Below are 57671 nucleotides of genomic sequence, written 5' to 3' on the forward strand. Positions count from 1 at the left end.
ACAGTAGCAGCAGACGGAACTGTAACCTTTGTTCCTGAAAAATCATTCACAGGTAAAGCACCAGCCGTAACAGTTGTTCGTGAAGATAAGAACGGAACTAAAGCTTCTGCAACTTACACACCAACTGTAACTCCAGTAACTCCAACTGCAACACCAGCTGAATCTACTGGACCTCAAGGTCTTGTTCAAACTGGCACTGTAACCTTCACTGAAGGTGATGAAGTAGCTCCAATTAACAAGGATTCGATTACTCTTCTTGATGAAAATGGTCAACCAGCAGCATCAGTAGAAGCGAAATCACCAGCAGGTAATGTGATCGGTACATACACAGTTGATAAAGATACAGGTGTAGTTACTTTCACACCAACAGATAAATCTTATTCAGGGGATGTTGTCCCAGTTAGGGTTCAAGCAGCTGATGCAAATGGAACTACAGTTGAAACAACTTATACACCGAAGATTACTCCGGTTGTTCCAACTTCTGAAGATGCTACATCGACAGATATTCAAGGTCAAACACAATCTGGTAAACCAACCTTCACGGAAGGCAATCCAAATGTTCCAATCGATGAAGATACTCCAGCTACCTTCGAAGATGGCTCAACCACTAAGACAGTAGATGGTGAAGGAACATATACTGTTGCTCCAGATGGAACCGTAACCTTCGTACCAGAAAAATCATTCACTGGAACTGCTACAGGCGTAACAGTGAAACGCGTGGACAAGAACGGTACTGAAATCACAGCTAAGTACACACCAACTGTGACACCAGTAACACCAACAGCAACACCAGCTGAATCAACAGATATCCAAGGTGCAACTCAAACTGGTAAACCTAAATTCACCGAAGGTGACAGCCGTGTACCTATGAACGATGATGTTCCAGCAACCTTCGATGATGGATCAACTACGAAGACTGTAGATGGTGTTGGTACATACACAGTAGCAGCAGACGGTACAGTAACCTTTGTACCAGAAAAATCATTCGTTGGAACTGCACCAGCCGTAACAGTGGTTCGTGAAGATAAGAACGGAACAAAAGCTTCTGCGACTTATACACCAACCGTAACACCAGTTACACCAACTGCAGAAGATACAACATCTACTGACAAACAAGGTCAAACGCAAACAGGTACACCAACCTTCACACCAGGTAATCCAAATGTTCCAATGGATGATGATACACCTGCAACATTTGAAGATGGCTCAACAACCAAGACAATTCCAGGTGAAGGAACTTACACAGTTGCTCCAGACGGAACCGTAACATTTGTTCCAGAAAAATCATTCACAGGAGAAGGTACAGGCGTAACGGTGAAACGTGTCGATAAGAACGGTACTCCAGTTACTGCTAAGTACACACCAACTGTAACACCAGTAACTCCAACAGCAAGTCCAGCTGAATCAGAAGCACCTCAAGGTGTGGTTCAAACTGGAACTGTAACCTTCACTGAAGGTGACCCAGTTGCACCAATCGATAAGGATACCATTACTCTTCTTGATGAAAATGGTCAACCAGCAGAATCTGTAGTTGCTAAATCACCAGAAGGTAAAGAAATTGGTACCTTCACCGTTGATAAAGAAACAGGTGTTGTGACCTTCACACCAACGGATAAATCTTACTCAGGTGATGTTGTTCCAGTTAAGGTTCAAGGTAAAGATACAAACGGAACTGTTGCTGAGACAACTTACACACCGAAGATCACTCCAGTTGTACCAACTGCTGATCCTGCAACATCGACAGATATCCAAGGTAAAACACAAACAGGTACACCAAGCTTCACACCTGGTAACCCTGCAATCCCAATGGATGATGATGTACCAGCTACCTTTGAAGATGGTTCAACAACAAAAGTTATTCCAGGAGAAGGAACTTACACAGTTGCTCCGGACGGAACCGTAACCTTCGTACCAGAAAAATCATTCACAGGAACAGGTACAGGCGTAACCGTGAAACGTGTTGATAAGAACGGTACTCCAGTTACTGCAACCTACACACCAACAGTTACACCAGTAACTCCAACAGCTGAGCCAGCAACATCTACAGATATCCAAGGTCAAACCCAAACAGGTACACCAAGCTTCACACCTGGTAACCCTGCAATCCCAATGGATGATGATGTACCAGCAACCTTTGAAGATGGTTCAACAACTAAAGTTATTCCAGGAGAAGGAACTTACACCGTTGCTCCAGACGGAACCGTAACCTTCGTACCAGAAAAATCATTCACAGGAACAGGTACAGGCGTAACCGTGAAACGTGTTGATAAGAACGGTACTCCAGTTACTGCAACTTACACACCAACTGTAACACCAGTTACACCAACAGCAGAACCAGTTACTTCAATTGGTAAGAAGGGTCAAACCCAAACAGGCAAACCAACCTTCACAGAAGGTGATAGCCGTGTACCAATGAATGACAAAGTTCCTGCAACCTTCGATGATGGTTCAACTACGAAGATAATTCCAGGTGTTGGTACTTACACAGTAGCAGCAGACGGAACTGTAACCTTCACTCCAGAACCTGAATTTACTGGAACTGCACCAGCAGTAACAGTGGTTCGTGAAGATGTGAATGGAACCAAAGCTTCTGCAACTTACACACCAACTGTCCTTCCAATCACTAAGTTTGTTGATAAAGAAGGTAAGGAAATCCCAGGATATCCTACAGTTGATGGAGAAGAACCAAAAGCTGAAATTCCAGGTTACCGCTTTGTGGAAACGAAGAAATTGCCTAATGGTGATACAGAACACGTCTATGAAAAAGTTACGACTTCATATGTAGACGAAAATGGGGACCCAATCCCAGGTAACCCAACAGAAGATGGGGAACAACCGAAGAAGGATATCCCAGGTTATGACTTCGTGAAGACTGTTGTAGATAAAGATGGAAACACTCAACATATCTACAAGAAGACTGTGACACCAACTCCAATGCCGGATCCAACTCCGACACCAGAGCCACAGCCACAGCCTACTCCACAACCACAACCTCAACCAACACCAGAACCACAACCTACTCCACAACCAAAACCAGAAGAACCAACGATTCCTGTCGTTCCAGAAACGAAAGAAGAAGTGAAGTATATCGATCCACAAAATCCTACTGCACAACTTCCAAACACAGGAACAAAAGAATCTTCTACTGCTGGTCTTGCAATCTTTAGTGCTTTAGCAGGTCTGTCATTATTCGGATTTGCAAAACGCAAAAAAGAAGACTAAGCTAACTTGTGGCTAAGAAAAACCGCGAAAATCTCGCGGTTTTTTTCTGTTTGTATTTAAAAAAATATCCTCCAAACTAGATAGTTGAAATCAGTCTTTTATAAGAAAATTTGATAAAATAGAAGTATCAGTGTAAAGGATGAGAGAATGAAAAAGATAATTGGTATCTGGGCTCAAACTGAAAATGGCATTATTGGAAAGGACCAAGTCATGCCTTGGCATCTGCCAGCTGAGCTTCAGCATTTCAAAGAAACGACCATGGGGCAAGCGATTCTTATGGGAAGAGTGACCTTTGATGGTATGAAAAAACGGGTTCTACCAGGTCGGACTAGCATTATCTTAACGCAAGATCAGGCTTATGATTCTGAAAATGATGCTGTACTCGTCATGCATAGCAAAGAAGAAGTCTTAGAGTGGTATCAGAACCAAGAGAAGAATCTTTACATTATTGGAGGCAGTCAGATTTTAAGGCTTTTCTCTGATCAGTTAGAAGAGTTGATCCAGACCATGATTCATGCAACGCTTGATGGCGATACATTGGCACCAAAATTTGATGAGAAACGTTATGAAAAGGTCCGTCAAGTTCCCCATCTGAAAGATGAGAAAAATCCATATGATTTTACGGTCAACTATTATAAGAGAAAGGATTTAGACTAATGGAGCGAAGTGTCTTTGGTTTTTTTACAGCTGTCCTATGTGTCATCTGTTTGATTTGCGCCTTACAAACCTTTCGTAAAAAACGGTTTGGCCTCGCTATTTTATTCTTACTAAATGCTTTTACCAATCTTGTGAATTCCATTCACGCCTTTTACATGACCTTATTTTAAACTAAATAGAAACTGAAAATGACAGAAAGAGGAAATACATGCCAACGAATCAAAACAATGATATGATGGTTTATTGCTCATTTTGCGGAAAGAGTCAAGATGAAGTCCAAAAAATCATTGCAGGAAACAATGCGTTTATCTGTAATGAATGTGTAGAGTTAGCTCAAGAAATCATCCGGGAGGAGCTTGCTGAAGAAGTCCTTGCTGACCTTAGTGAAGTTCCAAAACCAATCGAATTGCTCAATATCTTGAACCACTATGTCATCGGTCAAGATCGTGCTAAACGTGCCCTTGCTGTAGCGGTATACAACCACTACAAACGCATTAACTTCCACGATACGCGCGAAGACGAGACAGATGTTGAATTGCAAAAATCAAACATCCTCATGATTGGACCTACTGGTTCAGGTAAGACTTTCTTGGCCCAAACCTTAGCACGTAGCTTGAATGTCCCATTTGCTATTGCTGATGCAACAGCCTTGACAGAAGCCGGTTATGTGGGTGAAGATGTTGAAAATATTCTCTTAAAACTTCTTCAAGCAGCTGATTTCAACATCGAGCGTGCAGAACGAGGCATCATCTACGTCGATGAAATTGATAAGATCGCTAAGAAAAGTGAAAATGTCTCTATCACACGTGACGTCTCTGGTGAAGGAGTGCAACAAGCTCTCTTGAAGATCATCGAAGGGACCGTCGCTAGTGTTCCACCACAAGGGGGACGCAAACACCCTCAACAAGAGATGATCCAAGTGGATACCAAGAATATTCTCTTCATCGTAGGAGGAGCCTTTGACGGAATCGAAGAAATTGTTAAGCAACGTCTCGGTGAAAAAGTCATCGGTTTCGGTAAGAACAATAAAGCCATCGATGAATCCAGCTCTTACATGCAAGAAATTGTAGCAGAAGATATTCAAAAATTTGGAATTATCCCAGAATTGATTGGACGTCTTCCAGTCTTTGCGGCTCTTGAGCAATTGACTGTTGACGACCTTGTCCGTATTCTAAAAGAGCCACGCAATGCCTTGGTAAAACAATACCAAACCTTGCTCTCTTATGATAATGTTGAATTGGAATTTGACGATGAAGCCCTTCAAGAGATTGCGAATAAAGCTATTGAAAGAAAGACTGGAGCTCGTGGTCTTCGTTCGATTATTGAAGAAACCATGATGGATGTCATGTTTGAAATTCCAAGTCAAGAAGATGTAAAACTTGTCCGAATCACAAAAGAAGCTGTTGACGGAACAGAAAAACCAGTTCTTGAAACAGCCTAGAAAGATAAAATATGGAAATTAACACACATAATGCGGATATCCTCTTAAGCGCTGCAAATAAGAGTCATTATCCTCAAGATGAGATTCCAGAAGTTGCACTTGCCGGTCGATCAAATGTCGGCAAGTCTTCTTTTATTAATACTCTCTTAAATCGAAAGAACCTGGCCAGAACATCTGGTAAACCAGGAAAAACCCAATTGCTAAATTTCTTCAATATCGATGATAAACTCCGTTTGGTAGATGTACCTGGTTATGGCTATGCACGTGTCTCTAAAAAAGAGCGCGAGAAGTGGGGACGGATGATTGAAGAATACCTCACCAGTCGTGAGAACTTAAAAGCAGTCGTTAGCCTAGTCGATTTTCGTCATGAACCTTCTGCTGATGATGTTCAGATGTATGAATTCTTAAAATATTATGAGATCCCTGTGATCTTAGTAGCGACCAAGGCAGATAAGATTCCACGTGGAAAATGGAATAAACATGAATCCATCATTAAGAAAAAACTAGATTTTGATCCATCAGACACTTTCATTGTCTTTTCTTCGGTAACCAAGGAAGGACTAGAGAAGTCATGGGATGCTATTTTGGAAAATGCGTTTTACGAAATAAATTGAAATGACATGAAAATGTCATTTTTGTTTTGGATTTATCTCGCAATTGTAATAGAAGTGTAATATAAGTGGCTTTGTTTTCTTCTATTTATATGGTATAATCTCTATAAAGATAAAAGATGATAAAAAATTAATTGGAGATAAATTGTATTATGAAAAAGAAAATACGGAATAAAACGAAATTATTTGGTTTGTTCGTTTCTGTATTAGCAGTGGGGACATTTGCTGCTGCTATGAGCGAGCACGTAACATCAGTTGGTGCTAATGATGGAACTTACCAAGCATACTCAGACCCAACTGAAGCTTTCATCTCACAAATTGGTGAGTCAGCTCGTCAGCTTGGTCAAGAGAATGATCTTTATGCTTCAGTTATGATTGCACAAGCGATCTTGGAAAGTGGATCAGGGCAGTCTGGTTTGTCTTCCTATCCACACTACAACCTTTTTGGGATTAAAGGAAGTTATGCTGGGCAATCTGCAGTGATGCAAACTTGGGAAGATGATGGTGCTGGAAATGCGTATACGATTAATGATGCTTTCCGTTCATACCCATCTTACTATGAATCATTGCAAGACTATGTAGCAGTTTTGAAACAAGGACATTTTGCAGGTGCTTGGAAGAGTAACACATCAAGTTATCAAGACGCAACAGCAGCTTTGACAGGTGTTTATGCGACAGATACTAGCTACTACGCAAAGCTCAATCATATCATTGAAACCTATAATTTGACTCAATATGATTCACCAAATGTTCAGGGTGGTATCACTGGTTCGGTATACAATCCATATCGTCAACAGTTCACTTCACAAGAAATCTTGAATTTGGATATCGCTTGGGCGAACCGTTTGAATTATTAAAACTAAAACAGGCAGATGCCTGTTTTTTTATTTGTTTTTAGCACACAGTGATATTCGATATAAAACGTATATGATGAAAAGTTAAGAATTCTTCCTGAAAACCTTTTCAAACTTTTCTCTCTATGATATAATGATTTTGTTCACAAACATTATATAAGGAGAATATTATGTCTGAATCTAATTTTATTCAAAAAGTTGGAGCGGCGTGTAATAAGAAGGAAGATCTCTATCAGAAATCTAAAACGCGCTATGCAGTCCGTTCTATTTTTGCTGGTGGATTTCTTACTTTAAGTACGGCGGTTGGAGCAGTTGCTGCAGACCTGTTGAATACCTTCGTACCTGGATCTGGTCGTTTTCTATTTCCATTCATCTTTGCCTGGGGCTTAGTTTATCTCTTATTCTTAAATGCGGAATTAACCACCTCAAATATGATGTATCTGACGGCGGGTACCTATCTAAAGAAAATTAACTGGAAGAAAGCGTTGGAGATTCTTCTTTATTGTACCTTCTTTAATTTAATTGGTGCTTTAATCGTGGCTTTTCTTTTCAATCAGACAACAGCCTTCGCACATATCGATCCAAAAGGTTTCCTAGCCACGGTAGCAGAAAATAAACTCCAACGAAGCAATCAAGTGGTTTTCTTTGAGGGAGTTATTGCCAATATCTTTGTAAATATTGCTATTCTTTCTTATCTATATTTCAAAGATGAAACAGCGAAGGTGCTCTTAGCCCTATCTGCTATCTATATGTTTGTCTTTATGACCAATGAACACTTGGCGGCCAACTTTGCTTCCTTCTCATTATTAAGCTTTAATTCTGTTTCTAGCCAATTGCCACATTTTGAGTTTTTAAATATTTTACGTCACTATGGTGTCACCTTCTTTGCCAACTGGGTAGGAGGAGGAGTCCTAATGGGACTGGCCTATGCTTGGTTAAATAATATTAAGAGTCTCTACAACGATTAAAAAATATAAAAAAGTTTGCAAAAGTACTTGCATTCTTTTTTTATATGTGATAAACTATTCTACGGTTTGAAAAAACTGCCTAAGACAGTAGGGGAGCTCGACTCATAAAGATCCTACCGAGGACAAAACGTATCAATTAAAAGAAGCGTATTGTACTTTCGTGTCTAGGTTTGGGCGCGTTTTTCTTTTGGAAAAATTCCCCAAGCAAAATAATTACGGAGGTGAACACACTAATGAGTGAAGCAATTATTGCTAAAAAAGCGGAACTTGTTGACGTAGTAGCTGAAAAAATGAAAGCTGCTGCATCAATCGTCGTTGTAGATTCTCGCGGTTTGACAGTTGAGCAAGATACAGTTCTCCGTCGCAACCTTCGCGGAAGCGAAGTTGAGTTTAAAGTTATCAAAAACTCAATCTTGCGTCGTGCAGCTGAAAAAGCTGGTCTTGAAGATCTTGCATCTGTATTCGTTGGACCTTCTGCAGTAGCATTTTCTAACGAAGATGTTATTGCACCAGCGAAAATCTTGAACGATTTTGCTAAAACTGCTGACGCACTTGAAATCAAGGGTGGTGCAATCGAAGGCGCTGTCGCATCAAAAGAAGAGATCCTTGCTCTTGCAACTCTTCCAAACCGCGAAGGACTTCTTTCTATGCTCCTTTCTGTACTTCAAGCGCCAGTGCGCAACGTTGCTCTTGCAGTCAAAGCGGTTGCAGACAACAAAGAAGACGCAGCTTAATCCTAAGCTACGCAGCGTAGCCTAGCTACAAAAAAATATAAATAAAAAATTTAAAACTTATTTGGAGGAAATAACAATGGCATTGAACATTGAAAACATTATTGCTGAAATTAAAGAAGCTTCAATCCTTGAATTGAACGACCTTGTAAAAGCTATCGAAGAAGAATTTGGTGTAACTGCGGCTGCTCCTGTAGCAGTTGCTGCAGCTGGTGCTGCTGACGCTGGTGCTGCTAAAGATTCATTCGACGTTGAATTGACATCTGCAGGCGACAAGAAAGTCGGCGTTATCAAAGTTGTACGTGAAATCACAGGTCTTGGTCTTAAAGAAGCTAAAGAACTTGTTGATGGAGCACCAGCAGTTGTTAAAGAAGGTGTTGCTACAGCTGAAGCTGAAGAAATCAAAGCTAAATTGGAAGAAGCTGGAGCTTCAGTTACTCTTAAATAATAGAGTAACGCAAATTGAATGCGAAAGCCTAGTATATTAAGGTTAAGAATTGCTTAAGGTGATTTAAATCTTAAATAGGGGAGTTATTCCCCACCAAATCCCCGCCAAGTTAGATCTTGGCGGGGATTTTTTCTACAACAAAATAGACACTATAATTCTTTTGTTAGATTTATGATATGCAGAAATTATAGTGCTATTTTAACCTAAATCCAATCATTGCCTTCAACTGGTGCATATGCCCACCAGACCCAAGCTAAACCAAGATCAGTAGCTTGGATAATATTATTTTGAAAAGTAATTAAATTATGATGAAGTGCAAAATCAATGTATTCATCTAGTTGATTTCTTCTATCAGCATAGCCTTCTTCAATTAATTTTGAGATTGATTCAGGGAAACTCACGTAGTCTAAAAAGCTAGTGAAGTAAGTATCGGTTATTAGTTTTTCACGAATTTCAAAATTTGAACCTTTGAATTCTCGTTGCAAATGATTTTTAATTGACATTCTTTTACTCCTTTTAAATTTATAGTATGTCAGAAAAATGTGTTAAAACTGTTAGCTATACAACAGCCTATATTTTGAGTATGCCATAAAAACGCAGAAAAACTGTTTTTTTCTGTATTTTTTCTTCATTTTTTAGTCGAAAATGAGATACTTTAAAGAATATAGTTGGTCACTGTAACGGATAGACGCCAGTGGGAAAGATGGAAGACCGAGACCGCCATCAAAGCTAAACGATTATATTTTGTAGGCAGGGCTGAATTTAAGGCTTTTTTATAGTTCGATCCACGAATTTTATAAGGTTCATCTCTTAGTTCATTAATGAAGTTTTTCTTTTGTTTCTCAAATTTCTTTAATGATTTATTTCTTAAATTTTGGTGGCCAACTTCCCAACGTTCTATTAAAAAATTTTTTAAATTCAGCTTGAATTTAGGATTGTCTTGGAGTTTCTTCAAGTAGAAGTAATAACACTCTCTTGCATGTTGAGCTCGCATCCCATGTAGATTGATTAGATTATTCATTTCTACATCTGTAAAGATATAATCATCCTCTTGTTTATTTTTAAAGGTATCGAGGACTACTGGAACATCTTGAGGAAGAATAAGTTGAGGTTGAAATTTTCCTCCCTTCCCACGCTGAACTAAAACATAGTAATTTCCATTATTATCTTTTCGAATATCTTTTCCTTTTAATTTTTTTAATTCGGATCTACGAATCCCAACTGCCCGCTGAAAATTAACCAGCCGAGAGAAGCGAGAGTCTGTTTCTTGATGTTTACCTTGTGAGTTTTTTGATTTGATACGACCTCGGATAATTTTGTCACTGGAACGCTTGTCTTTTCTAATGCGATTCATGTTGATATCAACTGCTTTGCAGATAGGTGCTAAATAAGTATGGATTGTAGCAACAGAATATTGTTTAGGATCATCAGTTAGATCTAGTTGGTATAGTTGAATCACTTCTTCAGTAATATCTGTTTTTTTCTTAATATTGTTTTCTTTAGCCCACTTTGTAAAGCGAGTAATTGCTCTTTTATAGCTTGTCCTCGTTCGATTGTTTGTGATATTTTTTGAAGCTGCAATAAATAAATCGTGCTTGAGAGAATTCCTTTTTCTTGGCATTATACATTCCTTTCTAAAATAATTACATATTATTGTTAAACTGCCTCCCACCCTTTTTTAATAAGCTGGGTATGCTTTTGATACTTCCCATCGAGGCTAACTCTTGAAGTTTAATGTTTGCGATAGATTTTCAGTACTCACCGTGTTCTATGTTTGGAAGTATCATAAAGATGTCATTGCTTGTTCGAGCTTATAAAACTTTTCTATTTTACATTTTTTATTACATTATTTTTTTACTTTGCTAAACTAGTTATTTTTTTAGTATTTACTTTTATTTTTACCTTTTTTATTTTACCTTAAACACGTTTTTCTTTACTTTTTTATCTACTAAATGGTTATTCTTTACTTCATGTTATTCAGTAGAGAATAACCATTTAGATTTTCTTTCTTTTTCTCTTAGTTTTTTCCTTTGCAATGACTAGCATATGAGAGATAAGTACGTTAACCGTGCCCAGTAACAAACTTTCTCACCATATGATTAATGGTAGTAGCTCTACTTACTCAATTTAATTTACAATAATAGTATGCCATATTTTGATAAAAATAAAGATAGAAGAAAAACATCGTTATTTTAGGAACAGAATGTTGTTTTTATTTTTACGGAAAAATGGCATAATAATAGTATAGATAAAAAAAGGCAGTGCTGAACTGTCTTTTTTTGTTCCTAAAAAAGGAGGCAACAGATGCTCAAGAACAATCGTTTAATAATAATATTAAAGAGAGTAAGGCCACCGTAAATCTAAGGATGAAAAAATCTTTTTTTAAAAAATAGGAGGAAAACAAAATGAAAACATATAAAAAGTATGTAGTTTTTTCAAGTCAACAATATATTTCAGAATTAATTAATCTTAATGAAGAAATTAATATTAGAATGTTTTATTCAACATTTGAAGACGATCAGTATATCTCAATCTTGAATGATCAAGATCAAGAACTGTCATTCAATTTTGTAAATGATAGTATTGAATTTGAATTGATTGATCCATTGTGTGAGAAAATTTTAATTACATTTGATACTGTAGAACAGACAGCCAAAGTTCATCAAGTAATTAAATTTCTCTTAGATTTGTTTTTTAAATTCAATTGGCATGAATCAGTTGCAGCGTTATCAGTTGCAGATTTCTGGGAATTGATCAAGAATTACGAGAAAGATAACCTCGATATGACGTTTGGTTACCCAAGAATCTCAGGTTCTAATAGCTAATAGCCATATTTTTAGGCAAAAAAAACTCTAAGCAGGCAGAGCCTGCTAACTCATGACAGAAAAAGAAGTAAAATATTTAAAGATTCAATTTAATTCAATTGAAACTGTTAACAGTGATTTTCGTGTAGCAGACGGAACTTTTGAAAAACAGTAATATAATTTAAGTATCTATTTTAAATATACGTGAAATTATCGCAACTGAAATCGGAATAAGAAAATTGATGCAATAGAATATAGAGAAAGCCTTGGAATGATTCCAAGGCTTTTTTAGCTATCTATATATACAAGGAAAAAGTTGATAGAGTAGATGATTTTATTAGATACCCTTGTTTTGTAAAATATTAAACTATATGTTATTAAAGACAGATTGTATTGAGTACTGAATTATACAAAAATTACTAATGGATTGAGAATTTTGCATTTGATTATACTGTAGAGAATATTAGTCAAATAAAATTGTTTTATTTTCGCTAATGCATTTCTTATTATCATCCCAATAGTTAATACTTTCAAAGCTTCCTTTTCTTAAATAAAGGGGTAGCCTTTTTCTTATTTCATCTTGCATTGGTATTTTATCGATTTCTTTTAGATTCCACCATTTTGGCTCACCTTCATCAGATGTGCTTAGTTCACCAGTAAACTGAGTACATAAAAAGTCATAGAAGACAAATCTCTCATTACCAATTGAATTAGTAAAGCCTGAAATTCCTTTTAATTCAAGATTTAATGCGGTAAGTCCAGTTTCTTCCTTAAGTTCCCGTAATGCAGCTTCAAAAAAACTTTCAGGAAATTCAACTTTTCCACCCGGTGGAATCCAGCCAGGAAAATTATCGTGCTGTCTATTAAGTAATAAAATTTCTTGATTTTTCAAAACGCAAATGTTAACCCAGTTTTTGATTTTTTCAGTCATATTATTAGCCTCCAACAAGTATTTTTTCATATACAAGTCTATATGTCAAGAACTATAAGCTATTTATGATTGTGACAAATGTATCTCAGCCAAAGATTGATAATTTTCACGCAATAGCTGATTAACTCTCAGATATGACGATAAAATAATTTTTACAAGACTAGTTAACTTTATTATACTGTAATTTTATACTTTCGATATTGTACTTATCTAAGGTACTTTTTAATTTTTCTATAAAGTACTGTTGTTCTTTAGTAAATGGATTAGGTCTACTCAAAAAAACTCTTATTTTTTTATTATTCACGCCAGATTTCTCCTACCGATAACTATTTATTATCACTAGTATACCATAGTTTCTAATCTCCTATATGTTTCCAACAGTAACTTTTTATTGGGATGGATAAGATGAATACTTACTGGGAAAAACTCGGAATATCATTAACAGTTTAAACTTTTCTAATCTTTTGAATATTCATTGACTAGACTTATTTTTAGATGTATAATGAGCATGTAAAATATATCACAAAGAATAATATGTAATAAGATTTAATGATTACATCTGATATTTCTCAACCATAGTGTTCTATTTTCTAGGAGAGCTTTATGATTAATATCTTTAAATATCTTGATAAAAAAACAAAATACCTAACCATTATTGGAGCACTGGCAAATGGGGGGCTCGCATTAGGGCAACCCTTGGTTGTTGCCAAAGCACTATCGATAGATCAAAATAACCTTACCTATTCCTCTATTTGGAAATTTGCCCTCTTTGGTTTTTCTGTCTATTTCGCTTTGTATAGTCTAATGTTATTTTGTAATCATGCAAATAATGTCTTTCGACGTGAAATTCACATGAATATCCGAACGGCATTGTTTCATAAGTTAATGGAAGACAGGGAATATAGTGAAGATGAAAAGATTACCATGCTGACACAGGATATGGAATTTTTAGGAGATAACTTTTTTGAACGCTATATGACTATTTCATGTTGGGGATTTGGAGCGCTGATTACGGCGATCTATATCATTGCCCAAAATGTTTTATTGGGTTCTATCTTTGTTTTCTTCACGATCTTACGTCCCATTCCACAATTCTTAATGAATAATAAGCTAAAGAATTCAGGGGATGAAATGTCTCAGGGAAGAACAGCTGTTCATAACCAAATCTCTGATAGTATTCGAGGGGCTCAAACCTTGCGGATGAATCAAGCCTTACCTGAAAATTCTCAGCGCGTCTGGAATATCAATCTTCGTTATCAACGAGCCATTCAAAAGTTTGCTTTTACCCATAATATTGTTTTCTTTTGTAATGGTTTCATGGTCTTTCTTAGCCAAGTACTCCCTTTGGTATTGGGGTTCTTCCTTGCCATGCATGGTCATCATGTTTCAGTGGCTAGTCTGGTTGCAATGTATATTGCTGCTGGTCAACTGGTAGGGCCTATCCAAAATATCATGTATGATGTGGTTGAAGTACAAGGAGCAAAAACAACGGCAGAAAAGATTTTCGGAATTTTAAATCGAGCAGATGATAGTGAATCGGACAATCATTCGATCTCCCAAGTAGAAGAACTAGAAATTTCTCATTTAAGTAAATCTTATAATGGTAGAGAGATTATTCGCGATCTTAATCTAGCCATTCGACAAGGTGAAAAAGTCCTCATCAAAGGGCCAAGTGGCTGTGGGAAATCAACCCTCTTTCGAATGATCACAGGAGAAGAAAAGCCGGATGCCGGAACGATTACTTGTCGTACAAGGGATGGAGTTAAAACAAGTCACTTTGTTCGTCAGGTAGGCATTATCAGCCAGCATCCTTTCCTCTTTAATGATACTATTCGCTACAATCTCAGTTTGGGACAAGAGTTTTCAGATCAAGAATTAGAGACTGTTTTGAGACAGGTCAAACTCGACCATGAACTAACTGATGGACTTGATTTTGTAATCACTGATAACGGAGAAAATATTTCAGGTGGACAACGAGTCCGGATTGAACTAGCCCGCTTCCTTCTTCGTAAAAAGGATATTTTATTAGCAGATGAGGTAACTGCAGCTCTTGACGTAGAAAATAGCCAGATGGTTCGAGACTTGATTTTCTCACTACCGATGATGGTGTTAGAAATCGCTCACCATATTGATAATGAAAGTCGATACGATCAAGTCATTGAACTAAGAAAAAATTGAATTATTTTCATGATAAGATAAAGTAGTGAGTACTCTCTCCAGTCGGAAACTTCCTCACTACTAATCTTAATATGTTTGTTAACTGTAGTAGTAAAAAAATATTATTAAGTAGGTAATTTTGTATTTGACTTACATTGTACAAAAGTAGTTGAAAAATCTCTGAGAACATTCCGGTATCAATAATGAGTTTTTTTTTACAATTGAAACTATAATGTAGGATTTTTTTAACTGTAGTAATGTTATAAAATTAATCTTACCAATAAAGTATCTATAGGTCTTTGTATACCTAAAATTTTATAGTAGCAATATAAAATTTACATTAATTGCAAAATGATTTATTATAGCTAAATATAGTAGTCTCTAATTAGTTTTTTTAATTTGTGCAAGTCGTTCTATTAAAATATCGACTGCTTCATTCTTTCGGTTAGGATCTAATTCCGCATAGTTATCCATTGTGGTTGAAATAGATCTGTGTCCCATACGTTCTTGCAGTTCTTTCCAATTTGCTCCAGCGTTGAGCATTAAAGACGCATGAGTATGGCGGAATATGTGAAAACCATAATTAGGTAAACCTAACTCTTTTGATCGTTTAATAAGAGTAGCTCGCTCATTTCGATGGGGAGATGTACCTTAAACAGATAAGAAGCTTGCCAAAAACTTTATCTGGAAATAATTTCCCCCTAATTTAGACTAAAATAAAATGCATAATATCAGTTTTTTGAATACCTGATATTATGCGTTTTTAATTTCAAAGACTTTTAGGAATTACTTGAACTCTCAAATTCCATATATGTTTTTCTGAGTTACATGAAAAGTTTAACTTAATTTGACAATCTAGAAATTATTTGAGTAGATTATTTTCAAAAGAAGACGAGGTAGATCAAAAAACATTCGACACCATTTATGTAAAATTTGTATCTTTCTGGACATATATTTGAATTTTTGATTTAATCATGTTACAATTAAAATTGAAATCAAAATCAATTAGAAAAGGAATATCCAAACGTGGGTACATTATTAGCAACCAGATTAAAAAATAGACGAAAAGAATTAAAATTGTCCCAGCGAGAATTGGCCGAAGGCATTTGTAAACAGGGGCAAATTAGTCGATTAGAGAGTGGAGAGTTCACTCCTGGGGCGGATTTTTTGCATGCACTTGCTAAGAAATTAAAAGTTAGTATGGATTATTTTTTTGATGAGCAGATTGTTGGGGAGGTTGATGAGCTAGCAGAGTTTAAGAAATTAGCACATACATTTATCATAAATAGAAATTATGAGTCTTTGAAATATATATATGAATTAGAAAATGTAAAGTCTCATCGTTTATCTCTAGCAGATAAATTTTATATGGAGTGGATAAAATCTCTGATAGATTTTTATTTCTATGGGCAACAAGAGGAGGCAGTTGAAAGATTGGAGAAGGTGCTGTCACAGTTAAGTATATCTGATATGAACTATCTCCAAATTTCAAACACTCTATTCAATTTTTATTACGATATTGGAGATTTAACGCGATTTGATGAGATTCGAAAAACATTAGAGTATCAAGTAAATCAACTCAATTTAAATACACTCGAAGAGTTAGAACTATTTATTAAGTTCAACTATAACGTTTGTAGATATTTATGGCTACAGAATAATATTGAAGAAGCTATTACTAAAATCACAGCTACTATAAAGCAGTGTCAGGCTTACAGAACAACTTATCTTTTAGCTGATTTGTATTTATTGATGGGAAATGTAAGTAAGGACTTTTCTTCTAAGATTTCGGTAAAAGAATATTTTGAGACAGCACATTTTCTTTATAAATTGGATGAAAATATGTCAATGGCTTTGAAAGTCGAACATTATATTGCAAATATGACAGAATAATGAAAATGATGTTCAATTGAGCATCGTTTTTTTAATATCGCATAGATACAAAAATGATTTATTTTTAAAAAATAAAAAAAGTTTATAAAAAGATATTTACAACATGATGACGGAGTGCTAAAATAAATGCAAGAAAATTAATAGTAAGACACCATACAGTGTAATTTCACCGATATCGTATATGGCAGTAGCAATTATTTCCTACAAAGTATTGGATTCCTTGACAGGATTATTAAATATAACAAATTATATCCAAATCGATTGTATGAATTTCGAGGTATACAAACATGATATTAGAAAAATTCAGTAGTAACTTTAAAAACTTGATATTAGGTAGATCTTCTAGAAATATTGCAGATAGTTTTTACTTCATTGCATTGTCGATCGGTTTAATCAATGTTTATAATATTGAAGCTGGTCAGTTATCTTTATTTACTCTAATAGGTTTTATCCCTAACTTACTTGCCGTTTTTTATGGAAGTTTTGTAAATAAAATTCAAAGAGATAAAGTCTGGCTAGTAACTTTTCAAGTTCTTCAACTTTTTATAATTTTCATTACTATTCTATGCTTAAGATATCGCTTTGAAGTTTTTTATCTTTATATTTTTAATTTTTTGTTTAGTTTATCAACAAATCTACTCAACACATTACAAATGAAGATTGTTCCAGAAACATTAGAAAATGATGAAGAAACGATAAACAAATCTATAGATGTTCAGTATATGGCTTCAAATGTGTTAGACATTATTAGTAACCTGTTTGCCTCGTTACTGTTAGGAGTGTTATCCTATTTTGTTGTTTTCAATATGAGTATTCCATTTTTTGTAGCTGCGATATACTTTATGATGAAAATCAGGTTGAATATGCCTGATAAAAAAAGTCAGATGGTATGTCTGAAAATATAGAAAGCGAAAGTGAATTAACTTTTCAACTTTTGGACACAATTTCTGCTTTTCGAGAATCAAAATTTGCCTCTTTTATTGTAATTACAGAGTCAATTTTAAGTGGTGGAACAGATCTACTTTTAACTTTAGCCCCCTTATATCTTGTATCGGAAGGAATTCCCATTCAGTATCTTGGGTTAGTATTGGCAGTACAACGATTAGCAGATTTGACAGGTGCTTTTGTGGCACCTAGGATAAAAATATCATATAAGAAGTTTTTCTTTATTGATTATATTGTATCGGGCTTCTTTTTATTCTTAGTATTTGTAATACCAATTCCATTGATTAAGCTTTTGCTATTTGGATTATCCTTTATAATTATTGGTATATCTGGTAATATGTTTGAAAAAATGATTTATTCTGAATATAACTATGAAAATATGGGGTTAATCTACTCTACTAATTCAAGTTTATATGCTTTATTTTCAATTGTATTCTTAATAGTTCCTCAATTTTATTCGGATATACATATTCTAGGAATAACGATAAATATATTTACGGTATTAGTAGGATTTTATTTGTTATTTATTAACAATCCATTTAAGGAAAGTAAGGGAATAGAAAATGAACCAGAAAGTTATGCAGAATAATTTTAAAAAAGAACATAAAGTTGATCAGCGATCTAAAAATATATCTATGAAACAGAATAATGGAAGTTTAAAAAAAAGCTAGAAAATTTCAAGTTAATAATAAAGGAAATAGATAGAAATCGACTACTCTGAACTGCGCCCTAAAAGTTAGTAGGAATTTTATTATCTTATATTGCAATTAAATATCAAAGAAAAATAATTGGTGAAGAAATATTTGGAATTTTTAAATGAGGCTGGGATATGACATTAAAAACTTATTTAATTAGATGCAAACGAAGTAATTCTATATGGTTGTTTTGGATTTTTATTAATTCATTATGTGTTTACTTAAATGGTATATTGAGTGCCAAAGCAATCTCTACAATTGTAAATTTTGATTTACAGGGATTTTTGTATTTAAGTGGAGCGATTTTAGCTGTAAATTTAATATGGGCATTGCAAATATATCAAAACTCAAAAGCAAGTGAAAAAGCCATACAAGAAATGTGTACCGAAATACGTAAAGATATTGTAAAAAGTATTGAAAGTAAGGGTGTGGTTCGTTTTGGCTCAAAAAGTGTTAGCGCCTATACCTCATGGCTGACAAATGATCTTAATACTATTCGAGATCTTGGCTTTGAAACACTTGAATTAATGATTAGTCAAGCATTAAATATCATTTTTGCAATTATTGCCTTTTTTAGTTTCCATTATTCATTATTGTTTACAATTTTGATATTCTTCATTCTAATGGTAAATCTTCCTAAAATATTTACAAAGAAAATGGAGAATAAAGCTGTTTACTTTACTGAGAAGAATGAAGAATTAGTTAAAGCAATTGATGATTCTTTAAGTGGATTTCGAATGTTATCCAATGCTAATCAACTTCATTTTTTAATGGTAAAAATCTTATCTTATTCAAAAAAATATTCGAAGTCCAGAGTTTCATATTCAAAAACCTTTGGTGGGCTTATGTCTGTTCAAAATGGGACTAGTTTTGTGAGTCAAATTGCCATGTTGACCCACGCAGGAGTCTTATATTTTAACCGATTAATTCCGATTGGGGCTGTATCTTCTTCTCAATATTTTTCATCAATTATCTTTGCTGGCTTAACAGGCTTAACGGCAAATTACGCTGAGTTTAAAACTGTAAACAAAATATTTGAAAAATTTGAATTGGAAGGTGACCAAAGTATTCATGAAAGTAATGTTAATAAACAAACTTGGAAGAAATTTATAGATAAAGTAGAATTTCAATCGGTAACTATTGAACGTGATGGTAAGATTGTCTTAGATAATTTAAATGTTAAAATTGAAAAAAATAAGAAGTATGCAATATCAGGGTCATCTGGTTCAGGAAAATCAACTATATTAAAGGCTATTAATGGTGAAATCCCAATTTCGAAAGGCCGCATCTTCTATGATAATATCGATTCAAAAAATATGAATTTCAAGGATCTTCATGAAAATATTTCTTATGTTAGTTTGGAAGATCATATTTTTAACGAATCCATTTTATTTAATTTGACATTAGGCCGTGAAATAGAAGATTCAAAAATCGAAAAAGCATTGGAAATATTTTATTTAAGAGACTGGATTAATGGATTGAGTCATGGATTGGAAACTACTTTATCGGAAATTAGCCAAGACATTTCTAGTGGACAGAAGCAACGAATTAGTTTAGCTAGAGCTTACCTTGAAGAAAAACCAATTTTGATTATTGATGAGGCAACTGATGCGATTGATAAAGAAAGACGGTATCAAATTGAGAAACATCTATTCTCAATGACAGAAAAAACTGTTATTTTTGTAAGCCATCATCTAGATGAAAATATAAGATCTCTTTTTGATAAAATTATATATTTGGATTAGTTTTAACATACTGAGATCAGCAGGTTAGATTGAAGAAAGATTCATCTACCAGATTTAAAAACGCACCAATAATGGTGCGTTTTTAAATTATTAATGCTATAATAGAAATAAATAAAAGGAGGGCTCTCATGATCGGAGAAAATATTAAAGCGTTACGTAAAACACATGACTTAACCCAGCCTGAGTTCGCAAAGATTGTTGGCATCTCTCGAAATAGCCTGAGTCGTTATGAAAACGGGACAAGTTCAGTTTCGACAGAATTAATAGATCGTATTTGTCAGAAATTTAATGTTTCTTATATCGATATTGTAGGAGAGGAAAAGATGCTCACGCCAGTAGAAGATTATCAGTTAACTCTGAAAATTGAAGTGATTAAAGAACGAGGGGCGAATATCTTAGCGCAACTTTATCGTTTACAAGATGAACTAGAAATTGCATTTAATGATGCTAATAATCCTTGGGTTCTAATAAGCGATGATCTTTCTGATTTGATTAACACGAAGATTTATCTTGTTGCAACTTTTGAGGATGTGGAGCGATATATTGGCTATTTGGATGGCATTGAACGGATGCTAGAACAAGCTCGTCATCTGGTGGTGGCTTAATGAAACTAGAAGAATTTAGTCAAGATGATTTTGAACGAGCATCCAGACGACTCGTTCGTTCTTTAACTCGTGGTAAAACAACTTCGTCTCAGCCCAAGGCTATCTTGCTCGGTGGACAGAGTGGTGCTGGGAAAACAACGATTCATCGTATTAAACAAAGGGAATTTCAAGGTAATATCATTATCATTGATGGAGATAGTTATCGCTCTTTTCATCCGAACTACCTTGGCCTACAGGAAAAGTATGGCAAAGATAGTGTGGATTATACCAAAGTATTCGCGGGACAAATGGTTGAATATCTTGTAGATGAGTTGAGTAAACAAGGTTATCATTTGTTAATCGAGGGTACTTTAAGAACAACAGAAGTCCCTAGAAAAACGTCACAATTATTGACAACTAAAGGTTACCAAGTCTCACTTGCAGTAATTGCGACCAAGCCAGAATTGTCCTATCTCAGTACCTTGATACGTTATGAGGAGCTCCATGCAATAGACCCAAGTCAAGCGAGAGCGACTCCCAAAGAGCACCATGATGGAATTGTAGAACATTTAGTTGATAACTTACGAGAGTTAGAAAATGACAAGATTTTTAATCAAGTTCAAATTTACCGAAGAGATCAATCGTGTGTTTATGATTCGCAAGTAGACGAAACATCAGCAGCAGTAGTCCTACACGAATGCCTATTTGGAAAATGGAATAAGGTGGAAAAAGAGATGTTGAAGTTGGGACAGGAACGGTTGAGAGAACTGGGAGGAATTGATAAGTGACGAAGGGCTAATTTATGAGTACATGATAAATTGCAAGAATAAGTGCAACATTTACTTGAACTCATCCTCTTAAAGCACTGTCAGAACAAAGCGTACGTCTAATTTTAAGGAAGATGGTTAAGAAAAACAACTTATCTATAACTATCACGCCACATATGTTTAGACACAGCTTTGCTACAATGCTACTGGATAAAAATGTATATATTCGTTATATACAGCAAATACTTGGACATAGCTCTATTTCTGTAACTCAGATCTATACTCATGTGTCTCAATCAAAACAAAAAGAAATACTCACTCTGTGTAATCCCATATCTTCCATTTGTTCTCGGCCACAAAAGTAAAATAACCATAGCTAAATCAAAGCAGTTTGATGATTCCCCTCTAGCAATTTTTACTCTACTAATTTCAAAAGAACAAGTATCTAATTTCATTATTATCAACAAAAGGTAGTTCTATATTTTTGAACTACCTTTTACATATTATAAATATTTTGTGTCTTCTGTTTTATTTAGATTTTGTGATTTTCTCTAGCCAAAGATACACTTTTTTATGAACAATCTTCCAGGAGAACTTTATCAATAATTTCTTATTTTAATTTAGGAAAAATAGAAAAAACTAGGTAATCAAAATACTGCTAATAAGAAGGGTTCTACTGAAAGTGTAGAACTCTTTTTCTACCATATACTTGATAACACAAGAAATCAAAATGTTACCAAATTAGAACGGGAAACAAAATCAGTATAGTTATTTAAGATACCATGGAAAAATTATAAGGCTGATAGTATTAATTTCACTATCAGCCTTACAGGTTATTTAACGTTTCAGAAAAACTATAATGTCAAGATTAACTAAACAGTATCTAATTCTTTCAAATAATTTTCTATCTTCATCAACATTAAAGGATTGTTATAAATCTTACATAACTCTCTTGCTTCTATATAATAATTTTTGACTTGTTCTTTGTCTAGAAATTTGGCTCCAGCATTTCCTACAAGAATAAGTAGGGGAGCTAGTTGGTAGCTTGTCTGTCTTTGTTTACAGAGTTCAATCGTCTCAAGAGCTTCTTGGATGGCTTCGTTATATTTTTCCTTTGACACTAGGTAGTGAGCGTAGTTGTAACGAACTCTGATGTAACCAAATAAAAACTCTTGATGCTCAAAATTTTTTGTCTGATATAACTCCATTAAATGAGAGTAGTTTGCCTCATATTCTTGTTCACGACCCACTAAGGAATAGAAATTAGATAGAGTATTCAATGCCTTTAAATAAATCAGAGTATTTGAGGAGACTTTTAATAATATATTTTCCAATGAAGAAATAGCCTCACACTTACTGTCATATTGATAGAAGTCAATAATAGATTTAATCCATTCAAGGTAAGTTCGGTCTTCTAGTGTTAGAAAAGTGCTTCGTTCAATCTCTATTTTATAAATATATTCCAAATTGTCATAATTTCTATCATCTAATAGGCGAGCAGATAATTGCTTGAAATTAGAGAGGTTAGATTTAATTTCAATTTGTTCATTAAAAAAATAATCTAATGGCACTTCAAGTCGTTGTGAGAGTTTGAACAAAAGGTCTGCGGAGGGAATGAAATGCCCTCTCTCAATTTTACTAATCTGGCTTTGTTCACAAATTCCTTCTGCAAGCGTTTGTTGGGAGAGTCTCAACTCTTTTCTTTTCAATCTGAATCTCTCTGCGAGTGTATTCATTAAAGATAATAAACCTTCCTATTTGCTTAATTTTATTATAAAATTTTTAGTTCAAAATAGCAAGTTAAAGGAATAAAATATTCTTTATGGTAATAAAAATAAAAAAAGTTCAATAAACAATAAAAAATTGGCTAAATAAAAATATATATGTTAAAATAAAAACAAGGAAGCTGAAAGGGGTTTCATTGCGTGAGAAAAAAACGTGGAATTGTAGGTAAGTACGTATGACATACAAAAACATGTTATTAGGTAAAATGAAATACTTAATCCTGTTTTTGATTGCCATCCAGAGTGTCTTACTTGCTCTGGTGGCAATTTTTTTAGCAGGTTTACAGTATCAACAGTCATGGCAGAGTTATAATCATCATTCCGGGACCGTAACAGTTTATCTTCAGAAGTTAACAGAAAAGCAATCACAAGATGTATTTAATTATTTTTTAGAACAGAGTGACTTGTCCATATGGACAAAACGTTCTGAAAGTAGTGATACAGGAGAAGGTCTAAATAGGATTTATATAGACATCCTTGGTAGCTCTGCTGGTTTTTCAGATTTTGAAAGTACGGGTAAAATAGTTGTCTCACAACAACAATTTGCAAATTTATTATCTCATAGTGATAATAATATGACTATTGGACTTGACAAAGGCTCAAATAATATGCTTTACGAGCTTCCAGATTTATTATTTAGCACACCTGTAGTCATTGAACGATTAGATTATACTTTCCAAAACACTAATACGATTAATGGGATCTACCATATCAATGGTCTCCGCGATGCTGTCTCAAGAGATAACTTTTTGCTGCATCTTTCAAAGGTGTCAGGTATTTCTGTTGAGGATTTGACAAAAGAAAGTTTTGGAAGTAGTACTGATCAGGGAATTTGGGGAATAATACTTGCTATCAGCATCTTAGTAAATGCCTTCATTTTACTGATCCTATTCTTAATCTGTGTTCTTCAATCCTTTAAACATTTCGGAACATTGATTCTTTTAGGATGGGATAGAAAAGAATTATGGTCTGCTTTTTTCAAAAATTCTCTACTATTTTCAATCTATATTATTCCTATTATCTCTTTATGTAGTTGGTTGTTGTCAGGCTGGTCTAGTTTTGGTTTATCATCGTTTATTCTAGTTTTTGCTGGAGTCAGCCTCTCAGTCTTGTTGCTACTATTGATATTCATTATTCCAACAATTATTGTTTATTCGGTTTCTCCATTAGCAGCAATTCATAAACGATTACCAATGAAGCCTTTAATGGTAACCTGCTTGTTATTCTATACCTTGGTAGCTGGTTTGTTAATCGCAATCAGTTACTCTTTAGATGCTCCAATGAATCAGTTTATTGATAATATGAAAGTATCTAGGGAGTGGAAGAATGTTGAAGATATGTACGTTATCTCCAGCTTTGCTGAGGGAGATGATGTAGGTACATATGCAGGAACTACAAATTCCCTTGAGCGTAGTATGTATAACTTTTACCAGCGTATATCTGAGCTTCCGGGTGTCTATATTGCCCAAGGACAATTTCTTAATCAGGAGTCCCTTGATGCAGTCTATGGGACATACCAGCATGTCCCTAAAAAACCATTTTGGTATTTGAAATTCTCCTATAATTACCTGAAAGACCTAGGTATTCCCCTAAGTGATGAAGAGTTGCTAGAGATGAGGAATGGTACTCGACTTTATCTTCTACCTAACACGCTCAATACAGAAGAACTTGAAGTGATGAAGGCGTATTTACAGGAAAGTGTCACTGTAAAACCGGGAGATTTACAAACTAATTTCACAGAAAATCCGAAATTTATGTTCAAGGTTTACCAACCGTCTCGATCAATATTTACTTGGTCAGATTCTATTTCTTATGGTACAACTAGTGAGAATCCAGTTATTTTTGTCTCAACACCAGAGAATTTATATTTCATGGAGTCGGCAAACTTAGTTGTCAGTGGCTATAATGGTCTTTTGAAGATTCGTGATAGGGAAACGATGAAACAGGTAGTGTCCATTTTAGAAACAGAATTTCCAGATTTAAAGGATAATCGGTTGAGTTTTACAACTGTCAAGAACTTTATCAATGGTCTTCAAAAAGATCTGAGTTATACATTTTATCTTTTCGGCACGATCATAGCGATTATCATAATTACGATGATGGCTATTTTCTGGAGTTTTGTCTTAATGTACCGCATGTTATTTGAAGAAAAATTGTATGTTCAATACTTTATGGGATTCTCACCATGGAAAAGATATATTGGTGTGCTTTCTCTCATTATTAGTTTTTCTGTGATGGAACTAATCGTTTCTATCTTAGTGGGTTCTAAGTTGGGAATAGTCATGACACTAGCTACATTTGCTTTTCAGATAATGCTACTTTACTTCAGTTTGTTCCGTAAAGAAGGAGAGAGTATCATACAATCATTTAAGGAGTAATCTCATGTCTAGAATTTCAGTACAAAATGTATCAAAACAATTTGGTTCAAGAGAAATTTTCAAAGACTTAAGCTTTGATATTGAGGAAAATGAATTTGTAGCTTTAGTAGGACCTTCTGGTTCTGGAAAATCGACTATCCTCAATATGATTGGACTATTGGATACTGTTGACAGTGGTAAAATCCTAATCAACGGAAAAGTTTTGCCTAAGGTAAATTCGCAATCAGCAGTTCATTACCGAAGGAATGTCATCAACTATCTTTTTCAATCCAATGCACTCATTTCTACATCTAGTGTGAAAGATAACCTGATGCTTGCCATGACTTTTTCGAATTTCTCTAGACAGGAGAAGGAGCAGAGAATCAAGGAAACGCTAGAATTTGTTGGTCTACAAAATCGGTTAAATAGTAAAATCAATGAATTATCGGGAGGTGAACAGCAGAGAATTGCGATTGTGAGAGCTATTTTAAAGCCCGGAGATATTGTCCTAGCAGATGAACCAACCGGATCGTTAGATCCTGAAATGTCTCAAAAAGCATTCGATTTGATTCGAACTTTGAGAGATCAGTTTGGTAAAACAATTTTGGTTGTTACGCATAACATGGAGCAAGCACGGCAATGTGATAGGATCATTTCACTGGAGTCGGTTCTTGCAAATTAACTCAACCATTATTTAATGCTAAGGCAAATTGGAAAGCTGGAAGTATGCAAGAAGTATTGAACGTAATTCAATCACAACATAAGTTTTAAAACGTCTAGACGTACTTAGAAAAACATAAAAAAATCTTCTTGTTATGTACTGACCCCAAAACCTAGACAAAAAATTTATCCTCTGGGGCCAAGAGCATTCTATAGTACTTTTTTGAAAAATCTATCTTTATTTTTACAGAAAAATGGCATAATAATAGTATAGATAAAAAAAGAAAGGCAGTGCTGAACTGTCTTTTTTTGTTCCTAAAAAAGGAGGCAACAGATGCTCAAGAACAATCGTTTAATAATAATAGAGAGAGTAAGGCCACCGTGAAAATTCACAGATGAAAAAATCTTTAAAAAAATAAATGGAGGTAAAATTTATGAAGATTTACAAACAAGATGTGATTAATTTAACTCAACAATATATTTCAGAATTAATTAATTACAATGAAGAAGTCAATATTAGAATGTTTTATTCAACATTTGATGAGGATCAGTATATTTCAATCTTGAATGATCAAGATCAAGAAGTATCATTCAATTTTGTAAATGATAGTATTGAAATTGAATTGATTGATCCATTGTGTGAGAAAATTTTAATTACATTTGATACTGTAGAACAGACAGCCAAAGTTCATCAAGTAATTAAATTTCTCTTAGATTTGTTTTTTAAATTCAATTGGCATGAATCAGTTGCAGCGTTATCAGTTGCAGATTTCTGGGAATTAATCAAGAATTACGAGAAAAATAACCTCGATATGACATTCGGTTACCCAAGAATCGCAGGCTCTAATAGCTAATAGCCATATTTTTAGGCACAAAAAGAGTGGGAAAGGAACAGTTTTTAATCCTTTTCCACTCTTTTTATTTTGTCTCGTTAATTATAGTGTTAATAGCTGAAATGACTTTATTTTGTTTGTACTCTGGTAAAGATTTAATAGTGTCAATAAGCTGTGCTAAGTCAGTGCTTTCTTCTTTAAGTGTTAAATCAAAAAAAGTTTGTAGATCAACATTTAACGCATCTATAATTTTCTCCAGAGTACTAATTTTTATATTGGGCTCTAAATTTTCTAACTTATAGGCATAATTGGTACCAAGATCTGCTTTTTCTTCTAATTGTTCCTGAGTCATTCCTGACTGGGTCCGCAGAATCCGTATTCGTTTGCTTATATACTTTTGTAATTCTGACATTGCTCACCTCTTAAGACTATTTTACAGCCTTATAAGGTTAGGTTCTAGTTCTTAAAAGGTTGGTTACAACTTTACAAAGTTGATAAAATATAGTATAATTCGGTTGTTTATAATTATATAGTGATAATTTGTTCAATACTCTATCATAAAGGTGGGAATTATGAAAAAGAAAACGATCAAAGCAACTGTATCTGCTGTATCAATAGCTACAGCTTTTGCGGGAATTTCCGTTGTGAAAGCAGAAGACGTAACTGCAACTCAGCCAAATGAGTCAGCATTAAGTGTTGAATCGAAGGCTCCTTCGTTTACAAATATAAAACAAGTAGACGGGGTATTTGTCCATAATGGAGTTGCAACTGTAACGAAAACGCCAACTTCTGAAGTTGTAGAAGAAGCAAGAGCGATCAAGGAAGAAGCGGATCAATCGGTTTCAAATCAAGAAAGTGCATTAGAAAACGCTAAGGCTTCGGAAGCAACTGCTGCAACAAAAGTTTCCGAGGCAAATGTTGACTTAATAAATGCTGAGGAAAATAAATTATCAGCTACGCCTGAAAAAATTGAAAAAACGAAGAATGAAATATCAGAAGTAAAAGCTGATATTGATAAAAAGGAAACATCACTAAAAGATGCATCTGATAAAGTTCTAGAAGCTGAGAAAGAACGTAATCAGCAATCAGAAGTTATTCAAAAAGATCAAGATAAAATTTCAGAGCAAGAAAAGAAAGTTTCGACAGCTGAGGAAGCGGTAGCAACTGCACAAAAAAATCTTGATGGTACTGGAGCATCGGAAATTATTGCTGAAAGAGACAAAACAAAAAGTGATGTAGCTGAAAAAGAATCAGCTGAATCAGCAGCGAAAAAGGCTTTGGAAAATGCCATTAACGAAGACAAAAATAAAGCTGAAGAACTCAGTAAAGCTTCTTCTGATGAAAAAACGCAACTTAGTGCTAGTCAAATTTCTGCTAAACAATTAGCAGATGCTAAAAAGGTTGCAGAAGAAGCAGCAAATGCATTAGTGAAGGCTCAAAAAGAGAAAGAAACTGCTCAGAAAGTTTTAGACGGTACTGGCGTTGAAGAAATTGTAGCAGAACGTGATGCTGCTAAGAAAAATTTAGATGCTACAACAGCAACTGAAAATACAGCTAAACAAGAACTCGATCGTGCCAAAGAAGCGGATGATAAAAAAGCTACTGCATTAAAAAATGCAAAATCAGTTGAAGCAGATCAAATAAAGAAAAGCCAAGAAACGGCAGCAAACTTGTCATCTGCTGAAGAAAAACAAAAACAAGCACAAGAGAATTTAAAGAAAGCTCAAGAAAATAAGGTTTCAGCACAAAGTAATCTTGATGCTTCTGAATCACAACTTGCCCAAACAATCGCAAATCGTGATAGCAAAGCAAATGATTTAGCAAATAAACAAAATAGTAAGATTATTGCAGAAGAAGAGCTCAAAACAGCTAAAGAAAATGATGCTAAGAAAGCTTCAGAAATTTCAGCTTTAACTACTAAGAAAAACCAAGAAGAGGCAAAAGTAAATGAAACTTCAAATGAGCTAGCGAGTGCTACATCAGCAGCTCAGGAAGCAAAAGGGAATAAAGAGAAGGCTGATCAAGCAGTTGAAACCCTCAATAAACAAATTGCAGCAATTAAAAATCTCACTATTCCTCAATTGCCTCAAGATGTCATTGATGCTTACAAGACTTATCTTGCTGATGATTCAGACGCAAATAAAAATGCCTTAAACGACGTTATTCAAAAATGGTTCAAAGATAGCAAATATGATTTTGGAACTGCATTAACAGAATATTCCCCTGAACACCAAAATATATTCATAAAGGAATGGTCAAACAAGGATATTGTTTTGCCTATCGATGATTCAGTCGTAGATTTAGACAATTTAACTGACAAGCAAATTGAAGCTTTGAGCCAATATTATGCACTTCTCGCCAACAATCTGCAAGACCAAGTTTGGGGTAGTCATCATTATATTGTCACTGAAGAATCTGTTCAGGGTGTCAAAAACATTGCAAAAGCCTATGCTGAAGAAAATAAACCATATAGTACAAGTCATAGTGATACTGCTCTAGCGAAAGATGGATTAGATTCCATTGCATGGGCTGGCGAAAATTTGAATTTTAACAACACCTTGCTTGGATACGGAGCATACTACTCAGAAGCGAAAGAAACTCGTAGAACTACAATGTCTCAATTGTATCGTGAAGTATATGATTCAGTGATTAGCTTCATCACAAATGATGTTCATGCTTACTTTGGTCACATGAAGCTCATGATTGGGGAAAAAGCTCCTACAAAAACTCGTGCTGTAGGCGCTGCAAACAGCTTTACCGCTAGTGGTGTTGGCCGTATGCACTTTATTGAATTTAAAGGTCAGGATGCTCATCTTGAATATGTTAAAGATGAACAAACTGGAGAATATCATTTAGTAAGCGTTGATGACTACTATGATAAAGGAATTGCTAAACCTTTAGCTACTCCATTTGATACTTCAAAAATGGAAGATGAATTAACAGCTGCTAAAGCTAAACAGACTGCAGCAAATACAGCAAATAATTCTGCACAGAATCGTTTGGAAAAAGCTAAATCAGAAAATGATTCAAGTACAAAAGCTCTCAAAGAAACGACAGCAAAATTAGATGCTTGGAAAGCTACTCCTGACCAAACACCTGCAGCTACTACTAAATTGGAAATCGCTACACAGAATTATAATGAAGCACAAACCCAATTTAATGAGGCTCAAGATGCACTTGATCAATTAAATGCTGATATTCAAAGCAAGCGTCAAGCTTTAGCAAATGCAAAAGATAATTTAGACCAGGCCACAACAGCAGAAGTAAAAGCTAAATCTGATCTTGAAAAAGCAAAACTAGAAAATCAAAATGCAATTGAAAGTCTGAAACAAACTCAAAAACTTGTAGAAGAATTAATGTCAGTTCCTGACCAAACTCCAAGTGCACAAAAGAAATACGACAATGCGAAACAACTAAAAGAAGAAGCTGAAACAAGATATACCAAAGCTCAAATAGCTTTAGATAACTTAAATGCAGATCTTCAAGTTAAGCAAAAAGCATTAGAAACTGCAAAAGAGGAGCTTGAAAAAGCAATAGCAGCAGATAAGACAGCAAGAAACAATTTAGATGAAGTCACAAAAATTCATGAAAAACATTTGGCAGCCTTAAATACTACACGTCAAACGATTGCAAGATTAAACTCAATCTCAGATAAGACACCTCTTGCACAAAAGAATCTAAATGAAGCTTCTCAACAATTGATTGCTGCCAAAACTCGTTATGCAAAAGCACAATCAGCAGTTGAAAATCTAAATGCAGATATTCAAACAAAACAAAAAGTTTTAGCAGATGCGCGTGCAGAGTTGGATAAAGAACTTAAAGTTCTTTCAGATCTTAAAGCTAAAAAAGCTACGGATGAAGCAGAACTCAGAAACCGTCAGAATAAAGTTGAAGAGTTAAAAGCTAAAGAAAGTCAAATTAAGAATGAAATTTCTAAATTAAAGACTCACTTAGTTGCTTTAGAAACACTTTTGGATCATCTTGAAAATGCTGATGCATATTTGAAGAAAGCAAAAGAAGCATATGAGAATGCAGTTGAAGAGCATCGTTTAGCACTTGAGAATGTAGCAAGAGAGGAAGCTAAACTTAAAATATTTCTACAAGATCAATTAGATGCAACTGCACAATATGAAGCAGTTAGGGAAGCCTATTTAAATACTCGTACAAGACAAAGCGAAGTCTTTAACGATAAAGTAGATCACAAGATGATTTCTCTGAATCCTGCGTTAGAAAAGAGTATACCAGAAAGTACTTCTAATGAACGAGTATATAGCTATGCTGGAAATCAAGCTAAATATGCTGCAAATAGAGCCTTGCCTAATACAAGTTCAATTGAGAATTGGTTAGTGTTTGCAATGGGAATTGTTCTTTGTAGTTTTGGTATTTCAGTATCACGGAAACATCGTGATTAATAAAAGCTGGTAAGTATTTCTTATTGTAGTAATGAATAAAAGTTTATCATTCAAAATTTGATTTTTTACTAATGATTTTAGTGAAACTAGGTATATTAAAAAAATAATAAATATCTTTAGATATTTATAGGAGGAAAAATAATGAAAAAAATTATTGCTTTAGTTGTTTTAGTACTTGCGGTTGCCGGTGGAGTATTCTTTTTCTTGAATCAAAATTCAGGACCAGAGAAGCAAATTATTGGTACTTGGTATGATAGTAAACACGATTCAACTATCGTTTTCAATAGCGATAAAACACTAGAAGTAACAAATAATAAAGACGAATCTAGAGATGGAACTTGGAAAATCGCTGGGAAATACGTCAAATTAAAGGTTTCTAGTGCAGCGAGTGCTAAAGCTGAATTACCTGGAAAAGATGAAAAAGAAGTAAAATATTTAAAGATTCAATTTAATTCAATTGAAACTGTTAACAGTGATTTTCGTGTAGCAGACGGAACTTTTGAAAAACAGTAATATAATTTAAGTATCTATTTTAAATATACGTGAAATTATCGCAACTGAAATCGGAATAAGAAAATTGATGCAATAGAATATAGAGAAAGCCTTGGAATGATTCCAAGGCTTTTTTAGCTATCTATATATACCTTGTATATTCTATCTGGTTTAGTGTGATATATTCATTGTTAATACTCTTCGAAAATAAAATTCAAACCGCGTCAACGTCGCCTTGCCGTATGTGTAGGGATACTGACTACGTCAGTTCCATTTCAACCTCAAAACAGTGTTTTTAGCAACCTGCGGCTAGTTTACTAGTTTGCTCTTTGATTTTCATTGAGTATAAATAAAAATATGAGTTCTCCTCTTATTTTAAAAAATAATTATTTTATAATTTTTTTATACTTAGTGTAAACTATTCAGTGCGTCCCAAATACGGGAGGTTTGTTTCTGATTTTCATATTTGGATTATAATACTCTCATCAGAGTTACTTAAGGAGTAAGATATGAACCAGATTATGAAACAATATAAATTACTATATTTCTTGCTTATTTTATTAAGTCTGACAAGTGCTCTTTTAATGACATTCTTCTCTCTCCAATTAGGAAGAATACTTGATAGTATATCTAATTCAAATAGTGGATTACTCTTTCATATCACTATTTGTGTAAGTTCGATTTTACTGTGGTTCTTGATTTCTTGTTCCTATTCCTATCTTAAAAACCAATATGTAAAAAAAGTTATTTTAGATCTAAAAAGGCGTCTCTTATTACATTATTTATCGCGTGAATTTAACCAAATTGACAACCGTAACCATTCAGATTTCTTAAATAATATCACCAAAAACAGTGACCTTATTCAAGAAAATTTATTAATCCCTAAAATCTCTCTAATTGCAAATTTAGGGAGCCTTATCATGAGTGTGGTTGCTATTATTTATATAGAATGGCGATTAGCATTAGTCTTTCTTTTATTGTCGAGTCTAACGATTTTTCTATCACAAATTCCTGGAAAGTTAATGACTAAATCAACAAATAATTATTCTCTACAAAATAATCACTATTTGTCAAAAATGACAAACTTTATTAATGGTTTTGAACAAATTAAGTTATTAAATATTCAAAGCTGGACCCAAGAAAAAATTCAGGAAATCAGTTTAGAATTTGAAGAGTCCAGAAAAACATATCAATTCTTAAAAGACTTAGCTTCAACTACTGGAATTTTACTAAGTTTTGGCTCTCAACTATCCTGTATGGTTGCTGGTATCTTTTTTGTAAGAAATAACTTACTGACTATTGGATTACTAGTAGCAAGTATTCAATTATTAAACGGTGTTTTTGCTCCATTACAATCTATTCTTTACAATAAAAATTTAATCAGCAGTAGCAAGTCCATTATTGATAATATCCAAGAAAATTTATATGAGACAAATCATGAAATTTTCCATAAAACAAGGACAATTGATTGTGATAACATTTCGACCATTTCTATTAGCCAATTACATTATGAAATTGAAAATAAAATATTATTTGATCATTTTTCCTATGAATTTAAAAAAGGCAAACGCTATGCGATTATAGGTGCTTCAGGAGCTGGGAAAACAACTTTAGTAAAATTAATACTAAACTATTATTCCAAAAATCTTTATGATGGGGAAATAAAAATCAACGGAAAACAGAATATTGATATTCCCTCAGAGGAGTTATATAAAGATATTGCATTTGTGCAAAAAAATGATTTTCTGATTGAAGGAAATATCCTAGAGAATATCAAACTGTCCAGAAACCTTTATTTAACTGAAAAATTAAGAAAAGCCTTAGGATTTAATGAAGACTTCCTTAATAAGAGTCTATCTCAATCAAATCAAACCATTTCAGAAGGAGAAAAGCAACGAATTGATTTAGCTAGGTTTTTAGCCAAACCATATTCTGTATATATTTTTGACGAACCTACAAGCAACCTTGATCCAATAAAAGCCAAAGCAATGATGGACTACATTCTATCCATTAAAGATGCAATTGTTATTGTCATTACTCATGATCAAAATCCAGAAATATTGGAAGAGTTTGATCACGTTATTACCCTATAGATAAATGGCCTAGTCTACTAAATGAATGATGTGTTTCTCAAAGTATTCTTTGTAATTTTTGTAGATTGTTTTATTGAAGAGTTCGAAAATTTTTAAAGCTTCTTCGATTTTTAAAAGTGATTTTTGATTATGATAGAATTTCAGTTCCAAATATCCATCTAAATACAGCAAAATAGTTTGTTCAAAAAAATCTGTGGAATCCGCTAATATATTCTTCGTAGCCTGTTTTAAAAATAAAGATTCCTCATATAAGTCGTTCTCAATCATTATAATCAAAGAATTGAGAAGTAGTTGAATGAGAGATTGTCTATTTTTAGGTATAGAGCTATACAACTTCCCTTTTTTGAGCGCCTCTTTGGCATATCTAAATAATAAATCTGGAGATAGAACACGACAGCAATTTCCAAGGATGAGCGTTTCGTAATAACCCCAGTTTTCAACAGAAAATAAATAGTTTGTAAGATAAGAGGCGTCTTGACGACTCAATTGATGATTCTTATCCATTCCCGAAACAATACTTTCAATGAAAATAGCATTTAATTTATGGTAATGAGAATTTGTCCTATGAAAAAGTTCTATTTCTTTCTCTACCATATCTAGTAATGCTTGAGAATCTTCATTATATGCGGCCTGTTTAACAGAAGCTATTAAGGTATTAAAATCCGAAGGTTGATAATGATTACAGATAAGCAGAAATTCCTCTAGTGTTACTCCTATTCTTTCAAGAAGATACAATAACTTAAAGACAGAAATCTCTGTTTCTCCTAATTCAAATCTAGATATTTGAGATTTTGAAATTTCAGCACCTGCTAATGAAGAAATAGAAATTCCCTTTTCTTCTCTTATTTTCCTATAAGTTTCACCTAAAATCATATTTATCTCCATTTACCATAAAAAATCATTAGAAAGCGTGACAGATTATGAAAAAATACTATCAAATCTTTTTATTATTATTATTTGATATTATCATTATTATTGGATTATATCAATAAAATTAATGAGTGTGTGAAAATTCAATACTAGGAGAAAATGAAATAAATATTTCCACAATAAAAAGTATGATATCAAGTTTTTTGGAAAGCCTCTGTTTGTAAATTATTTTAACTCACAGTTGATGATTCCACAAATTGAAAAGTTTTAAACTTAGCATTTAAACGCTCAATTTTAATACGTATTACAACTATCTCTATTAAACTTCTTATCCTCTACAGTCGATACATGCTTTTTAGAACTTTTTAAAGGAAAAAAGATATCTCATGAATATTCATAGTATCTAAATAACAAAAACAAGTAATTGCTCTGACAAACTTGACCTATACTTTCTTTAAAAAGAGTAAAATCATGTGTATGACCGTCTCAAAAAACTAATTGACAGGCACGAAGTGTCGTTAAATCGATTATGATTGTGTCTTTATGGTGTATATCTTTTTCCAGGATAATTCTTACTTTGGTTTCTTTTAGGACATTGAAATAGGACTTTCTGTGACATCAATAGCTATAGTGACACTTGTTAATTTTAAGTTTTCTAAGTCAAATAGACTTGAGGAATGAAGAGTGTATTCTACGAATGTTAATGTTCACTAGTCCAAGACCAAAATCAAAAAACTAGAAGATGTTGAGTTGATTAATAGCATAAATAATGCAAGTTCAGAATTAACTGTTTTTCTAGACTTAAAGTTTTTGTGCCTCCTCCTTTACAGTGTTTGGATTTATAAGTTGTATCTAGACAGGATATCTTTGTTGGGAAGGTATCCTTTTTGACACTAATAAATAATTTAAAGTTCTCAGGAGTTAGTTGCATGGTTTTTCGTAAATAGTTTTCTTAACTATAGTATAGCATAGTACAGTATGGCACTTTATTTTTTCCAATAAGTCTATTATACCCCAAGGACAGCTGGTTTTAATTTTTTCTCTGAACTGTACGATTTTGCGCCAGAAATGTAGGAATTACCTTTCGTTGTGATGTGATAAAACTTACAAATCTTTTTTGTTATTCTTGACCTAGTTTTTTAGAAAGAAGGTCTAAGATGTTAAATAAAGTCAAAACTAAAGCCTTAATTAGTGTTGGAGCAGTGGCTGCAACTAGCTTTATTCTCTGAATCTTGCATGATAAGAAGAATAAAGAAATAAAAAGAAAAATCAAAGTGTTTGTTTATCGGCAATCATCACAATTCGGTTTTTTAAAATAGGATGGTATATTTTGTTTCTTTGACCAAACTATGACCAAAATTTGAACAAAAAATAGATTTGACTTTCGGTTAATAATAAGCTTAAAAGTTTTTTGAAGGAATCTATTTAGCACAAAAAAACACCTATTCGGGAAAATAGGTGTGAATGATGTTATTTATATCCATATTGTTTTAGTGCGTTATTATATTCTTCGCTATCTTTAAGATAGTAGTCGTGCTTAACTCCACTAATATCAACAGAAAAGACCCCTTCTTTAAATGAATAATCTTCTGATCGACTCGCAATGTTTTTTCCAGTTAATTCTATCGTATTCTTTTTTTTGTTAATGGTAAAGCTGTCGGCTTCTCCATGCTCTATGGAAGCATTATCTCCTTTAATAGTAAATGCCAATTCATTTCTTTCACTTGATATCCAATAGTATTCGCCATCCAGAGATTGTTGCTTATTTTTAGTGCAAGCAATTAGCGTAATTATTGATAATGACAACAATATTATGCTAACAAATTTTCTCATGTTTCTTGCCTCGTTTTATAATATTACTATACAAAAATAATGTTATAAAACTGTATCAATGTCTGTTATAATGGAAATTTCAAATAATGTCCATTATAACAGACATTAGTAAATTTTAGAAAAAGATCTATATTTGGCTATAGTTTTACTAAATCTCTACGACTATAGATTAAAAATGTATACACTTCTATACAAATAGTAGAAAAGGACTCAGTCCTGTAAAATACAGAACTAAATCCTTTGGATAGCCTATTTGCCTAACTTTTTTTGGGTCAGTACAATCTGGTTGCTAGGGCTTTATTATGCTTTATCTTACTAATGATGATGATCTTTTTCAGGATTGCTCATAATATGTGTAAATATTTCTTTATATTTATATTTCAGATATTTTTCGTGTAGAATGAACAAAGCTACGTAAACAATCATAAAAACAATAGATAAATACAGCATATCAAATGTACTATGTCCAAAATAAGTTGCGGACTCATAAGATCCAATAGCTCCTAAGACCAACCAAGGAATATACTTGTAATACTTAGTTACCATAACACAGTCCCTCCTTTAATTAAACTAATGAGAATATCTAAAACTAAAAGTCATACCTGTACTTGTAGGATTATAATGATCTAAGGTCATCAAAGTGCTAAATTCTCAAACCAACTTCTACCGCCAATAAACGTGGAAGTTAATTTGTCAAAACAATGCTATTAAAAAATAAAAGGGAAAACTTTTTTGTTAAATAAGGTTATCGTTACTATTAACCAAATATAGTTTTTAGCCAATCAACTATAAGTGGTCTAAGTAATGGGATTAAGAATAGACCTACAATGATACCTAAAATAAATATTGGAAACATTTTTTTGAAGCTTCTTTTATTCATCTATGGACACATCCCTTCAATGAATGGAATCCCCACCATCGCCAACTATCTAACAAGTTGAAGAGTGGGAGTGATGCTATAAAGAATAAATAGTAATTTTTTTCACGTTTTCTACATCTTTCTTTAATATATATTATATACTAAACATATATCGAGATGTAAAAATGTCACATATATACACATAATTAGAGGTGGAGCTGTTATGCGTTGGGTTTACGGTACGATCTATAAAAAAATACGGAAATCAAAACATATTAGTCAAGAGGAAGTTTGCGCTGTAGTTTTACTAAATCTCTACGACTATAGATTAAAAATGTATACACTTCTATACAAATAGTAGAAAAGGACTCAGTCCTGTGCAATACAGAACTAAATCCTTTGGATAAATTATTAATCTAACTATTTGGGTGCACTTAACTTTCGGGATGTTTTGTTAGGAAATGAATATGTAACGTAATGAAAATCTGTGCTATTACCCTATTCTTCATTGACTAATTTTTAGGCTTACCACTTGATCAGCTTGTTTCCAAATGGTTGGATTATGTGTTGCAATAATGATCAGACGTTCCTTATTTTTTAATGTTAGGAGTAAGTCCATAATCTCCTGTGAGGTTTCAGGATCAAGAGCGGCAGTTAATTCATCTGCCAAAATTAGAGGAGGATCTTTTAAAATGATCTTTGCCAAGGCTACACGTTGTGCTTCTCCTCCAGAAAGCTCATATACTTTTTGATCTAGTTGAATATAAGATAGTCCTACTCTATCTAATGCTTCTTCTTTAGTCTCTCTCTTTTTTTGTTTGTCTAATTTATGACCAATTAATCCCAAATCTAAATTTTCTGAAACAGTTTTATTATCGATTAGTCCAAAATTCTGGAAGAGATAACCGAGTTCATTTCTGAAATAGTTTGTTGGTTTAATCTTTCGTAAATCTTTTCCTTTATATTGAATACTTCCCTGATCATAAGGTTCTAGCTTGGCTACCATATTTAGTAAGGTTGTTTTGCCACAACCACTATTTCCGATAAGAGCATAGACTTTACCTGCATCAAAATTTAAGTTCAAATCACTAAATACCGTCCGGTCCCCAAAGGTTTTTGTTAGTTGATGGATTTTAATCATTTCTATGCTCCTTTCAATATAATACTAGCCATCCTATCTTCCTTACGAGAACGATGCATTAGTATTAAAATAGAATTCAAACCAAAGACGCAAGAGGTTAGAAAGACTACCCAAAGTTTATTTGTTAGCAAAAGACCAATAGCCCCTCCCAAAATGAAGATAACTATTTGCCAGATAAAAAATTTCTGGTGTAACTCAAAAAAATTTAATCCTGATATTTTCTTAATAAGAATAGTTTTACGAAATTCTTCAAAGTAGAGGATTGTCATTGTATTAAAGAGTAGAATTGAGGTAGCAATACCTAGAAAACCACCAGCAATGATTGTCAATATTTCAACTTGAATGTTGTGACTCATACCACGATAAACATAATAGGCAAGATCATACTGACTGATATATTTCTTTATTCCACCTTGTTCAACTAGTTTTTTAGTGGCATCCAAACCTTTAAAATACAGATAATCAGATGGATAAGTGAAGAAATCATTTCGATTTTTTCCAAAAGAGCTTGGTTTAAGGACAATAAGTATAGGATCACTTAGAAATTGTTGATATGAGATTGGTGTAGAATTATATACGAAACGCTTCTTATTGTTTGAAATATAGAAAACACGAGCTTTCATAGCCTGTTGAATTTTATTTCCCTTATCGTTTCGAATCGCTAGGAAATCTTCATAAATTTGACGCAATTTATCTTCTTGATCTTTTAATTTTTCAGGCAATAGTAGTCCAAATTCTCCTTCTCCAAGGCTATTAATGCTCTTCTTATCTTCTTCATTTAATTCTACATTCTGAACATCTAGATAATTAGGAGTCACATATAAGCTATTAGCATACGGATTGTAGTCATTTATCGACATTTTTCCCATTAAGGGATGTGAAGACAGACCTTTTAGATCGAATGATGCAAGTGGATGCTGAACAAGCATTCCTCCATTCTGAATGCCAGTTTCTATGAAGTTTTTCCATTGTTCTTCCAACATTTTTCTACTATCCTGATTTCTAGCCTCTGCCCCAAACTCCCTATTTGTTGAAAGCAATACCCAATCTTTTTGATTTGACCATGCTGTATCTCCAGCCTGATGCAATTGCCAAATAGTTGAATAGATACTTGTTCTATGAATGGTAAGTACTATTAAAAGAAAAGCAACCAATTGCCCCAAGTAAAGAATACCCATAATCTGTTTCAAAGGTAACTTTCCTTTGAGTAAAGAAACCAAATGTACCGCTTTAATACTTAAAACATAAAGAAAGCTAAAGAGTATAGAAAGGAACAAAAGTAACAAATTATAAGTTATGCTAGCTGAAAAAATAACTGGAATAGAAAATGGTGTGATAGGGAATAGACTTACACCACAGATTCCAAGAAAAACCCCTGTAATTATCCCTAAAAGTAAATCTCCACAATCACTAATAATTGAGTTTCCAAAAATCTGAGTTAGGTGCAATCCAGAAATATATCGAATCCCAACTGTTCGCATTTCCTTGGTTTTTTGAATAATCATTAAGGCTATAAAAGTTAGTAGAAAAATGACCAAAACGAGTAATTGACTACCATTTCCCATATACGTAAATAAGCTAAGAAAAATATTTGGATATGAAACAAATGTTTGTGTGAAACCCAATGATTGAAGTTCATGATTTAATCTATCTAGAGTGAGATTTCCAGATAAAATATAATAATTGGACAATAAGCCACTATTGTAAAAATCTTCTTCACTAGCTTTAACAAGGCCGTTTGGGATATGGCCAGATCCAAATATTGCATAGGAAAAATGAACCTTACCTTTATCGTCTATTGTTTCAATTTGTTCACCAATCACACTGTCTGTTTCATTTGCTAATTGATCTAAACTGTATTTTACCTGATCTTTTGATACCTCTTTGTTCTGGGAAAAAATACTAATAGCTGGAAAACTATTGTGAATAACCACATATGAGGTTGAAAAACAAATCCAAAGTAGAAAACTTGTTATAAAGATATTTGAAAGGATGACAAATAAGCGCTTCATACTTTACTCACTTTCTAAAATTTTCATGAATAGTAATATAATCTTTTCTATGAGCTATGAATTTTTTTAAATCCGTAGTTAAAATATACTGTTTCACCAAAATTTCTATTTATAAAAGCTCTTGAGGTCTGATGAGAAGGAGCGTAAGCATATGATGATTTACTATCTCTTGCACGAGTTACGCTTGACCAGTGATATTTGTAATCATGGTAATAATTTGAAAATGCACCCCAGTTATTTGGATTGTGAAAGCATTAATACAAAAAATAAATAGTGATTTTCTTTTGCATATCTGAACCTCCTTCTTCTATATATATGATATACTAAATACATAACGAAGTGTAAAAATGTAACATTTATACACATAATTAGAGGTGAAGTTGTTATGCGTTGGGATTACGGTACGATCTATAAAAAAATACGGAAATCAAAACATATTAGTCAAGAGGAAGTTTGCCAGGATTACACTTCAAGAGCGCACTTGTCGCGTATTGAATCGAACCAAGTAGTGCCTAGTTTTGAGTTGATGGAGCATCTTCTAAAGCAAGTTGGCCTAGATTTCGAAGAATTTCGATATATATGTCATTCTTACCACCATTCCGATAGAGAAGAAATTATCTTATTGGCAGAAGATAACAATACCTACCAATCAAATGATAAATTATTGGAACTGAAGAATAAGAGTGTAGCTTATTTAAGAAAACATCCTAATGATATTCCTGTGTCAAATATACTAAAGAGAGTAGAGGTCATTCTTTGTTTACGAGAATCTGGTCCAAATGAAAAGGTAAGAATAATGGCAACGGAAGCTTGGAACGAAATTAAAAATCAGGATGTCTGGTATCATAGTGACCTCAAATTAATTGTCGTTATTTTATTTACACTTCCACTAGAAACAGTGATTTCTATCTGTGATGAAGTGATAGATAGGCTCAATGATTACTCTGATTATACAGAGATTCTTCCCACCAAGTATAAATTACTCTCAAATTTAGCCAGTATTTTTCTGTGGAATGGTTTGATGGAGAAATGTACGAGGATCAGTTATCTATTGTTAGATACGGCAAAAAAAAGTAAGCGATATGATTTTCTAGGAAATGCCAAAGTGACACTTGGAATTTGTTTAAGTGATAAAAAGCTAGTTGATGAAGGATTGCAACTACTCGAATTAACGGATGAACAAACACTATTGGAAGCATGTCAGTCAGATGTGAATCGTTTTTTCAAGGAATGAGTTTCTAAATGGATTTAGTCATAAAACGGTTTGAAGATATAATCGACATATTGTTGTATCCATGCTCAATGGTTATTGGGTAAGGGATGGCAACCTACACATTATCCCGTTAGATCAGCTAGTTAAGCAATATTTGAAAAAATGATCATTTAATTTAACAAATAATAATTTTGAATTGCACCTCAAATGTTAGAGTTCATCTAATATTTGAGGTGATTTTAATATGAAATACAATTATTTTCAATTATCAAATAAAGAGATTTCCGTTCAGAAGACTTTGATAGCATAGATTGAACCAATAAATACTGAGGAAAATATTTTGAGTTCATTTATCTAAGTATAAAATGTGTATATAAGAGACAATTTGACATTTGCTTTTTTATTTTGTGTATTATTATTCTAGAAAGAAAAAAAGATTTCAATTTTAAAATCGTTCGTTATCTTTTTATTGTAGATAAATAGGTAATGAAGTAATGCTTAAGTCAGGAGGTATAGGCTGATGAAGAAAAAAGATCTTGTCAAACAAAAATTTTTAACTTTTATCATCCTTGGTATTATCATTCTCTTATCAGCCTGCACTCTTGTAGGACCACAAAAAAAATCTCCTTCCGGTAGTACCAATGTGTCTAGGAAAATAGGATTCGAGGAAAGAAAGGCAGAAGATTTATTAAAAAATTCTATTTCTATCCCTTATCCAGATGCGAAAATCTTTACACCTACCGCGCTGTCAAATGATGGGATTGCTTATGGCGAGGCTGTTGACCAAGGACACGAAGATCAGAATTATCTTGCCAGTATGAATTTACATACCAAGGAATTTCAAAAGATAAAAGATGTTGAAAGGACATCCAATCTGACTCATGTAGCTGTTAGCTATGTAGATCATGATATTGTTGTTTTTGAAGAGTATGATCAACTCAATCAGACAGGGATCTACTATCTTTGGAAGATAAAAGACAAATCTTTAACGACACTGATCGATAGGAGACCTATTGGAACGGTTCCAGTTACTCAAGTAGCTCGATCCAACCAGAAACTCTTTATAAATTATGAAGTAGGCGATAGCCTATATCAAATTGAAGAATTTGACCTTGAAACAGGGACTCATCAGACGATTGAATCAGAAAATAGCGGTTTTCCGACTGTCTTTAAAGATCACTTGTATTATGTACAAATTGATAACACAGCTTTAACTACAAAAATTGTAGCCTACTCCTTAAATGATGGGCAGAAAAAAGTTATAGATCAAACAAAGGATGATCAACGCTATTATGTCGATTTATTGACGAACGGGCACAATCTCCTTTACTTGGTTGCAAATAATAAAGATGCTTCGTTTACCTTCGAAAATAAAAACCATAAAAAGATATTTTCTACTTCACAGGCAGAAACCTCCATATATCGCAATATTTATCTCACATATATGGGAGAAAGAAGAAATGAGGAGCGTGTTAAATCTCAATATTATTTGTGGGATTTGAGGCATCGGATTCATTATTTATATGATCATGGCCCCATTTTACTATCGGATAAAGGGATTCTATGGATTCAATTCAAAAAGAAAGATAGTGAGATTCCAAAAGGTGAAATCTATCGAAATGAAAACTCCGTAATGCGCTATCAAGAATGGTAGAAAGGAGAAAAATCATGAGAAAAGTTCATTTATTCCTTGTACTTCTGACTTTGCTTGGTTTATCTGGCTGTACAGAGACACCAAAAGAAAGCCAAACAAGTCCTTCCAGCTCTCGTAAGGTTACATCCTCCTCATCAACAACAGTTAGTGTAAAAACAAAGGAGCGTACAGAACCTAATCCTCCAATGCCAGCAGAGGTAGCAGAGCGATTAAAAATTAAGGAAGGCAATACGGAAGCCGGTGGTCAGGAAACATTGCCATCTTCAAAACAGGAACAAGCTTCATTGAAAGAGAATACGCAACCTTCTCAGTCGGTCAAAAAAGAAACATCGTCAAAAGAGAATCAAGGAATCCGAAAACTATTGCCTATTTCTTTAAAACTTCAAGAAGAATGGTATTTCTGTGCTCCTGCGACAGTCCATATGATGCTGGCTAGTCGAGGAGTTAGCGTCTCTCAACATCAATTAGCTAAGGAAATGGGGACTTATAATCCCTATGGGACGCATAATCGAGATGCCATTCGCGTCTTGAATCAGAATCTATTTGGCTATCCAGAACCAAGTGGAAACCAAGCAGGTTATCGACTGGTTACTGTAACAGATGCTCGTCCAGGTTCTGAAGATATCCGGCTCTTTAAAGAACGTGTTCGCAAAGATATTGATGATGGGTATCCTCTCTATTACACCTTCAATGTAGCACAAATCTATCCTGGAAAAAGTGGGGAACATAATGTGATTGGAGTAGGCTATGAATTGACAGCAGATGGTAAGGACATCTCAGCAATCTATTATCTAGACCCCGATACACATGTACAGGATCCAAACTATGGAGGCTTGAAGAAACTGACACCAGAGGAGTTATTAGCAGCCATGGTCACATGCGGTGAGAAAAATTATGCTTGGTGAGAAAGTGAGTCGTGAAATGGATAGGAGGGATAACCTATGAAACGCTCTTATCTTTTTGGGATTTTATTTCTATTCTTCCTTTTGCTTTCTTGTTCTAAGGTCCAAACACCAATGTTTCAAGTTGATCCAGAATCGAATCTTTACTTGGTCACCTCAAAAAGTATTCAATCATATACTAAGAAAGAGAATAAGCTTGAGTTACATCGAGTAGAAAAAATTGATGTAGCAACGTATGTTAATCTCTGGTTTTCGTGTTTAAACAGTGGTGATAAGATGATCGTAACGGAAGGTGATGATTTTGCACCAATAGATCATCAAAATATCATTTCAATTGATTTTTCTAAAGGTGAGATGAGGAAAAATCATACTAAGAATTATGCAATGATGGGATCAGGTATCTCTTCTAATTACTTTTATACTGCTCAAACAGATGCAAACTCAGGAATATTAACAGTCTTTTCTCTTAATGGAAAGCAAGTTTTTCAGAAAAAATTTAACCAAATGACAGCAATTTCGAGTCAGATTGTTGCAAATAATTCTAACGTATATGCTGAGATTGCTTATCAAGATCCAAAACGAAATCGTCCAGAAGGCGTGTTGGATTCAGACTTAATAGTTCTAAATGAAAAAGAGCATTGGAAAGAAAAAGATAGAATTCGATTAACTTCAGATGGTAAAAAGGTTGAAATGTTAGAAGGCTTGGCAATTGTCAAAGATAGGGCATTCGTAAGTATCTCTGCAATTCGTGATACAGATACTTTTGAGAAGGTGGCAGGAAACCAATTGTTGTCAATCGATTTGCACACTGGAGAAAGGAAATTATTTACCTTACCCAATCCTTATCCTAATATGCTTTATCCAAGTCCAGATAATCATTACCTTGTCGTCAAGCACGAGGTAGAAGGAAAGAATATTTTATCTGTTCTTGATTTACAAAATGAAACTATAAAAGCCATTGTGTTGGATGACGATTCAGGTGAAACACCAAAAGAAATAAATTCTCTTACAATTTCAAATGAAAATATGTTGTATCTAACTACTGGTCGACATTTATTACAATATAGTCTCAAGGATGCTAAGTTGATTGAGAAACAGAAATTAAAATTGGGAAAAGATGATTTTCCAATCGGATTAAGAATCGTAGAAAAAGACTTAGGGTCAAATTAATAATAAAGGCTCATTGTCAACTGTAGTGGCTTGATAAAAAGTTACAATCTGGAGAGGACTAAATTGGTTCTCTCCTTCATATAAGAAGTAAGTTAGCATACGTTAGTCAGGATCCCTATTGTATTGAAGGGACACTGAGAGATAATTTAACTTTGGGAAATTCAATGATTGTAGATGATAGAGTAGAGATGTTTGCTCAATTAAAAGAAGAATTTATTGATATCATAATTATTGTTGCATTGTCAGAAGATGAATTAGAAAAAGTTCAGAAAGCTATTTTTAACGATAAGTTAGACAACTTACTTAAAAATATGTTTCAGAAGAAAAAGGAAAGTAGAAAGTACGCGAGAGATTTTATTGAAAAACATGTGGAATCTGTCATAAAAGATAGAGAAAGAATTACTGAGAAAGAAATATTGGAGGCGGTTGAGATAAGTAAAAATGTGTTTGTAGTATAATTAAATTCTGTTTAGCTACCAAAATGTGTTTGGTATCATTTTGGTAGCTAAACAGACAAAATGTTTTATTTTTTCACCGTGAACATAAATAGAATGTTAATTTATCAGCTTTCTTTTTCAGGTAAAATCAAATCTTGGAATTAGAAGAAAAATAGGCTTTGGATTGAAATAAATCATAAATAACTATACAAATTGTCTCTCCGTATAGGAATGATTTAGTGTTCTTCAGTTGAAACTATAATCCTAGGTATGAAATTAAAAAATTTTTTTAATTTGGTCATTAAAAATTTTTTCAAAAAAATTTTAATCCTATATGGAAGATCTTATAATGTGTATTATCATCCTTAAAATATCGCTATTTAGGCTATTTTAAAGGGCACTTTGTAAAGTGTCCTTTTTAAATTTTAGAAAAAATGGAGCAATTTTTGGTAGAAAAGGGTGACTTTTTTTGATTTTTCTTTTTTTTAGTTTTATCAAAAAATGGCAGACTATTAGTATGGAAAGAAAAATTTATTGAGTGCAAGAGAGTTGTAGCATCAGCTACAACTCTTTTTTTTGCTCTCAAACTCTTTTCAAATAAATATAAAAGAGGTTATATAATGCCTATAGATAAAAAAGAGAAAATCGAGAAGATTTTAAATGCACCGACTTTGAATTTGCTAACTTCTGTTAATTTGAAAACAGTTGACAAAGTAAGGGATCCTATCACTAATCGAACTTCTATTCATTTAGGGACTGGTACGATTCATATTGAAAACTTTGATGCTAACAAAGATTATTTCAAACTCCGAGTTTTGAAGATGTTGGATTTATTGATTTTTCTTGTCGGGAAGAAGAACCAATATAAACTAAGTGAAGAAGAGGCTGTTAATTGCGTGGTTGAATTTTCAATTAAACAGTATGCAGAACTGTTGGGGAAATCTAACCCAGCAAGCATTTCAACGAAGAAGAATGTACGTCGTATCATTGAAGAAGCATTAAGCTTGCTAAACGATCTTTCTATTAGTACTGCAGAAAAGAGAAAATCGGAAATTAAAGAATTCAAAGATATGAAACTGATTGAGGAATTCAAATGCAAAAAAGAAGTTTATACAGTTCAATTGACTGAAAAATTCGTTAGATATTTAATTACTTCTTATGTTACTAATTTCCCCATCAGACTTTTTAAAATTGATGAGCGTAGTAAAAATGTTTATTCTCTTGCAAAGAAACTAATCTACCATCAAAGTAACCATAATAATCGAAGAAAAAAGACTAATGAAGTCATATCAGTTGAAGTTCTATTGAATGTATGTCCTGAAATTCCTGCAATCGAAGAAGTTAGATTGAAAAAAGGTGGTTGGAATTCAAGAATTGAGGAGAGCCTTGATAATTCACTTACTAAACTAGTCAATGATAAAATCCTGATAAGTTGGGAATACTGTGATTCTAATAACAATCCTTTATCGGATAAACAGTTAGAAATGGAATCATTTTTTGAATTTAAAAATTTTAGAATTCGTTTTAAAGTTTTAGGGATTTAAATTTACTGATTTATCGATTTACTTCGATTAAATCAGGATTTATGGGGTATGTTGAATTAGAATTTGGGGTATGTTGAATTAGAATTTGGGGTATGTTGATTTTGTAAAAAAATTTTTCACCCTTGGTATAACTGATATTTTAGCATCTCTGATTTTCAATACTAATAATATTAATAAGCAGCATATGCCTTCAATTTTCGTATTGAAGGCAATGCTATAATTTTGCCTGTAAGAAAAAAAGTCCGGATTTTATTTTTTTACTGGAAACTACAAGAGGAGAAAAAAATGTTTGAAGAAGAAAAATCTTATTTGAAAGCATACATTGAACAAATCTCTGAATCAAGTCGTAAAGGTGGTAAAGGAGCATATATTTGCCCCCTCTGCCACAGTGGTGAAGGAAGAAACAGAACTGGTGCTTTTCATATTTACGCTGAAACCCAATGGAAGTGTTTCTCTTGCGATAGAGGTGGAGATATCTTTGATCTTATCGGCTATGTAGAAGGAATTGATAAATTTAAGGATCAATTGAAGCGTGTCAGAGAGTTGTTTAATCTATCAACTGAATGTGATGAATTCAAGGACCAGAGGACTGAATGTTTGAATTCCAATGTTATCTTTCCTTTAAAGGAAGAAGAGAAAAAAGATAATTATTTAAGCTTTTATAATGAGGCCACAAAGCATCTCTGTGAAACTGACTATTTTCTTAAACGAGGGTTGAGTTTTTCAACAGTCCACCGATTTAAAGTTGGCTACGTAAAAAAATGGAAACATCCTCATGTGACTAATCCTAATGTTCCTGAAACACCTCGGTTAATTATTCCTTTAAGTGAAAGTTGTTATTTTGCTCGTGATACAAGAGAAATTGTACCAGAATATCAATTGAACTATACTAAACAGAAAGTGGGAGGAAGCGATCTTTTTAATAAAAGTGAACTCTTCAAAAATTCAACGGATCCAATTTTTATTGTAGAAGGCGAAATAGATGCCATGAGCATCGTTGAAGTTGGTGGAAAGGCAGTAGGACTTGGGAGCATTGGAAATATAAATAAATTAATTAATCTTATTTCTGATCTAAAAGTTGATCGTACATTCATTCTCTCATTGGACCAAGATGAAAAGGGGAGAGAGGCTGAACTAAAATTAGCAGAGCAATTTAGAAGTAAGAAGATAAAATTTATTTCTTACAAATTAACTATTGATGATGTAAAAGATCCTAACGAAATGTTAGTGAAAAATAAAGGAGTATTTAACAAAATGGTGGAAAATGCAATCAATCAAACAAAAAGTGAAAAAGAACGGTATCTTGAATATTCAACAGCTAATCATCTTTCGAAGTTTTTTAATGGCATTACGAATGGTTCTAATAATACATGTATTAAAACAAATTTTGAAGGTCTAGATGATCTGTTAGAAGGTGGTCTTTACGAAGGCTTGTATTGTGTTGGTGCAATTTCCTCCCTTGGAAAGACAACATTTGTAACTCAGATTGCTGATCAAATTGCAGCACAGGGAACAGATGTTTTGATTTTTAGTATTGAAATGTCTAGGTGGGAAATAATTAGTAAAAGTATTAGTCGTCACACTGTTATCGAATCTATTGCCTCTAATAGTGATATCAGGAATGCAAAAACAGCACGAGGAATTACTGAGGGGAGTAGATATGCAGGTTACAGCACCCCAGAGATTGATTTGATTAAAAAAGCTAGAGAAAATTACGCTCAATACTGCAAAAATATTTACATTGTAGAAGGTACTGGACTTATTGGTGTGGGACTAATTCGGGAAACTGTTGAAAAGCATATCAAATATACTGGAAAAGTACCCGTGGTTATTATTGATTACTTACAAATTCTATATCCGGTGGATGTACGATTAACTGAAAAACAAAATACAGATAGATCGGTAATAGAATTGAAAAGGATCAGCCGAGACTTTAAAACACCAGTGATCGCTATCTCTTCTTTTAATAGAGAAAACTACAAATCTATTGTAAGTATGCAGTCTTTCAAGGAAAGTGGAGCCATCGAATACTCTAGTGATGTTTTAATTGGACTTCAACTTAAAGGTACTGGACGAGAACACTTTGATGTTAATGAAGCTAAATCGAGAAATCCACGAGAGATTGAGTTAGTGGTTTTAAAAAATCGTAATGGAAGAACTGGCATTAAGATGGAATTTGACTATTATGCGATGTACAATTATTTTAAAGAAAAGTAGTTTAAGGCTTTTGGTTAATGATCTAATTTGTTGAACTATTATAAGCCTTATCAAAAGATGGAAATCTCTGTAATTAAGAATTAGAAGGAAGAGATAATGCAAACAATAAATCATACAGAATTAATGAAATTAGGTTTTCCTGAACATACGGCACGGGATATTATAAGACAAGCAAAGTTAATTGCTGTTCGACAATTTGAAGAATCTAGAGCTTTATCGAATAATGTGGTAGAATTAAGTAAATCACCATTTGATAATTCTCGTCTTAATTTAGCTCCTACGTATATTGTAGAAGAATTACTCGGCTTTAAGTTGCTTTCTGAAAGAAAGGAACAAAATGAGTAAAAAATATAAATGCGTAAGTCGAAATAAGAAAGGAAAAATTTACTATGAAGTTGAATTCAGTGTAGATCCTTCTACGGGTGACCGAAAGAGGTTTAGGGTTAAATCTTATAAAGATCAATTTGGAATTGATTTTAAAACAGAAAAGCAAGCCTTTGACGAAGTCTGTAGGATAAGAACTGAATACAATGCTAAAATAGCTAGTGCCAGTGCAAATAGGCCACAATTAGATATTCCATTTTCAAAATTTATGGAAGATGTTTATTTGCCTTATTATAAGAAAACTGTTCAGTCCGTAACCTATCAAACTGCTTATCCTCAGTATAAGACTTTTATTGAGGTTTTTGCTGACAAGAAACTGTCTGAAATCAATATTCGGGAATGCGAGGATTTTAGATTATCTTTAATGGAAGACTACTCTCCAAACTACGCAAAAGGACTTTGGTGTAAACTGAAGAAGTGCTTAAATTATGCAGAACGCTTGGAATACATCGAGAATAATCCTTGTCGAAAGTTAGACAATCCTAAAGGAGAAAAACCGAAAACTGAATTTTGGACTGTAGAGGAACTTGATAAGGTTTTAAAAACTTTTGATCAGACAGTTTATGAAGAGAGGCAGTTTTATACGACTATCTGGCTCTATTTTATGACGGGGATGCGAGTCTCTGAGGGTCTTAGTTTAAAGTGGTCAGACATAGATCTTAAAAATAAGGTTATTCATATTCAGTCTACCCTCGAATATCAAGGGAATGGGAAATACGTTCGAAAAGAGCAGACAAAAACTAGGGCAGGAATGCGTTTCTTAGAAATAGATGACGAAACTGTTAAAGTGTTGAAAAATTGGAGAACTGTACAAGTGTATAATAGAGAAGATAATTTCGTATTAGCACGGTTTAACTCTCCCATGAACAAATCTACCTTAAGTCGAATGTTAAAAAGGCATGCACTAGTGGCAAAGGTTCCGGTTATTACTGGGAAAGGTCTACGTCATAGTCATGATTCATTTATGATAAACGTTCTAAAAAAAGATGTTTTGTATGTATCGGCCCGCTCAGGAAGAACAGACAAGGCTACAACACTAAACACCTATTCTCATTTCTATGATAGACAAGTTGTTACTGGTGGTGCTGAGATAACAGAGGCATTAGGAGAGCTGGGATTAATTGCAAATCCCGCCACAATCCCGCCAAGTAAAGAAACCAAGTAAAAAATAGCTGTGTGAGAACAACTAAAGCAACGACGCTTCAGTTACTCTTAAATAATAGAGTTTCCAATCAAAATGAAAACCGAGGTTTAGACCTCGGTTTTTTTGTCGTTGAAAATAATGATGATAGAATGTGAATAGAGGGCTTTTATAAAGCTAACATGTGTAGCTCTCTTTATTTTCTCTAAACCTACTAAATAGTGCAGTTTTAATGATGTTACAATGATTTTACAATTACTTTATGCCCTTGAGATGTTTCTGATTTGTTGCTATAATGGCTTTAAATTATATCATAAAAGGAGAAGATGATGAAAAATTTTAAACGTCTTTTATTAGCTTTTGTAGCTGTCTTTGCAGCCGTCCTTTTGGTAGCTTGTGGCGCTAAAAGCGATAATGGGACTTACGTGTTTGAGTCTACTAAGGATGAGATCAAAGATATTATGCCAAGTGAATTTCAATCTTTGATAGGTGATAATTACTCATTCACTATTTCGATTACAATCAATGATAAGAAAGGTGAGATGAAAGTAGACACCAATGCAGGTGGTCAAAATGTAAATCAAGTGATTGATTTGGAAGTAGACCAAAAAGCTAAAACTCTTGTCTCAAAAAATGAGTATGGGAAAGCGGAAATTACTTATCAAGTTTCAGGAAATGTGTTAACGATTAAGGATGTGAAGAATTCTTTGATGGGTGACACAGACATGTTTAATAACTACATGAAAATTGCTAAGTTCAAAAAAGTTAAATAAGCAATCATGGCGGGATTTAAATTCCGCCTTATTCTATTTCTTTGTTGATACAAGAAATATTACAAGAATATGACATTTATAAACTTTCATTGCCGTGTTTATGAATTGTTGATATAATAGGGTGAATCTAACTAAAAAGGAGAAGTTATGAAAAACTTTAAACGTATTCTTTTGGCTGTAGTAGCTGTTTTTGCAGCAGTCCTCTTGGTGGCATGTGGTGCCAAAAGTGATAACGGGACTTATGTCTACAAACCATCAAAAACTGAAGTGAAGGAAATTCTTGAAGAACAAGGTGCTCCAAGTTCAAGTGTAGATGCATTGATCGACAATGTTAAATTGGAAGTTTCAGTGACCATTAAAGATAAAACAGGTAGCCTTAAAATTAAAGGTGAAATGATGGGACAAAAGACTGACCAATCATTTGATATGAAAGTTGACCAACAAAAGAAAACTCTTCAATCAAAAACAGGTGAAGGTGAAAAGGTTAAATACAAAGTTTCTGGCGATGTATTCACTTTTGATTTATCTGGAGAGAAAAGTTCTGATCACGCAGCCGCTTTGGAAATGTTTAAAAACGCTAAATTCAAGCGTACAAAATAATACAAGAGAAGGGCAGAGGTTATCTGCTCTTTTTCTTCTTTATAATATCTTGAATCAGAATTAGAATAATGGTAAAATCTGATTATAAAGTACATTAGGAGATTGATTATGAAAAATATTAAACGTATTCTTTTAGCTTTCGTTGCAGTTTTTGCAGCAGTCCTCTTGGTGGCATGTGGTGCCAAAAGTGATAATGGGACTTATGTCTACAAACCAACAAAAACTGAACTCAAGAAGATTCTTGAAGAGCAGGGCTTATCGGGTAGTCAATTAGAGTCTATTGGAGACGTTATTAATTTTGAAGTTTCTATTAAGATCAAAGATTCTAAAGGAACCCTCAGCATCGCGGGTGAAGTCGCTGGTCAAAAGAATGAGCGATCTTATGATGTCAAAATCAATCAAAAAGAGAAAACAATCTCGTCAAATGATGGTAGTGGAGAAAAGATTACATATAAGGTCGATGGTGACTATTTGACATTTGATCTTTCTAAGTTAAGTAATAGCAACCAAGGGGATCTTATGATTCTTAAAAACGCTAAACTCAAACGTACAAAATAAAGCGACTGAAGAGCGGGGAAACCTGCTTTTTTCTTTATTTAAAATATCTTGAATTAGTATTAAAATAATGGTAAAATCTGATTATAAAATACATTAGGAGATTGATTATGAAAAATGTTAAACGAATTATGTTAGGTATTGTTGCTATTTTTGCAGTTGTTCTGTTAGTAGCTTGTGGTGCTAAAAGTGATAATGGGACCTACAAAATGGAGACGAATATTAATCAGTTAATGGGGCAAGATTCAGAATCTGAAGTGTCGAAAGATGCGAAAGTTACCATTGAATTGACGATTAAAGATTCAAAAGGGGAATTAAATATTATTCAGAAGATAGCTGGTAAAGAAGTGCCCATAAAATTGGATTTAAAAGTTGATCAAAAGAAAAAATCATTAAAACGTTCTTATGGTGATATGGAGTTGAAATACAACATCAAAGGTGATGAATTGACATTTGATTTATCTAAGTTAAGTTCTAGTGACCAAGCGAATCTTCTTTTTCTTAAAAATGCTAAACTCAAACGCACGAAATAAAGCGACTGAAGAGCGGGGAAACCTGCTCTTTCGCTTTACTTTTATGACTGGTTTGATATAATAAATGAGACTACAGATGGGACTGAGGCAGGAATGATTTTCTTTGAAAATGATTTCGTCTCGCTCCCTCTTTTCTGTGTGATCAAGGTTATTATTAATGGAAAAGGAGAAACATCTATGCTATATATTTGGTCTTACTTGAAAAAGTATCCCAAGTGGCTAGCTCTGAATCTATTTTCGGCGGTCCTGTTTGTTATTGTCAATTTGGGCTTGCCAACGATTCTAGCTCGCATGATTGATGAGGGGATTAACCCGCGTGATGTGGATCGGCTTTATTTCTGGGGCTGGGTCATGTTTGCGATTATTTTGCTTGGGATTGTGGGACGGATTATCTTGTCTTACGCGGTTGGTCAACTAACGACCACCATGGTCCGCGATATGCGCAATGACCTCTATGCTAAGTTACAGGAGTACTCGCATCGCGAGTATGAGCAAATTGGGGTATCGTCATTGGTCACTCGCTTGACTTCGGATGCCTTTGTTTTGATGCAGTTTGCGGATTCTATGTTGAAGATGGGGGTCATCACACCCTTGATGATGGTTTCCAGTGTTCTCTTGATTCTGACAACCAGTCCTTCTTTAGCGTGGATTGTAGCGGTATCTGTACCATTTCTTGCTGTCGTCGTCTGGTATGTAGCAGTTAAGACACGTCCTCTTTCCGAGAAGCAACAAAAGACACTCGACCATCTCAACCAGTTTGCACGTGAAAATTTGACTGGACTTCGTGTGATTCGTGCCTTTGCCCGTGAAGAATTCCAAGAAGAGAAATTTGCGGCTGAAAATGAAGTCTACGCAGAAAACTCGAATATATTGTTCAAATTAACTGGTTTGACAGAACCCCTGTTTGTGCAGATCATCATTGCTATGATTGTGGCGATTGTCTGGTTTGCTTTGGATCCTCTTCATGACGGTAGTTTGAAAATTGGGGATCTGGTTGCCTTTATTGAGTATAGCTTCCACGCGCTCTTATCTTTCCTCTTTTTAGCCAATCTCTTTACCATGTATCCTCGGACTGCGGTTTCTAGCCGTCGTCTCAAGGAAATCATGGATATGCCCATTTCGATCGATCCAAATGAGAATGGTGTAACAGAAACAGCATCTCGTGGCTATTTGGAATTTGACAATGTCACCTTTGCTTATCCAGGTGAGACGGAGAGTCCGGTTCTCCACAACATTTCCTTTCAGGCCAAACCTGGAGAAACGATCGCCTTTATCGGCTCGACCGGTTCTGGGAAATCTTCACTTGTGCAGTTGATTCCTCGATTCTATGATGTCACACTTGGGAAGATTTTGGTCGATGGTGTGGATGTTCGAGACTACAATCTGAAAGCCCTTCGCCAAAAGATTGGTTTTATTCCGCAAAAGGCCTTGCTCTTTACGGGAACCATTGCTGAGAACCTTCGTTATGGGAAAGAAGATGCCTCTGTACGAGAGCTAGAACAAGCGGCTGAAATTTCCCAAGCCAAGGAATTTATCGACAGCCGTGAGGAACGCTTTGATACGCATTTGGCAGAAGGTGGTAGCAACCTTTCAGGTGGTCAAAAACAACGCTTGTCTATCGCTCGTGCGGTTGTCAAAGATCCCGATATCTTTATTTTTGATGATTCCTTCTCTGCCTTGGACTACAAGACGGATGCCACTTTGCGGAAGCGTCTCAAAGAAGTCACAGGAGATGCGACCGTCTTGATCGTAGCGCAACGCGTGGGAACCATTATGGATGCGGATCAAATTATTGTCTTGGACCAAGGGGAGATCGTCGGTCGAGGTACTCACGATGAATTGATGGAAAGCAATGAGATCTATCGTGAAATTGCCAATTCGCAGCTCGACAGTCCGTCATTAACAGAGGAATAGAAAGGAGAAGCAGATGAAACAAGAACAAAACAGTTTTTCTAGACTATGGACTTACTTGAGAGCCTATCGCTTGGAAGTTTGCTTGTCCATTTTCTTAAAAATCCTGAGTGTCGTCATGAGTGTTGTCGAACCCTTTGTTTTGGGACTTGCCATTACTGAGTTGACAAAAAATCTCATGGATATGGCAAAAGGCCTTGCAGGAGCTGGTCTTAATACCTCCTATATCGCGATCATTATGACGCTCTATCTATTCCGTGGGGTCCTCTATGAGTTGGGGTCTTATTATTCCAACTATTTCATGACCAATGCTGTTCAAAAGACCGTTCAGGACATGCGAAATGATTTGTCTCATAAAATCAATCACATTCCTGTTTCTTATTTTGACCGGCATCAGTTCGGAGATTTACTAGGACGTTTTACTAGCGATGTCGAAACCGTCTCGAATGCCTTGCAACAGTCCTTCTTACAAATCGTTAATGCTATCTTTACCTTGCTCTTTGTCATCAGCATGGTCTTATACTTAAACATCCAGCTAGGGCTAGTGGTCATCTTGTCCATTCCGATCACTTATTTCAGTGCTCGATTTATCATGAAAAAATCTCAGCCTTACTTTAAAGAGCAGGCAGATGTTTTGGGGGCAATGAACGGCTTTGTGCAAGAAAATTTAACAGGCTTTAATGTCCTTAAGCTCTACGTCCGGGAAAAATCTTCCCAAGAAGAGTTTCATGATATTACCCATCACCTTCAAAAAGTAGGATTCAAGGCTAATTTCATTTCCGGCTTAATGATGCCGATTTTAAATGGGATATCAGATTTGACTTATCTGATTATCGCTTTGTTTGGTGGTTTGCAAGTGTTAGCAGGTCGTTTGACTGTCGGGAATATGCAGGCCTTCGTTCAATATGTTTGGCAGATCAACCAACCGATTCAAAACTTGACCCAATTGGCAGGACAGCTACAAAGTGCCAAATCGTCTCTAGACCGGATTTTCCAAGTCATGGATGAGCCAGATGAAGTAGCAGATGTGACAGAAACCCTCTCTGGAGATTTGACAGGGCAAGTCAGCTTTAAAAACGTGGATTTCCAATATGTAGCAGACAAACCCTTGATTCGTGATTTCAACCTAGAAGTCAAACCAGGTGAAATGGTGGCCATTGTCGGACCAACTGGAGCAGGGAAAACAACCTTGATTAATCTGCTCATGCGCTTTTACGATGTGACTGCAGGATCGATTACGGTGGATGGTCATGATATTCGCCATCTGTCTCGCCAAGATTACCGCAAACAATTCGGAATGGTGCTTCAGGATGCTTGGTTATATGAGGGAACCATCAAAGAAAACCTTCGCTTTGGTAATCTCGAGGCAACGGATGAAGAAATTGTGGAAGCCGCAAAGGCGGCCAATGTCGATCACTTTATCAGGACGCTTCCTGGTGGTTACAATATGGAAATGAACCAGGAGTCTAGCAATATTTCTCTAGGGCAAAAGCAACTCCTAACCATTGCGCGTGCGCTCCTAGCGGATCCTAAAATCTTGATTTTGGATGAAGCAACGTCTTCTGTCGATACGCGTTTAGAACTCTTGATTCAAAAAGCGATGAAGAATTTGATGAAAGGGCGGACTAGCTTTGTCATTGCTCACCGCTTGTCTACCATACAAGAAGCAGATAAAATCCTTGTCCTCAAAGATGGCCAAATCATCGAGCAAGGAAATCATCAATCCTTGTTAGCAGACAAAGGATTCTACTATGAGCTCTACAATAGCCAATTTTCAAATAAAAAAGCGGAATAAGCGCGTGTCATCAAAAGAGGTTTGAGATAGGATTCTCAGCCTC

General features: G+C 34.2%; 47 protein-coding genes, 4 pseudogenes and 1 other annotated feature. Of the genes and pseudogenes, 39 read left to right on the plus strand and 12 right to left on the minus strand.

Annotated features, from left to right (window positions below):
• The 8 genes from HMPREF2917_RS03185 to rplL form a co-directional block, all read left to right on the plus strand.
• Positions 1 to 3222 (plus strand): LPXTG cell wall anchor domain-containing protein (locus HMPREF2917_RS03185; protein WP_256324247.1); only part of this gene is annotated, 3222 nt, incomplete at its 5' end.
• A gap of 147 nt (positions 3223 to 3369) precedes the next feature.
• Positions 3370 to 3879: a dihydrofolate reductase gene (locus HMPREF2917_RS03190; protein ID WP_049507821.1), complete on the plus strand. Its 510-nt coding sequence runs from the start codon at positions 3370 to 3372 to the stop codon at positions 3877 to 3879.
• Between the two features lie 208 nt (positions 3880 to 4087).
• The gene (clpX, locus tag HMPREF2917_RS03195; RefSeq protein ID WP_045759487.1) at positions 4088 to 5320 is read left to right on the plus strand and encodes an ATP-dependent Clp protease ATP-binding subunit ClpX; all 1233 of its coding nucleotides are present in this window, start codon (positions 4088 to 4090) and stop codon (positions 5318 to 5320) included.
• Positions 5321 to 5331: 11 nt separating this feature from the next.
• On the plus strand, positions 5332 to 5934 hold the full coding sequence (gene yihA, locus HMPREF2917_RS03200; RefSeq protein WP_003007440.1) for a ribosome biogenesis GTP-binding protein YihA/YsxC: 603 nt from the start codon (positions 5332 to 5334) through the stop codon (positions 5932 to 5934).
• A gap of 149 nt (positions 5935 to 6083) precedes the next feature.
• Positions 6084 to 6788, plus strand: coding sequence for a glucosaminidase domain-containing protein (locus HMPREF2917_RS03205; protein ID WP_003007439.1), 705 nt, complete (start codon positions 6084 to 6086; stop codon positions 6786 to 6788).
• Between the two features lie 167 nt (positions 6789 to 6955).
• Complete coding sequence (locus HMPREF2917_RS03210) at positions 6956 to 7753, plus strand: formate/nitrite transporter family protein (protein WP_070588954.1); 798 nt, start codon at positions 6956 to 6958, stop codon at positions 7751 to 7753.
• A 60-nt stretch (positions 7754 to 7813) separates the two neighbouring features.
• Positions 7814 to 7948 (plus strand) — a sequence feature (ribosomal protein L10 leader region).
• Between the two features lie 38 nt (positions 7949 to 7986).
• A complete protein-coding gene (gene rplJ / locus HMPREF2917_RS03215) occupies positions 7987 to 8487 on the plus strand; it encodes a 50S ribosomal protein L10 (protein ID WP_070588955.1) in 501 nt (166 codons plus the stop codon).
• A gap of 76 nt (positions 8488 to 8563) precedes the next feature.
• Positions 8564 to 8932, plus strand: coding sequence for a 50S ribosomal protein L7/L12 (rplL, locus tag HMPREF2917_RS03220; RefSeq protein WP_061564003.1), 369 nt, complete (start codon positions 8564 to 8566; stop codon positions 8930 to 8932).
• 203 nt (positions 8933 to 9135) lie between these two features.
• Here rplL and HMPREF2917_RS03225 read toward each other — a convergent pair whose 3' ends face one another.
• Positions 9136 to 9435 (minus strand): hypothetical protein, encoded by a 300-nt coding sequence (locus HMPREF2917_RS03225; RefSeq protein ID WP_021153279.1) that lies wholly within the window; start codon positions 9433 to 9435, stop codon positions 9136 to 9138.
• Between the two features lie 152 nt (positions 9436 to 9587).
• On the minus strand, positions 9588 to 10553 hold the full coding sequence (locus HMPREF2917_RS03230; RefSeq protein WP_049472298.1) for a phage integrase N-terminal SAM-like domain-containing protein: 966 nt from the start codon (positions 10551 to 10553) through the stop codon (positions 9588 to 9590).
• Between the two features lie 784 nt (positions 10554 to 11337).
• On the opposite strand from HMPREF2917_RS03230, the gene HMPREF2917_RS03235 reads away from it, so the two are divergent.
• On the plus strand, positions 11338 to 11757 hold the full coding sequence (locus HMPREF2917_RS03235; protein ID WP_021153277.1) for a hypothetical protein: 420 nt from the start codon (positions 11338 to 11340) through the stop codon (positions 11755 to 11757).
• Between the two features lie 442 nt (positions 11758 to 12199).
• On the opposite strand, the gene HMPREF2917_RS03240 is transcribed toward HMPREF2917_RS03235, so the two are convergent.
• A complete protein-coding gene (locus HMPREF2917_RS03240) occupies positions 12200 to 12667 on the minus strand; it encodes an 8-oxo-dGTP diphosphatase (RefSeq protein WP_003004973.1) in 468 nt (155 codons plus the stop codon).
• A 603-nt stretch (positions 12668 to 13270) separates the two neighbouring features.
• Between HMPREF2917_RS03240 and HMPREF2917_RS03245 the strand changes: the two genes are divergently transcribed.
• Positions 13271 to 14845, plus strand: coding sequence for an ATP-binding cassette domain-containing protein (locus tag HMPREF2917_RS03245; RefSeq protein WP_021153276.1), 1575 nt, complete (start codon positions 13271 to 13273; stop codon positions 14843 to 14845).
• 360 nt (positions 14846 to 15205) lie between these two features.
• Here the strand turns inward: HMPREF2917_RS03245 and HMPREF2917_RS10860 are convergent.
• Positions 15206 to 15460, minus strand: a pseudogene (locus tag HMPREF2917_RS10860) (tyrosine-type recombinase/integrase); the annotation flags it as partial.
• 390 nt (positions 15461 to 15850) lie between these two features.
• On the opposite strand from HMPREF2917_RS10860, the gene HMPREF2917_RS03250 reads away from it, so the two are divergent.
• From HMPREF2917_RS03250 to HMPREF2917_RS10875, 7 genes and pseudogenes are all read left to right on the plus strand, one after another.
• A complete protein-coding gene (locus HMPREF2917_RS03250) occupies positions 15851 to 16717 on the plus strand; it encodes a helix-turn-helix domain-containing protein (protein WP_049473277.1) in 867 nt (288 codons plus the stop codon).
• Positions 16718 to 17004: 287 nt separating this feature from the next.
• Entirely contained in the window at positions 17005 to 17622 is a 618-nt protein-coding gene (locus HMPREF2917_RS10865; RefSeq protein ID WP_083307667.1) for an MFS transporter, read from the plus strand.
• Entirely contained in the window at positions 17607 to 18251 is a 645-nt protein-coding gene (locus tag HMPREF2917_RS11660) for a hypothetical protein (protein ID WP_256324248.1), read from the plus strand. Before HMPREF2917_RS10865 ends, HMPREF2917_RS11660 begins: the two co-directional genes overlap by 16 nt.
• A gap of 240 nt (positions 18252 to 18491) precedes the next feature.
• Complete coding sequence (locus HMPREF2917_RS03260) at positions 18492 to 20102, plus strand: ATP-binding cassette domain-containing protein (RefSeq protein WP_070588956.1); 1611 nt, start codon at positions 18492 to 18494, stop codon at positions 20100 to 20102.
• Positions 20103 to 20230: 128 nt separating this feature from the next.
• On the plus strand, positions 20231 to 20707 hold the full coding sequence (pezA, locus tag HMPREF2917_RS03265; RefSeq protein ID WP_021153270.1) for a type II toxin-antitoxin system antitoxin PezA: 477 nt from the start codon (positions 20231 to 20233) through the stop codon (positions 20705 to 20707).
• Positions 20707 to 21474 carry a type II toxin-antitoxin system toxin PezT gene (pezT, locus tag HMPREF2917_RS03270; RefSeq protein ID WP_021153269.1) on the plus strand — a complete coding sequence of 256 codons (768 nt, stop codon included), beginning with the start codon at positions 20707 to 20709 and terminating at the stop codon, positions 21472 to 21474. Before pezA ends, pezT begins: the two co-directional genes overlap by 1 nt.
• Before the next feature lie 62 nt (positions 21475 to 21536).
• Positions 21537 to 21818: pseudogene (locus tag HMPREF2917_RS10875) on the plus strand (tyrosine-type recombinase/integrase); the annotation flags it as partial.
• 507 nt (positions 21819 to 22325) lie between these two features.
• On the opposite strand, the gene HMPREF2917_RS03275 reads toward HMPREF2917_RS10875, so the two are convergent.
• On the minus strand, positions 22326 to 23189 hold the full coding sequence (locus HMPREF2917_RS03275) for a helix-turn-helix domain-containing protein (protein WP_070588957.1): 864 nt from the start codon (positions 23187 to 23189) through the stop codon (positions 22326 to 22328).
• Between the two features lie 224 nt (positions 23190 to 23413).
• On the opposite strand from HMPREF2917_RS03275, the gene HMPREF2917_RS03280 reads away from it, so the two are divergent.
• From HMPREF2917_RS03280 to HMPREF2917_RS03290, 3 genes are all read left to right on the plus strand, one after another.
• On the plus strand, positions 23414 to 25615 hold the full coding sequence (locus HMPREF2917_RS03280; RefSeq protein ID WP_021153267.1) for an ABC transporter membrane-spanning permease-amino acid transport: 2202 nt from the start codon (positions 23414 to 23416) through the stop codon (positions 25613 to 25615).
• 4 nt (positions 25616 to 25619) lie between these two features.
• The gene (locus tag HMPREF2917_RS03285) at positions 25620 to 26276 is read left to right on the plus strand and encodes an ATP-binding cassette domain-containing protein (RefSeq protein ID WP_021153266.1); all 657 of its coding nucleotides are present in this window, start codon (positions 25620 to 25622) and stop codon (positions 26274 to 26276) included.
• 412 nt (positions 26277 to 26688) lie between these two features.
• Positions 26689 to 27108 carry a hypothetical protein gene (locus tag HMPREF2917_RS03290; protein WP_070588958.1) on the plus strand — a complete coding sequence of 140 codons (420 nt, stop codon included), beginning with the start codon at positions 26689 to 26691 and terminating at the stop codon, positions 27106 to 27108.
• A 64-nt stretch (positions 27109 to 27172) separates the two neighbouring features.
• Here HMPREF2917_RS03290 and HMPREF2917_RS03295 read toward each other — a convergent pair whose 3' ends face one another.
• Entirely contained in the window at positions 27173 to 27499 is a 327-nt protein-coding gene (locus HMPREF2917_RS03295) for a helix-turn-helix domain-containing protein (protein WP_013903620.1), read from the minus strand.
• 160 nt (positions 27500 to 27659) lie between these two features.
• On the opposite strand from HMPREF2917_RS03295, the gene HMPREF2917_RS03300 reads away from it, so the two are divergent.
• The 3 genes from HMPREF2917_RS03300 (at position 27660) to HMPREF2917_RS03310 (ending at position 34084) form a co-directional block, all read left to right on the plus strand.
• A complete protein-coding gene (locus HMPREF2917_RS03300) occupies positions 27660 to 31499 on the plus strand; it encodes an SEC10/PgrA surface exclusion domain-containing protein (protein ID WP_070588959.1) in 3840 nt (1279 codons plus the stop codon).
• 141 nt (positions 31500 to 31640) lie between these two features.
• Complete coding sequence (locus HMPREF2917_RS03305; RefSeq protein WP_003004846.1) at positions 31641 to 32012, plus strand: hypothetical protein; 372 nt, start codon at positions 31641 to 31643, stop codon at positions 32010 to 32012.
• A 488-nt stretch (positions 32013 to 32500) separates the two neighbouring features.
• Positions 32501 to 34084: an ATP-binding cassette domain-containing protein gene (locus HMPREF2917_RS03310; protein ID WP_013904653.1), complete on the plus strand. Its 1584-nt coding sequence runs from the start codon at positions 32501 to 32503 to the stop codon at positions 34082 to 34084.
• Between the two features lie 9 nt (positions 34085 to 34093).
• Here HMPREF2917_RS03310 and HMPREF2917_RS03315 read toward each other — a convergent pair whose 3' ends face one another.
• The gene (locus HMPREF2917_RS03315; RefSeq protein ID WP_041818440.1) at positions 34094 to 34957 is read right to left on the minus strand and encodes a helix-turn-helix domain-containing protein; all 864 of its coding nucleotides are present in this window, start codon (positions 34955 to 34957) and stop codon (positions 34094 to 34096) included.
• Positions 34958 to 36111: 1154 nt separating this feature from the next.
• Here HMPREF2917_RS03315 and HMPREF2917_RS11180 point away from each other — a divergent pair.
• Positions 36112 to 36180: pseudogene (locus HMPREF2917_RS11180) on the plus strand (peptidylprolyl isomerase); the annotation flags it as partial.
• Positions 36181 to 36424: 244 nt separating this feature from the next.
• Here the strand turns inward: HMPREF2917_RS11180 and HMPREF2917_RS03320 are convergent.
• The 5 genes and pseudogenes from HMPREF2917_RS03320 to HMPREF2917_RS10885 form a co-directional block, all read right to left on the minus strand.
• Positions 36425 to 36787 carry a hypothetical protein gene (locus HMPREF2917_RS03320; RefSeq protein WP_049472736.1) on the minus strand — a complete coding sequence of 121 codons (363 nt, stop codon included), beginning with the start codon at positions 36785 to 36787 and terminating at the stop codon, positions 36425 to 36427.
• A 315-nt stretch (positions 36788 to 37102) separates the two neighbouring features.
• Positions 37103 to 37333, minus strand: a complete 231-nt coding sequence (locus HMPREF2917_RS03325) for a hypothetical protein (RefSeq protein WP_049499762.1) — start codon at positions 37331 to 37333, stop codon at positions 37103 to 37105.
• 818 nt (positions 37334 to 38151) lie between these two features.
• Entirely contained in the window at positions 38152 to 38787 is a 636-nt protein-coding gene (locus tag HMPREF2917_RS03330; RefSeq protein WP_070588960.1) for an ABC transporter ATP-binding protein, read from the minus strand.
• 2 nt (positions 38788 to 38789) lie between these two features.
• A complete protein-coding gene (locus HMPREF2917_RS03335) occupies positions 38790 to 40799 on the minus strand; it encodes a DUF1430 domain-containing protein (RefSeq protein ID WP_049473279.1) in 2010 nt (669 codons plus the stop codon).
• A 47-nt stretch (positions 40800 to 40846) separates the two neighbouring features.
• A pseudogene (locus HMPREF2917_RS10885) lies at positions 40847 to 41014 on the minus strand (lactococcin 972 family bacteriocin); the annotation flags it as partial.
• Between the two features lie 170 nt (positions 41015 to 41184).
• Here HMPREF2917_RS10885 and HMPREF2917_RS03340 point away from each other — a divergent pair.
• The 15 genes from HMPREF2917_RS03340 to HMPREF2917_RS03410 all read left to right on the plus strand — a co-directional run bounded on the left by HMPREF2917_RS03340 (position 41185) and on the right by HMPREF2917_RS03410 (position 57628).
• Entirely contained in the window at positions 41185 to 42033 is an 849-nt protein-coding gene (locus HMPREF2917_RS03340; RefSeq protein ID WP_070588961.1) for a helix-turn-helix domain-containing protein, read from the plus strand.
• A 499-nt stretch (positions 42034 to 42532) separates the two neighbouring features.
• Positions 42533 to 43666: a hypothetical protein gene (locus HMPREF2917_RS03345; RefSeq protein WP_049485547.1), complete on the plus strand. Its 1134-nt coding sequence runs from the start codon at positions 42533 to 42535 to the stop codon at positions 43664 to 43666.
• Between the two features lie 14 nt (positions 43667 to 43680).
• Positions 43681 to 44571, plus strand: coding sequence for a C39 family peptidase (locus HMPREF2917_RS03350; protein ID WP_049498805.1), 891 nt, complete (start codon positions 43681 to 43683; stop codon positions 44569 to 44571).
• A 36-nt stretch (positions 44572 to 44607) separates the two neighbouring features.
• Positions 44608 to 45738 carry a hypothetical protein gene (locus HMPREF2917_RS03355; RefSeq protein ID WP_049498806.1) on the plus strand — a complete coding sequence of 377 codons (1131 nt, stop codon included), beginning with the start codon at positions 44608 to 44610 and terminating at the stop codon, positions 45736 to 45738.
• Positions 45739 to 45902: 164 nt separating this feature from the next.
• A complete protein-coding gene (locus HMPREF2917_RS03360) occupies positions 45903 to 46196 on the plus strand; it encodes a hypothetical protein (protein ID WP_049473201.1) in 294 nt (97 codons plus the stop codon).
• Positions 46197 to 46795: 599 nt separating this feature from the next.
• A complete protein-coding gene (locus HMPREF2917_RS03365) occupies positions 46796 to 47719 on the plus strand; it encodes a hypothetical protein (protein WP_049473200.1) in 924 nt (307 codons plus the stop codon).
• A 285-nt stretch (positions 47720 to 48004) separates the two neighbouring features.
• Entirely contained in the window at positions 48005 to 49936 is a 1932-nt protein-coding gene (locus HMPREF2917_RS03370; protein WP_049473199.1) for a DnaB-like helicase C-terminal domain-containing protein, read from the plus strand.
• A gap of 96 nt (positions 49937 to 50032) precedes the next feature.
• On the plus strand, positions 50033 to 50281 hold the full coding sequence (locus HMPREF2917_RS03375) for a DUF3173 family protein (RefSeq protein ID WP_013903600.1): 249 nt from the start codon (positions 50033 to 50035) through the stop codon (positions 50279 to 50281).
• On the plus strand, positions 50274 to 51485 hold the full coding sequence (locus HMPREF2917_RS03380) for a tyrosine-type recombinase/integrase (RefSeq protein WP_049473198.1): 1212 nt from the start codon (positions 50274 to 50276) through the stop codon (positions 51483 to 51485). Before HMPREF2917_RS03375 ends, HMPREF2917_RS03380 begins: the two co-directional genes overlap by 8 nt.
• Before the next feature lie 305 nt (positions 51486 to 51790).
• Positions 51791 to 52234, plus strand: a complete 444-nt coding sequence (locus tag HMPREF2917_RS03385; protein ID WP_070588962.1) for a hypothetical protein — start codon at positions 51791 to 51793, stop codon at positions 52232 to 52234.
• A 147-nt stretch (positions 52235 to 52381) separates the two neighbouring features.
• A complete protein-coding gene (locus HMPREF2917_RS03390) occupies positions 52382 to 52834 on the plus strand; it encodes a hypothetical protein (protein ID WP_070588963.1) in 453 nt (150 codons plus the stop codon).
• A 108-nt stretch (positions 52835 to 52942) separates the two neighbouring features.
• Complete coding sequence (locus HMPREF2917_RS03395; protein WP_003007430.1) at positions 52943 to 53392, plus strand: hypothetical protein; 450 nt, start codon at positions 52943 to 52945, stop codon at positions 53390 to 53392.
• Positions 53393 to 53499: 107 nt separating this feature from the next.
• Positions 53500 to 53922: a hypothetical protein gene (locus tag HMPREF2917_RS03400; protein ID WP_070588964.1), complete on the plus strand. Its 423-nt coding sequence runs from the start codon at positions 53500 to 53502 to the stop codon at positions 53920 to 53922.
• Positions 53923 to 54099: 177 nt separating this feature from the next.
• A complete protein-coding gene (locus HMPREF2917_RS03405) occupies positions 54100 to 55836 on the plus strand; it encodes an ABC transporter ATP-binding protein (protein ID WP_070588965.1) in 1737 nt (578 codons plus the stop codon).
• Positions 55837 to 55849: 13 nt separating this feature from the next.
• Positions 55850 to 57628, plus strand: a complete 1779-nt coding sequence (locus HMPREF2917_RS03410; protein ID WP_014713347.1) for an ABC transporter ATP-binding protein — start codon at positions 55850 to 55852, stop codon at positions 57626 to 57628.
• The last annotated feature ends 43 nt before the right edge of the window (positions 57629 to 57671 follow it).

Source organism: Streptococcus sp. HMSC061E03 (assembly GCF_001813505.1).
Classification (GTDB): Bacteria; Bacillota; Bacilli; order Lactobacillales; family Streptococcaceae; genus Streptococcus.

Coding starts and splice junctions, on each gene's coding strand:
- HMPREF2917_RS03190 (WP_049507821.1), top strand. CDS start 3,370: ATGAAAAAGATAATTGGTATCTGGGCTCAAACTGAAAATGGCATTATT.
- clpX (WP_045759487.1), top strand. CDS start 4,088: ATGCCAACGAATCAAAACAATGATATGATGGTTTATTGCTCATTTTGC.
- yihA (WP_003007440.1), top strand. CDS start 5,332: ATGGAAATTAACACACATAATGCGGATATCCTCTTAAGCGCTGCAAAT.
- HMPREF2917_RS03205 (WP_003007439.1), top strand. CDS start 6,084: ATGAAAAAGAAAATACGGAATAAAACGAAATTATTTGGTTTGTTCGTT.
- HMPREF2917_RS03210 (WP_070588954.1), top strand. CDS start 6,956: ATGTCTGAATCTAATTTTATTCAAAAAGTTGGAGCGGCGTGTAATAAG.
- rplJ (WP_070588955.1), top strand. CDS start 7,987: ATGAGTGAAGCAATTATTGCTAAAAAAGCGGAACTTGTTGACGTAGTA.
- rplL (WP_061564003.1), top strand. CDS start 8,564: ATGGCATTGAACATTGAAAACATTATTGCTGAAATTAAAGAAGCTTCA.
- HMPREF2917_RS03225 (WP_021153279.1), bottom strand. CDS start 9,435: ATGTCAATTAAAAATCATTTGCAACGAGAATTCAAAGGTTCAAATTTT.
- HMPREF2917_RS03230 (WP_049472298.1), bottom strand. CDS start 10,553: ATGCCAAGAAAAAGGAATTCTCTCAAGCACGATTTATTTATTGCAGCT.
- HMPREF2917_RS03235 (WP_021153277.1), top strand. CDS start 11,338: ATGAAAACATATAAAAAGTATGTAGTTTTTTCAAGTCAACAATATATT.
- HMPREF2917_RS03240 (WP_003004973.1), bottom strand. CDS start 12,667: ATGACTGAAAAAATCAAAAACTGGGTTAACATTTGCGTTTTGAAAAAT.
- HMPREF2917_RS03245 (WP_021153276.1), top strand. CDS start 13,271: ATGATTAATATCTTTAAATATCTTGATAAAAAAACAAAATACCTAACC.
- HMPREF2917_RS10865 (WP_083307667.1), top strand. CDS start 17,005: ATGATATTAGAAAAATTCAGTAGTAACTTTAAAAACTTGATATTAGGT.
- HMPREF2917_RS11660 (WP_256324248.1), top strand. CDS start 17,607: ATGTCTGAAAATATAGAAAGCGAAAGTGAATTAACTTTTCAACTTTTG.
- HMPREF2917_RS03260 (WP_070588956.1), top strand. CDS start 18,492: ATGACATTAAAAACTTATTTAATTAGATGCAAACGAAGTAATTCTATA.
- pezA (WP_021153270.1), top strand. CDS start 20,231: ATGATCGGAGAAAATATTAAAGCGTTACGTAAAACACATGACTTAACC.
- pezT (WP_021153269.1), top strand. CDS start 20,707: ATGAAACTAGAAGAATTTAGTCAAGATGATTTTGAACGAGCATCCAGA.
- HMPREF2917_RS03275 (WP_070588957.1), bottom strand. CDS start 23,189: ATGAATACACTCGCAGAGAGATTCAGATTGAAAAGAAAAGAGTTGAGA.
- HMPREF2917_RS03280 (WP_021153267.1), top strand. CDS start 23,414: ATGACATACAAAAACATGTTATTAGGTAAAATGAAATACTTAATCCTG.
- HMPREF2917_RS03285 (WP_021153266.1), top strand. CDS start 25,620: ATGTCTAGAATTTCAGTACAAAATGTATCAAAACAATTTGGTTCAAGA.
- HMPREF2917_RS03290 (WP_070588958.1), top strand. CDS start 26,689: ATGAAGATTTACAAACAAGATGTGATTAATTTAACTCAACAATATATT.
- HMPREF2917_RS03295 (WP_013903620.1), bottom strand. CDS start 27,499: ATGTCAGAATTACAAAAGTATATAAGCAAACGAATACGGATTCTGCGG.
- HMPREF2917_RS03300 (WP_070588959.1), top strand. CDS start 27,660: ATGAAAAAGAAAACGATCAAAGCAACTGTATCTGCTGTATCAATAGCT.
- HMPREF2917_RS03305 (WP_003004846.1), top strand. CDS start 31,641: ATGAAAAAAATTATTGCTTTAGTTGTTTTAGTACTTGCGGTTGCCGGT.
- HMPREF2917_RS03310 (WP_013904653.1), top strand. CDS start 32,501: ATGAACCAGATTATGAAACAATATAAATTACTATATTTCTTGCTTATT.
- HMPREF2917_RS03315 (WP_041818440.1), bottom strand. CDS start 34,957: ATGATTTTAGGTGAAACTTATAGGAAAATAAGAGAAGAAAAGGGAATT.
- HMPREF2917_RS03320 (WP_049472736.1), bottom strand. CDS start 36,787: ATGAGAAAATTTGTTAGCATAATATTGTTGTCATTATCAATAATTACG.
- HMPREF2917_RS03325 (WP_049499762.1), bottom strand. CDS start 37,333: ATGGTAACTAAGTATTACAAGTATATTCCTTGGTTGGTCTTAGGAGCT.
- HMPREF2917_RS03330 (WP_070588960.1), bottom strand. CDS start 38,787: ATGATTAAAATCCATCAACTAACAAAAACCTTTGGGGACCGGACGGTA.
- HMPREF2917_RS03335 (WP_049473279.1), bottom strand. CDS start 40,799: ATGAAGCGCTTATTTGTCATCCTTTCAAATATCTTTATAACAAGTTTT.
- HMPREF2917_RS03340 (WP_070588961.1), top strand. CDS start 41,185: ATGCGTTGGGATTACGGTACGATCTATAAAAAAATACGGAAATCAAAA.
- HMPREF2917_RS03345 (WP_049485547.1), top strand. CDS start 42,533: ATGAAGAAAAAAGATCTTGTCAAACAAAAATTTTTAACTTTTATCATC.
- HMPREF2917_RS03350 (WP_049498805.1), top strand. CDS start 43,681: ATGAGAAAAGTTCATTTATTCCTTGTACTTCTGACTTTGCTTGGTTTA.
- HMPREF2917_RS03355 (WP_049498806.1), top strand. CDS start 44,608: ATGAAACGCTCTTATCTTTTTGGGATTTTATTTCTATTCTTCCTTTTG.
- HMPREF2917_RS03360 (WP_049473201.1), top strand. CDS start 45,903: ATGATTGTAGATGATAGAGTAGAGATGTTTGCTCAATTAAAAGAAGAA.
- HMPREF2917_RS03365 (WP_049473200.1), top strand. CDS start 46,796: ATGCCTATAGATAAAAAAGAGAAAATCGAGAAGATTTTAAATGCACCG.
- HMPREF2917_RS03370 (WP_049473199.1), top strand. CDS start 48,005: ATGTTTGAAGAAGAAAAATCTTATTTGAAAGCATACATTGAACAAATC.
- HMPREF2917_RS03375 (WP_013903600.1), top strand. CDS start 50,033: ATGCAAACAATAAATCATACAGAATTAATGAAATTAGGTTTTCCTGAA.
- HMPREF2917_RS03380 (WP_049473198.1), top strand. CDS start 50,274: ATGAGTAAAAAATATAAATGCGTAAGTCGAAATAAGAAAGGAAAAATT.
- HMPREF2917_RS03385 (WP_070588962.1), top strand. CDS start 51,791: ATGAAAAATTTTAAACGTCTTTTATTAGCTTTTGTAGCTGTCTTTGCA.
- HMPREF2917_RS03390 (WP_070588963.1), top strand. CDS start 52,382: ATGAAAAACTTTAAACGTATTCTTTTGGCTGTAGTAGCTGTTTTTGCA.
- HMPREF2917_RS03395 (WP_003007430.1), top strand. CDS start 52,943: ATGAAAAATATTAAACGTATTCTTTTAGCTTTCGTTGCAGTTTTTGCA.
- HMPREF2917_RS03400 (WP_070588964.1), top strand. CDS start 53,500: ATGAAAAATGTTAAACGAATTATGTTAGGTATTGTTGCTATTTTTGCA.
- HMPREF2917_RS03405 (WP_070588965.1), top strand. CDS start 54,100: ATGCTATATATTTGGTCTTACTTGAAAAAGTATCCCAAGTGGCTAGCT.
- HMPREF2917_RS03410 (WP_014713347.1), top strand. CDS start 55,850: ATGAAACAAGAACAAAACAGTTTTTCTAGACTATGGACTTACTTGAGA.